The 57,071-nt window shown below is 71.9% G+C and carries 51 protein-coding genes and 3 riboswitches (1 of these 54 cut by a window edge); of the genes, 20 read left to right on the top strand and 31 right to left on the bottom strand.

Annotated features, from left to right (window positions below):
- The 3 genes from thiE to TR46_RS12715 form a co-directional block, all read right to left on the bottom strand.
- On the bottom strand, positions 1-545 hold a 545-nt coding region (gene thiE, locus TR46_RS12705; protein WP_236655320.1), incomplete at its 3' end, for a thiamine phosphate synthase.
- A 20-nt stretch (positions 546-565) separates the two neighbouring features.
- The gene (locus TR46_RS12710; RefSeq protein WP_042398770.1) at positions 566-931 is read right to left on the bottom strand and encodes an Rv2175c family DNA-binding protein; all 366 of its coding nucleotides are present in this window, start codon (positions 929-931) and stop codon (positions 566-568) included.
- A 39-nt stretch (positions 932-970) separates the two neighbouring features.
- Positions 971-2,185: an NAD(P)/FAD-dependent oxidoreductase gene (locus tag TR46_RS12715; protein ID WP_042398774.1), complete on the bottom strand. Its 1,215-nt coding sequence runs from the start codon at positions 2,183-2,185 to the stop codon at positions 971-973.
- Positions 2,186-2,226: 41 nt separating this feature from the next.
- A riboswitch (TPP riboswitch) is annotated at positions 2,227-2,353 on the top strand.
- On the opposite strand from TR46_RS12715, the gene thiO reads away from it, so the two are divergent.
- The 5 genes from thiO (at position 2,347) to TR46_RS12740 (ending at position 7,354) form a co-directional block, all read left to right on the top strand.
- The gene (thiO, locus tag TR46_RS12720; RefSeq protein WP_042398777.1) at positions 2,347-3,540 is read left to right on the top strand and encodes a glycine oxidase ThiO; all 1,194 of its coding nucleotides are present in this window, start codon (positions 2,347-2,349) and stop codon (positions 3,538-3,540) included. Its footprint overlaps the riboswitch before it by 7 nt.
- The gene (gene thiS, locus TR46_RS12725) at positions 3,537-3,761 is read left to right on the top strand and encodes a sulfur carrier protein ThiS (RefSeq protein ID WP_042398778.1); all 225 of its coding nucleotides are present in this window, start codon (positions 3,537-3,539) and stop codon (positions 3,759-3,761) included. Before thiO ends, thiS begins: the two co-directional genes overlap by 4 nt.
- Position 3,762: 1 nt before the next feature.
- Complete coding sequence (locus TR46_RS12730; protein WP_042398781.1) at positions 3,763-4,557, top strand: thiazole synthase; 795 nt, start codon at positions 3,763-3,765, stop codon at positions 4,555-4,557.
- A gap of 91 nt (positions 4,558-4,648) precedes the next feature.
- Positions 4,649-6,553, top strand: a complete 1,905-nt coding sequence (pknB, locus tag TR46_RS12735) for a Stk1 family PASTA domain-containing Ser/Thr kinase (RefSeq protein WP_042398784.1) — start codon at positions 4,649-4,651, stop codon at positions 6,551-6,553.
- A 96-nt stretch (positions 6,554-6,649) separates the two neighbouring features.
- Positions 6,650-7,354 carry a nitroreductase family protein gene (locus TR46_RS12740; RefSeq protein ID WP_042398787.1) on the top strand — a complete coding sequence of 235 codons (705 nt, stop codon included), beginning with the start codon at positions 6,650-6,652 and terminating at the stop codon, positions 7,352-7,354.
- Between the two features lie 141 nt (positions 7,355-7,495).
- Here the strand turns inward: TR46_RS12740 and TR46_RS12745 are convergent, their stop codons facing one another.
- Both TR46_RS12745 and TR46_RS12750 read right to left on the bottom strand, forming a co-directional pair.
- A complete protein-coding gene (locus TR46_RS12745; RefSeq protein WP_042398790.1) occupies positions 7,496-8,035 on the bottom strand; it encodes a GNAT family N-acetyltransferase in 540 nt (179 codons plus the stop codon).
- A 42-nt stretch (positions 8,036-8,077) separates the two neighbouring features.
- Positions 8,078-8,716, bottom strand: a complete 639-nt coding sequence (locus tag TR46_RS12750; RefSeq protein WP_042398793.1) for a sulfite oxidase-like oxidoreductase — start codon at positions 8,714-8,716, stop codon at positions 8,078-8,080.
- Between the two features lie 136 nt (positions 8,717-8,852).
- Here TR46_RS12750 and bfr point away from each other — a divergent pair, with 136 nt between their 5' ends.
- A complete protein-coding gene (gene bfr / locus TR46_RS12755; protein ID WP_042398797.1) occupies positions 8,853-9,332 on the top strand; it encodes a bacterioferritin in 480 nt (159 codons plus the stop codon).
- Between the two features lie 59 nt (positions 9,333-9,391).
- Positions 9,392-11,050, top strand: a complete 1,659-nt coding sequence (locus tag TR46_RS12760) for an SUKH-4 family immunity protein (protein ID WP_152626433.1) — start codon at positions 9,392-9,394, stop codon at positions 11,048-11,050.
- A gap of 12 nt (positions 11,051-11,062) precedes the next feature.
- On the opposite strand, the gene TR46_RS12765 is transcribed toward TR46_RS12760, so the two are convergent.
- Positions 11,063-11,317 (bottom strand): (2Fe-2S)-binding protein, encoded by a 255-nt coding sequence (locus tag TR46_RS12765; RefSeq protein ID WP_042398803.1) that lies wholly within the window; start codon positions 11,315-11,317, stop codon positions 11,063-11,065.
- 153 nt (positions 11,318-11,470) lie between these two features.
- Positions 11,471-12,832: a class II 3-deoxy-7-phosphoheptulonate synthase gene (locus TR46_RS12770; protein ID WP_042398806.1), complete on the bottom strand. Its 1,362-nt coding sequence runs from the start codon at positions 12,830-12,832 to the stop codon at positions 11,471-11,473.
- Positions 12,833-13,124: 292 nt separating this feature from the next.
- Between TR46_RS12770 and TR46_RS12775 the strand changes: the two genes are divergently transcribed.
- From TR46_RS12775 to TR46_RS12785, 3 genes are all read left to right on the top strand, one after another.
- Positions 13,125-15,092: an anthranilate synthase family protein gene (locus tag TR46_RS12775; protein ID WP_042398809.1), complete on the top strand. Its 1,968-nt coding sequence runs from the start codon at positions 13,125-13,127 to the stop codon at positions 15,090-15,092.
- A gap of 150 nt (positions 15,093-15,242) precedes the next feature.
- Complete coding sequence (locus TR46_RS12780) at positions 15,243-18,410, top strand: S41 family peptidase (RefSeq protein WP_084718389.1); 3,168 nt, start codon at positions 15,243-15,245, stop codon at positions 18,408-18,410.
- A gap of 176 nt (positions 18,411-18,586) precedes the next feature.
- Positions 18,587-20,902 carry a serine/threonine-protein kinase gene (locus TR46_RS12785; RefSeq protein ID WP_042398811.1) on the top strand — a complete coding sequence of 772 codons (2,316 nt, stop codon included), beginning with the start codon at positions 18,587-18,589 and terminating at the stop codon, positions 20,900-20,902.
- 26 nt (positions 20,903-20,928) lie between these two features.
- Here the strand turns inward: TR46_RS12785 and TR46_RS12790 are convergent, their stop codons facing one another.
- The 4 genes from TR46_RS12790 to TR46_RS12805 all read right to left on the bottom strand — a co-directional run bounded on the left by TR46_RS12790 (position 20,929) and on the right by TR46_RS12805 (position 24,910).
- The gene (locus TR46_RS12790; protein ID WP_042398814.1) at positions 20,929-21,954 is read right to left on the bottom strand and encodes a 6-phosphofructokinase; all 1,026 of its coding nucleotides are present in this window, start codon (positions 21,952-21,954) and stop codon (positions 20,929-20,931) included.
- Positions 21,955-22,212: 258 nt separating this feature from the next.
- Positions 22,213-22,860, bottom strand: a complete 648-nt coding sequence (locus tag TR46_RS12795; RefSeq protein ID WP_042399024.1) for a response regulator — start codon at positions 22,858-22,860, stop codon at positions 22,213-22,215.
- Positions 22,861-22,931: 71 nt separating this feature from the next.
- The gene (macS, locus tag TR46_RS12800; RefSeq protein WP_042398815.1) at positions 22,932-24,131 is read right to left on the bottom strand and encodes a MacS family sensor histidine kinase; all 1,200 of its coding nucleotides are present in this window, start codon (positions 24,129-24,131) and stop codon (positions 22,932-22,934) included.
- Between the two features lie 50 nt (positions 24,132-24,181).
- Positions 24,182-24,910 (bottom strand): lysophospholipid acyltransferase family protein, encoded by a 729-nt coding sequence (locus TR46_RS12805; protein ID WP_439654354.1) that lies wholly within the window; start codon positions 24,908-24,910, stop codon positions 24,182-24,184.
- Between the two features lie 157 nt (positions 24,911-25,067).
- Between TR46_RS12805 and TR46_RS12810 the strand changes: the two genes are divergently transcribed.
- Together TR46_RS12810 and TR46_RS12815 are read left to right on the top strand one after the other, a co-directional pair.
- Positions 25,068-25,826 (top strand): alpha/beta hydrolase, encoded by a 759-nt coding sequence (locus TR46_RS12810; RefSeq protein WP_042398817.1) that lies wholly within the window; start codon positions 25,068-25,070, stop codon positions 25,824-25,826.
- Positions 25,827-25,831: 5 nt separating this feature from the next.
- The gene (locus TR46_RS12815; protein ID WP_052432744.1) at positions 25,832-26,362 is read left to right on the top strand and encodes a hypothetical protein; all 531 of its coding nucleotides are present in this window, start codon (positions 25,832-25,834) and stop codon (positions 26,360-26,362) included.
- Between the two features lie 123 nt (positions 26,363-26,485).
- Here TR46_RS12815 and TR46_RS12820 read toward each other — a convergent pair whose 3' ends face one another.
- From TR46_RS12820 to TR46_RS12845, 6 genes are all read right to left on the bottom strand, one after another.
- Entirely contained in the window at positions 26,486-27,232 is a 747-nt protein-coding gene (locus tag TR46_RS12820) for an endonuclease/exonuclease/phosphatase family protein (RefSeq protein WP_042398820.1), read from the bottom strand.
- A 60-nt stretch (positions 27,233-27,292) separates the two neighbouring features.
- Positions 27,293-28,234 (bottom strand): ROK family glucokinase, encoded by a 942-nt coding sequence (locus TR46_RS12825; RefSeq protein ID WP_042398822.1) that lies wholly within the window; start codon positions 28,232-28,234, stop codon positions 27,293-27,295.
- Positions 28,235-28,404: 170 nt separating this feature from the next.
- Positions 28,405-28,908 (bottom strand): DUF5304 family protein, encoded by a 504-nt coding sequence (locus TR46_RS37845; RefSeq protein WP_052432745.1) that lies wholly within the window; start codon positions 28,906-28,908, stop codon positions 28,405-28,407.
- 58 nt (positions 28,909-28,966) lie between these two features.
- Positions 28,967-30,259, bottom strand: coding sequence for an ArsA family ATPase (locus TR46_RS12835; RefSeq protein WP_084718391.1), 1,293 nt, complete (start codon positions 30,257-30,259; stop codon positions 28,967-28,969).
- The gene (locus tag TR46_RS12840; protein ID WP_042398824.1) at positions 30,259-30,708 is read right to left on the bottom strand and encodes an SRPBCC family protein; all 450 of its coding nucleotides are present in this window, start codon (positions 30,706-30,708) and stop codon (positions 30,259-30,261) included. The genes TR46_RS12835 and TR46_RS12840 overlap by 1 nt, the downstream gene beginning before the upstream one ends.
- Before the next feature lie 70 nt (positions 30,709-30,778).
- Positions 30,779-31,549 carry a metallophosphoesterase family protein gene (locus tag TR46_RS12845; RefSeq protein ID WP_042398827.1) on the bottom strand — a complete coding sequence of 257 codons (771 nt, stop codon included), beginning with the start codon at positions 31,547-31,549 and terminating at the stop codon, positions 30,779-30,781.
- Between the two features lie 201 nt (positions 31,550-31,750).
- Here TR46_RS12845 and TR46_RS12850 point away from each other — a divergent pair, with 201 nt between their 5' ends.
- Positions 31,751-33,547: an AMP-dependent synthetase/ligase gene (locus tag TR46_RS12850; protein ID WP_042398830.1), complete on the top strand. Its 1,797-nt coding sequence runs from the start codon at positions 31,751-31,753 to the stop codon at positions 33,545-33,547.
- Between the two features lie 37 nt (positions 33,548-33,584).
- On the opposite strand, the gene TR46_RS12855 is transcribed toward TR46_RS12850, so the two are convergent.
- Positions 33,585-34,715 carry a glycosyltransferase family 4 protein gene (locus TR46_RS12855; RefSeq protein WP_042398833.1) on the bottom strand — a complete coding sequence of 377 codons (1,131 nt, stop codon included), beginning with the start codon at positions 34,713-34,715 and terminating at the stop codon, positions 33,585-33,587.
- 183 nt (positions 34,716-34,898) lie between these two features.
- On the opposite strand from TR46_RS12855, the gene TR46_RS12860 reads away from it, so the two are divergent.
- The gene (locus tag TR46_RS12860; protein WP_236655314.1) at positions 34,899-36,248 is read left to right on the top strand and encodes a glycosyltransferase 87 family protein; all 1,350 of its coding nucleotides are present in this window, start codon (positions 34,899-34,901) and stop codon (positions 36,246-36,248) included.
- On the opposite strand, the gene TR46_RS12865 is transcribed toward TR46_RS12860, so the two are convergent.
- The 6 genes from TR46_RS12865 to TR46_RS12890 all read right to left on the bottom strand — a co-directional run bounded on the left by TR46_RS12865 (position 36,241) and on the right by TR46_RS12890 (position 43,574).
- Complete coding sequence (locus tag TR46_RS12865; protein WP_052432746.1) at positions 36,241-37,500, bottom strand: hypothetical protein; 1,260 nt, start codon at positions 37,498-37,500, stop codon at positions 36,241-36,243. The genes TR46_RS12860 and TR46_RS12865 overlap by 8 nt on opposite strands.
- 105 nt (positions 37,501-37,605) lie before the next feature.
- Complete coding sequence (locus tag TR46_RS12870) at positions 37,606-38,691, bottom strand: C40 family peptidase (protein WP_042398839.1); 1,086 nt, start codon at positions 38,689-38,691, stop codon at positions 37,606-37,608.
- A gap of 222 nt (positions 38,692-38,913) precedes the next feature.
- On the bottom strand, positions 38,914-39,984 hold the full coding sequence (locus tag TR46_RS12875; protein WP_042398842.1) for a C40 family peptidase: 1,071 nt from the start codon (positions 39,982-39,984) through the stop codon (positions 38,914-38,916).
- Between the two features lie 10 nt (positions 39,985-39,994).
- Positions 39,995-40,144, bottom strand: a riboswitch (cyclic di-AMP (ydaO/yuaA leader).
- A 341-nt stretch (positions 40,145-40,485) separates the two neighbouring features.
- Positions 40,486-41,523 (bottom strand): NlpC/P60 family protein, encoded by a 1,038-nt coding sequence (locus TR46_RS12880; RefSeq protein ID WP_052432747.1) that lies wholly within the window; start codon positions 41,521-41,523, stop codon positions 40,486-40,488.
- Positions 41,524-41,740: 217 nt separating this feature from the next.
- The gene (locus tag TR46_RS12885) at positions 41,741-43,141 is read right to left on the bottom strand and encodes an NYN domain-containing protein (RefSeq protein ID WP_439654356.1); all 1,401 of its coding nucleotides are present in this window, start codon (positions 43,139-43,141) and stop codon (positions 41,741-41,743) included.
- 160 nt (positions 43,142-43,301) lie between these two features.
- The gene (locus tag TR46_RS12890; protein WP_042398848.1) at positions 43,302-43,574 is read right to left on the bottom strand and encodes a hypothetical protein; all 273 of its coding nucleotides are present in this window, start codon (positions 43,572-43,574) and stop codon (positions 43,302-43,304) included.
- 116 nt (positions 43,575-43,690) lie between these two features.
- Here TR46_RS12890 and TR46_RS12895 point away from each other — a divergent pair, with 116 nt between their 5' ends.
- Both TR46_RS12895 and TR46_RS12900 read left to right on the top strand, forming a co-directional pair.
- The gene (locus TR46_RS12895; RefSeq protein WP_063770579.1) at positions 43,691-44,494 is read left to right on the top strand and encodes a rhomboid family intramembrane serine protease; all 804 of its coding nucleotides are present in this window, start codon (positions 43,691-43,693) and stop codon (positions 44,492-44,494) included.
- A complete protein-coding gene (locus TR46_RS12900; protein ID WP_042398854.1) occupies positions 44,491-44,772 on the top strand; it encodes an Lrp/AsnC family transcriptional regulator in 282 nt (93 codons plus the stop codon). The genes TR46_RS12895 and TR46_RS12900 overlap by 4 nt, the downstream gene beginning before the upstream one ends.
- Positions 44,773-44,837: 65 nt before the next feature.
- Here the strand turns inward: TR46_RS12900 and TR46_RS12905 are convergent, their stop codons facing one another.
- The 3 genes from TR46_RS12905 to TR46_RS12915 all read right to left on the bottom strand — a co-directional run bounded on the left by TR46_RS12905 (position 44,838) and on the right by TR46_RS12915 (position 48,017).
- Positions 44,838-46,211, bottom strand: a complete 1,374-nt coding sequence (locus tag TR46_RS12905; protein ID WP_042398857.1) for an aminotransferase class V-fold PLP-dependent enzyme — start codon at positions 46,209-46,211, stop codon at positions 44,838-44,840.
- 52 nt (positions 46,212-46,263) lie between these two features.
- Positions 46,264-46,400: riboswitch (SAM riboswitch) on the bottom strand.
- A 58-nt stretch (positions 46,401-46,458) separates the two neighbouring features.
- Positions 46,459-47,529 (bottom strand): anthranilate phosphoribosyltransferase, encoded by a 1,071-nt coding sequence (gene trpD, locus TR46_RS12910; RefSeq protein ID WP_042398859.1) that lies wholly within the window; start codon positions 47,527-47,529, stop codon positions 46,459-46,461.
- Positions 47,530-47,603: 74 nt separating this feature from the next.
- Positions 47,604-48,017 carry a response regulator transcription factor gene (locus TR46_RS12915; protein ID WP_042398863.1) on the bottom strand — a complete coding sequence of 138 codons (414 nt, stop codon included), beginning with the start codon at positions 48,015-48,017 and terminating at the stop codon, positions 47,604-47,606.
- Positions 48,018-48,394: 377 nt separating this feature from the next.
- Between TR46_RS12915 and ctaE the strand changes: the two genes are divergently transcribed.
- The 4 genes from ctaE (at position 48,395) to qcrB (ending at position 52,672) form a co-directional block, all read left to right on the top strand.
- Positions 48,395-49,015, top strand: coding sequence for an aa3-type cytochrome oxidase subunit III (gene ctaE / locus TR46_RS12920; RefSeq protein WP_042398865.1), 621 nt, complete (start codon positions 48,395-48,397; stop codon positions 49,013-49,015).
- A gap of 107 nt (positions 49,016-49,122) precedes the next feature.
- A complete protein-coding gene (gene qcrC, locus TR46_RS12925) occupies positions 49,123-49,929 on the top strand; it encodes a cytochrome bc1 complex diheme cytochrome c subunit (RefSeq protein ID WP_042398868.1) in 807 nt (268 codons plus the stop codon).
- Positions 49,926-50,993 carry a cytochrome bc1 complex Rieske iron-sulfur subunit gene (gene qcrA / locus TR46_RS12930; protein ID WP_042398872.1) on the top strand — a complete coding sequence of 356 codons (1,068 nt, stop codon included), beginning with the start codon at positions 49,926-49,928 and terminating at the stop codon, positions 50,991-50,993. The genes qcrC and qcrA overlap by 4 nt, the downstream gene beginning before the upstream one ends.
- Before the next feature lie 2 nt (positions 50,994-50,995).
- Positions 50,996-52,672: a cytochrome bc1 complex cytochrome b subunit gene (gene qcrB, locus TR46_RS12935; protein ID WP_084718392.1), complete on the top strand. Its 1,677-nt coding sequence runs from the start codon at positions 50,996-50,998 to the stop codon at positions 52,670-52,672.
- Between the two features lie 81 nt (positions 52,673-52,753).
- Here qcrB and TR46_RS12940 read toward each other — a convergent pair whose 3' ends face one another.
- The 4 genes from TR46_RS12940 to ctaD form a co-directional block, all read right to left on the bottom strand.
- The gene (locus TR46_RS12940; RefSeq protein ID WP_063770580.1) at positions 52,754-54,658 is read right to left on the bottom strand and encodes an MFS transporter; all 1,905 of its coding nucleotides are present in this window, start codon (positions 54,656-54,658) and stop codon (positions 52,754-52,756) included.
- Between the two features lie 197 nt (positions 54,659-54,855).
- Entirely contained in the window at positions 54,856-56,112 is a 1,257-nt protein-coding gene (locus TR46_RS12945) for a L,D-transpeptidase (RefSeq protein ID WP_084718394.1), read from the bottom strand.
- A gap of 169 nt (positions 56,113-56,281) precedes the next feature.
- Complete coding sequence (locus tag TR46_RS12950) at positions 56,282-56,680, bottom strand: cytochrome c oxidase subunit 4 (RefSeq protein WP_042398875.1); 399 nt, start codon at positions 56,678-56,680, stop codon at positions 56,282-56,284.
- Positions 56,677-57,071: the end of an aa3-type cytochrome oxidase subunit I gene (gene ctaD / locus TR46_RS12955; protein ID WP_042398878.1), read on the bottom strand. It continues 1,372 nt past the right edge of the window; the window shows 395 of its 1,767 coding nt (coding positions 1,373-1,767); the start codon falls outside the window, past its right edge; its stop codon occupies positions 56,677-56,679. Before ctaD ends, TR46_RS12950 begins: the two co-directional genes overlap by 4 nt.

Consider the following 57,071-nt stretch of genomic DNA (forward strand, 5'->3'; position numbering starts at 1 on the left):
GCGCCCGCGTCGAGGACCTGGTCCAGGTTCGAGGCGTCGATCCCGCCGATGGCGAACCAGGGGCGGGTCGGAGCCTGCTTGGCCGTGTAGGAGACCAGGTCCAGGCCGGGGGCGTGCCGTCCCGGCTTGGTGGGGGTGGGCCAGACCGGCCCGGTGCAGAAGTAGTCGACGCCGGGTTCGACCGCCGCGGCGTCCACCTCGGACTCGGCGTGGCAGGACCGGCCGATCAGCACGTCCTCACCGAGGACCGCCCGCGCGGCGGCCACCGGCAGGTCGTCCTGGCCGAGGTGGAGGACGTCCGGGCGGGCCGCGTGGGCGACGTCCGCGCGGTCGTTGACGGCGAGCAGCCGCCCGTGGCGCCGGCACGCGTCGCTGAAGACCTCCAGCGCCGCCAGCTCCTGCCGGGCCTCCAGGCCCTTGTCCCGCAGCTGGACGATGTCCACGCCGCCGGCCAGCACCGCGTCCAGGAACTCGGGGAGGTCCCCCTGCTCCCGGCGGGCGTCGGTGCACAGGTAGAGCCGGGCGTCGTCGAGCGCGCTCCGCATCGACGCGGCGGACGAACGGCTCACAGGGCCATCGCCTGGGCCCGGCGCTTGACCTCCGTGCCGCGGTTCTCGTTCATGGCCTGGGCCGGGGTGCCGGGCAGCGAGGGGTCCTCGGTGAACAGCCACTCCAGGATCTCCTCGTCGGTGAACCCGGAGTCGTGCATCAGGGTCAGTAGGCCGCAGATGCCCTTCACGGTGCCGTTGGGGCCGATGAAGGCGGCGGGCACCATCAGGGCGTTGTTCTCACCGCGGCGGACGGCGAGGATGGTGCCGTCGTCGACGAGACGCCGCACCTTGGTCACCACCACCCCCCACTGCTCGGCGATGTCGGGGATGTTCATCCACGCGGGAATCAGGGCGTCAATCTTGGGATCAATCTGGCTCACGCCTTCAAGACTGCCATCCCGCACCGCCTCCGCGCACCATCAGGAGCGGACGGCGGCCTTCAGCTGGACGGACGGGTCGGCCGCGAGCGCCGGGTCGAGCGGGGTGCCGCGTTCCAGGAGTCGGCGGCCCTGGGCCAGGTCGCGGGGGCGGTCCACGGCCAGCAGCGCCACCGGGGCGCCGTCGCGCAGCCAGATCGCGCCCCAGCTCCTGTCCGCCGGGTCCCCGCGGTGCAGCAGCTCGTCGTCCGGGCCGTGGTGCCCGGCGTACTGGACCATGCGGCCGAACTGCTGGGACCAGAAGTACGGCACCGGGTCGTACGCCTGGTCGGCCCCCAGCGCGTTGGCGGCGGCCGCCCTCGCGCCCTGCACCGCGTTGTCCCAGTGGTGCACCATCAGCCGGGTGCCGTAGCGGGCGGACGGGAAGGAGGCGCAGTCGCCCACGGCGAGCACCCCGTCGGCCGAGGCCCGCAGCCGGTCGTCGGCCGCGACCGCGCCCCGGTCGTCCAGGACGATGCCGGAGCCGTCCAGCCAGCCGGTGTCGGGGCGGGCGCCGACGCCGACCACCACCGCGTCCGCGCCCAGCTCGGTGCCGTCGGTGAGCAGCACGGTCGCGCCGGGGTCGCCCTCCAGCCGGACGTCGCCGTCGACGATCCCGCCGACCGCGGCGCTGGTCCGCAGGTCCACGCCGGCCTCGGCGTACCAGCCGCGCATCGCCTCGCCGACCCCGGCGGGGAGCGCGCCCGCCAGCGGCACCGGCGCCGCCTCGACCACGGTGACCTCGCAGCCCAGCTGCCGGGCCACGGTGGCCGCCTCGGCTCCGATCCAGCCGGCCCCCACGACCACGATCCTGGCCCCGGGGCGCAGTGCGCCCTTGAGTGCCACGGCGTCGTCGTGGGTGCGCAGCAGATGCGTCCGGGCCGACTGGCCCGGCAGGGTGACCGGGCTGGCGCCGGTGGCCAGCACCAGCCGGTCGTAGGCCAGCTCCCCGGCGTCGGTGCGCAGCAGGCGGGCTTCGGCGTCCAGCCCGGCGGCCCGGCTGCCGAGCCGCAGCTCGATGCCCTGGCCTGCGAAATCGATGTCGAAGCGGGAGTGCTCGGCCTTCCCCAGCAGCACGTCCTTGGACAGCGGCGGCCGGTCGTAGGGCTGGTGCGGCTCCGCGCCCAGCAGCAGCACCTCACCGTCGTATCCCCGCTCACGCAGGGCCACCGCTGTCTGCACCCCGGCCATCCCGGCTCCGACCACGACGATCCGCATCCCGTCACTCTAGGGCGCAGCGGCCGCGACTACAGTTGGGGGGTAATCCACGGGAGCCCGGCGTACCGGGCTGAGAGGGAGGCAGCAGGGGCGTACCGCGCTCCCGGCCTCCGACCGTCCGAACCTGATCCGGGTCATGCCGGCGAAGGGAGTGGGCAGCTGTGCCACGTACCAACGCGTCGGACCCCGCGCCGGACGTCCTGATCGTCGGCGGCGGGATCATCGGCCTGGCCACCGCCTGGCGGACGGCCCAGCGCGGCCTGTCCGTCACCGTGCTGGACCCCGATCCGGGTCGCGGGGCCAACCAGGTCGCCGCCGGGATGCTGGCGCCGGTCACCGAGCTCCAGTACGGCGAAGAGGACCTGCTGCGGCTCGGCATCGCCTCCAATGAGCGCTACGCCGACTTCGCCGCCGAGCTGACCGCCGCCTCGGGCCTGTCCACCGGCTACCGCGCCTGCGGCACCCTGGCCGCGGCGCTGGACGCCGACGACCGGGCCGAGCTGCGCGAGGTGCACGCGTTCCAGCAGCGGCTGGGCCTGGAGGCCCAGTGGCTCACCGGGCGCGAGTGCCGCCGGTTGGAGCCCATGCTGGCCCCCTCGGTCCGCGGCGGGCTGCTGGTGACCGGCGACCACCAGGTGGACGGGCGGCGGCTGGGCGCGGCGCTGCTGGCCGCCTGTACCGCGGCCGGGGTGCGGCTGCACCGCTCCCGGGCCGCCCGGATCGAGCTGACGGACGCCCAGGACCGGGTGGTGGGCGCGCTGGCCGAGGACGGCACCCGGCTGGCCGCCGGGCAGACCGTGCTGGCGGCGGGCAGCTGGTCCGGGGAGGTACCCGGCCTGCCGCCGGCCGCGCGGCTGCCGGTCCGTCCGGTCAAGGGCCAGATCCTGCGGCTGCGGATGACCACCACCACCGGCGCGCCGCTGCCCGGCGGCCCGTTCCTGTCCCGCAACCTCCGCGCCGTGGTCCGCGGTGTGCACCTCTACCTGGTGCCGCGCGAGGACGGCGAGCTGGTGGTCGGCGCCACCATGGAGGAGCAGGGCTTCGACACCGCCGTCACCGCCGGCGGGGTCTACGAGCTGCTGCGGGACGCCCACGAGCTGGTCCCCGGCATCACCGAGCTGCCGCTCGCGGAGACCGGCGCCGGGCTGCGGCCCGGCACCCCCGACAACGCCCCGCTGCTGGGACCGACCGCCCTGCCCGGCCTGGTCGCGGCCACCGGGCACCACCGCAACGGCGTGCTGCTGACCCCGGTCACCGCCGACGCCGTCTCCGCCTACCTGGCCACCGGCGTGCTGCCGGCCGAGGCCGCCCCGTTCACCCCCGCCCGCTTCTCCCTGATGGAGGCCAGCTCATGACGCCCCCCGTGACGGCGACCCTCGCCATCCGCGTCAACGGCGACCCGCGCCGGGTCGCCCCCGGCACCACCCTCGCCGAGGTCGTCGCCGAGCTCAGCTCCGCGCCCTCCGGCATCGCCGCCGCCGTCAACGAGGCGGTCGTCCCGCGCGGCGCCTGGTCCGCGACGGCGCTGGCCGACGACGACCGGGTCGAGATCCTCACCGCGGTCCAGGGAGGCTGAGATGTCCGACGACACCCTGACCATCGCCGACCGCAGCTTCCACTCCCGGCTGATCATGGGCACCGGCGGCGCCCCCAGCCTGGAGGTGCTGGAGCAGGCACTGCGGCTGTCCGGCACCGAGCTCACCACGGTGGCCATGCGCAGGATCAACCCGGCCGCGCGCGGCTCGGTGCTGGAGGTGCTGCAGCGCAACAAGATCGCGGTGCTGCCCAACACGGCTGGCTGCTTCACCGCGGGCGAGGCGGTGCTCACCGCCAGGCTGGCCCGCGAGGCGCTGGGTACGAACTGGGTGAAACTCGAGGTGGTCGCCGACGAGCGGACCCTGCTGCCGGACCCGATCGAGCTGCTGGAGGCCGCCGAGACGCTGGTCGACGACGGTTTCGTGGTGCTCCCGTACACCAACGACGACCCGGTGCTGGCCCGCAAGCTGGAGGACGTGGGCTGCGCCGCGGTGATGCCGCTGGGCTCCCCGATCGGCTCCGGGCTGGGCATCCGCAACCCGCACAACTTCCAGCTGATCGTCGAACGGGCGCAGGTCCCGGTTATCCTGGACGCCGGCGCCGGCACCGCCTCGGACGCGGCGCTGGCCATGGAGCTGGGCTGCGCCGCGGTGATGCTGGCCACCGCGGTCACCCGGGCCCAGCAGCCCGCGCTGATGGCCGAGGCGATGCGGCACGCCGTCGATGCGGGGCGGCTGGCGCACCGCGCCGGACGGATTCCGCGGCGCTTCCACGCCGAGGCCTCCTCGCCGATGGCGGGCCGGGCCGAACTGGACCCGGAGGCTCCGGCGTTCTGAAGTGACACTGGTCACTCAGTCCTTACCGTCCGGCAACAACTCGGCCGTCGGTGCGCCCGAAGCCGCCCCCGGGGCCCGTAAACTCCGTTGAATGGACACGACCCTGCACGACCCCCTTCTCGGGCGGCTGCTCGACGCCCGCTACCGGGTCGAACAGCGGATCGCCGTGGGCGGTATGGCCACCGTCTACCGGGGGCTGGACACCCGGCTGGAGCGGGTCGTCGCGCTCAAGGTGATGCATCCGGGGATGGCCGGCGACCCCGAGTTCACCTCGCGGTTCATCCGCGAGGCCAAGGCCGTGGCGCGGCTGTCGCACCCCAACGTGGTGAACGTGTTCGACCAGGGCCAGGACGGCGACGCCGTGTTCCTGGCCATGGAGTACGTCCCCGGCTGGACCCTGCGCGACCTGATGCGGGACCGCGGCGCGCTGGCGCCGCGCACCGTGCTGGACATCCTGGAGCCGATCCTGGCCGGGCTCGGCGCCGCGCACCGGGCCGGCCTGGTGCACCGGGACGTCAAACCGGAGAACGTGCTGCTGACCGAGGACGGCCGGGTCAAGGTCACCGACTTCGGCCTGGTCCGGGCCGTCAGCGGGGAGAGCCAGGCGACGGCCGGTCAGGTCATGGGCACCGTCTCCTACTTGGCTCCGGAGCAGATCGAGCAGGGCCCCATCGACCCGCGCACCGACGTGTACGCGTGCGGGATCCTGCTGTTCGAAATGCTGACCGGCGCCAAGCCCCACACCGGCGACAGCCCCATGCAGGTCGTCTACCAGCACATCAGCACGGACGTGCCGGCGCCTTCGACGCTGGTGCCCGGACTGGCGCCGCAGCTCGACGCCATAACGACGGCGGCCGCCTCCCGGGACGCCGCCCGCCGCCCCGCCGACGCCGTGGCCCTGCTCGCCGCGCTGCAGCACATCCGCCGCGGCCTGTCCCCCGCCCAGTTGGACGCCGAGCCCGGACTGCCCTACCACGGCGGCGGGCAGCAACAGCCCATCGAGCGCACCAGCATCATGCGCGAGCTGCCGCCGGACCTGGTGATGCCCCGGCGCACCCCGCCGGAGGAGCGCTGGGCCCCGCCGCCGCCCCGGGCCTCCCGGCGGCCGCAGCGGCGGCGGCGCCGCTGGGTGGTGCCCGCGGTGGTGGTGCTGGTGGTCGGACTGGTCGCAGGCGGCGCGACCTGGGCCCTGGACGGCCTCTACATGCAGATGCCCAGCGTGCTCGGCCAGCCCCGGGCCCAGGCGGTGCAGACGCTGCAGAGCGACGGCCTGACCGTGAACGTCACCCAGGACTTCAGCAGCACCGTCGCCGGCGGCAAGGTGATCAGCAGCAACCCCGGCGTGGGCACCAGGATCCGCAAGGACGCCACGGTGACCCTGGACGTCTCCAAGGGCCCCGACCGGCCGGCCGTCCCGGACGTCACCGGCAAGCCGCAGTCCACGGCCGAGCAGACGATCAAGGACGCCGGACTCGCCGTGGGCCAGGTGAGCCAGCAGCCGAGCGACAGCGTCGCCCAGGGCGACGTGATCAGCACCGACCCGGCGGTCGGAACCAAGGAGCAGCCCGGCACCGTGGTCAACCTGGTGGTCAGCTACGGCGCCCAGCCGGTGTCGCTGCCGAACGTGGTCGGCGAGTCGGTGGACCAGGCCACCTCCGACCTCCAGGACGCCGGGTTCAACGTCCAGCTCGACCCCAACCAGGTCTACTCCGCGAACGCGGACGCCGGCGCCGTGGCCGCGCAGAGCCCCGACGGCGACACCGCGTCCAAGGGCACCACGGTGACCCTGACCGTCTCCAAGGGACCGCAGCAGTCCACCGTCCCGGACGTGACCGGGCAGAGCGAGAAGGACGCCAGGAAGACGCTGCAGGGCGCGGGCTTCCAGGTGCAGACGATCAAGCTCAACCCGTTCGGCAACGCCACCGTGCACAACCAGAGCCCGGGCGGGAACTCGCAGGCGGCGCAGGGCAGCAAGGTCACCATCTGGGTGTACTGATCCGGTCGTGCCGGTCCGGCCGAACCGGACAGCCTGTATCGATGTGGGCGGCCCCGCCGACAGTTCGTCCGAGGTCCCTCCGTAGACTCCGTGCGCATGACCTCACCTGTGACGGCCGATCTCTTCGACACCATGGCGACCATGCGGGCCATGCGCCGGCTGAGTGCCGAACCGGTGCCGGCCGAACTGCTGGAAAAGCTCGTCCAGGCGGCCGTCTACGGTCCGAGTGGTCACAACGCCCAGGACTACCAGTACGTGCTGGTCACCGACCGCGAGGTGATGACCAGGCTGGCCCCGCTCTGGGCCCGCTGCGTGGACGCCTACCTGGCCTCCGCGGGCCGCACCGTCCCCGCGCCGATGGACGAGGGCGCGTACGAGCGGATGCGCGCCGCGATCGAGTACCAGCGCGACCACTTCACCGACATCCCGGCGCTCATCATCCCCTGCTACCGCTCCCCCAAGGGCCAGGCCGACCTGGACGGCCTGCGCGGCATGGTCGCCACCCTCGGCACCGCGGGGCTCGGCCGGCTCGCCGCCCGGGGCGGCCGGTTCAGCCTGCTCGCCGAGGCCTCCAGCGTGTACCCGGGCATCCAGAACCTGCTGCTGGCCGCCCGCGGCCTGGGGCTGGGAGCGAATCTGACGATCTGGCACCTGCTGCTGGAACGCGAGTGGAAGGCCGCACTGGGCATTCCCTCCGACATCCACACCTTCGGCATCATCCCGGTCGGCTGGCCCCTGGGCCGCTTCGGCCCGGTCCGCCGCCGCCCCCTCGCCGACGTCCTCCACCGCGACCGCTGGTAGCTGCGGCGTGTGCCTGGCTCGTCGCGCAGTTCCCCCGCACCCCCGGGGTAGGTGCAACTTGCTCACGGCGGGCCAGTTGCAGCCCCTGGTGGCGCGGGGAACTGCGCGACAAGCCGCCTACGGTCCGCAGCCGAAGACCCGTCAGCCACGGTTGAGGCGGTGGACGACGGTGACACCGGACTCCGCGGGGGCGCCGCCCCGTTCCGCGTCGGGTTCCCGGGAGACGACGGTGAAGCCGAGGCGGCCGGGAACGGCCCCACTCGCGGTGTTGGCCTCGTCGTGGTGGATTTCCACATGCGTGGTCGCCGGCAGGGCGAAGGCGGCTTCGACCAGCGCGGCCACGGCCATGGTGACCAGGCCGCGGCCGGTCCAGCCGGGGTGGATCCAGTAGCCGATCTCGAAGCCGCCGGGGCCGATCCGCCGCATCAGGCTGCACGAGCCGACGGGCACCCCGTCGCTGACGATCACGTAGTCGTAGGCCGTGCCGGACGCCCAGTCCTTCTGAGCCCGGATCAGATGGTCCTCCAGCGACTCCCGGGTGTAACCGGACGCCCAGGCCATCCACGGCAGCAGGTGCTCCAGCGACTCGACGACGACGCGGTGCTGCTCGTCGGCGTCGTCGAGGCGCTTGCGGCGCAGCTCGACCCGGTCGTGGGTGAGTGTCTCGGCGGGGTGTTCCATGAACCGATCCTGGCCATCCGGCCGGACCCCGGCAAACGGATTTCAGAGCTCGGGGCCGTCGCCCGGAGCCTCCTGGTAGGAGTACCGCTGCTCGGACCAGGGGTCGCCGATGTTGTGGTAGCCGCGCTCCTCCCAGAAGCCGCGGCGGTCGGCGGTCATGTACTCGATGCCGCGGACCCACTTGGGGCCCTTCCAGGCGTAGAGGTGGGGCACCACCAGGCGGACCGGGAAGCCGTGCTCGACGGTGAGCGGGTCGCCGTTGCGGTGGGTGGCGAAGATCGCGGAGTCGTCGGCGAAGTCCAGCAGCCGCAGATTGGAACTGAAGCCGTACTCGGCCCACACCATCACATGGGTGACTTCGGGGGCCGGCGGGGCGAGCTCGAGAACGGTCGCCGTGGAGACCCCGCCCCAGCGGCTCCCCAGCATGCTGAACCGGGTGACGCAGTGCAGGTCCGCCGTGACCGCGGATCTGGGCAGGGTCATGAAACCCTCGTGGTCCCAGCTGTGCTTCTCCCCGGAGGCCGTTGCTCCGAATACCTGGAACTCCCAGGTCAACGGCTTGAACCGGGGAACCGGGCCATAGTGCAGAACCGGCCAGCCGCGCTGCAGGCGCTGCCCCGGCGGAAGCTCCTCCGCACCGGGCTCAAGGGCCCTGGCCTGCTCGTTCTCTGACTGACCCATATCCCCATGGTGACAGATCCAGCCGTTGCGGACGCACCGGGTGTGTCGAAGGCGAGTGTGACCTTACTGGAACTCGCCCCTCCGCAGTGGAACGATGCGCGGGACCGTCTTGAGCGGCATAGAAAGGGTACGAACGATGCAGGGCGACCCCGAGGTCATCGAGTTCCTCAATGAGCAGCTGACCGCCGAACTGACCGCGATCAATCAATACTTTCTGCACTACAAGATGCAGGAGAACTTCGGCTGGACCAAGCTCGCCAGGTACACCCGCTCCGAGTCCATCGACGAGATGAAGCACGCGGAGATCCTCACCGACCGGATCCTCTTCCTGGAGGGGCTGCCCAACTACCAGCGGCTGTTCCACATCAGGGTCGGCCAGACCGTCGGCGAGATGTTCCAGGCCGACCGCCAGGTCGAGGTCGAGGCGATCGACCGGCTGCGCCGCGGCATCGTGGTCATGCGCGCCAAGGGCGACGTCACCTCCGCCAACATCTTCGAGGACATCCTCAAGGACGAGGAGCACCACATCGACTACCTGGACACCCAGCTCGAACTGCTGGAGAAGCTGGGCGAACCGCTCTACATCCAGTCGCTGATCGAGCAGCCCAGCAGCTAGGGGTCCGCGTCCAGCCTGGGCCGTCCATGCTGGTGGGGGCCTATTGGGAGGGAACTGCTGTGCCTGAGCCGTTCACAGCGCTGTGGGGAAGGTCCCGGCCTGCCCGGGATCCTGCGGCGGAAGCCCAGGACGACTGGCCGGGACCGGTCGGCGCCGACGCGACGGTGGAGTTCGGCGGCCGACTGCTCTACGGCTGCGTGGGCTCGGCCGCGCCCCGGCTGCTGCAGCTGTTCGACGCCGCCGGCGGGGCGCGGGTCGCGCCGCCGACGGCCCTGGCCGCCGGCCGCCAGGCGCTCGCCTTCGCGGTCACGGCGCACGGGCTGCTCGCCGCCGGGACCGAGGAGCTGGTCGCCCCGCTGGAGTCGTGCCGCTCCGGGTACCCCGATGGCGGCTATCCCGCCGAAGAGGGCGATGTCGCGGCGGTCGCCGCGGTCGGCCCGCTGCTGGCGACCTTCCACCCCTTCCACGGTCTGGCGGTCCGGGACCTCGACGGCCCGGCCTGCCTGGGCACGGTGAAGCTGGTCAGCCATGAGTTCCCGGCGCTGACCACGACCACGATCGAAGGCCTCCCCCACGCCGTGCTCAGCCTTGGCCATGAGCTCAGGGTCTTCGATCTCACCACGCCCCGTCAGGTCGCCTGCTGGACCAACGAGTCGGACGTGACCGTGATGCGGACGGCATGGACGACGGATCCGGCCACCGGCCGGGTACTGCTGCTGACCGCGGACTTCCAGCAGCGGCTGCAGCGCTGGGACCCGCTCACCGGCGAGGCGGTCGGTCCGTCCTGGGAGCTGTCCGGGCGCGCCGTGCAGTTGCATGCGGCGGTCGTCACCGACGACACCGGCACGCAGGTACCGGTGGCCGCTGTCACCACCATGGACCGCGTCCAGCTGCTGCGGGCGGACACCGGTGGGCTCCTGCTGTCACTGCGGCCCGAGCAGCGGGTCCGCAGCGCCACCCTCGGCGGCGACGGGCTGCTGCTGCTCGGCACGGACGCCGGCCCCGGCGCCCTCCGGCTGGACCCGGCGCTGCTGTCCGCCGGCCACCGGCGGGAGGTCCGGCTGGACCTCGCCGCCTTCCCGGCGCCCGCGCAGGGCCCGGCGGAGGGCGGCTCCGCGGAGACGGGTGCCGACACCGACAGCACTGACACCGACAGCGCGGTCGAGCGGGCCGGTCGGCTCTGGGGTGCGGACCAGGTCATGGTGCTCGCCCCGGAGCGCTGGGAGGCGGGTCTGCTGGACGACGCCGTCCGCGCGGACCTGGACGGGCTCCCGGTCCCGCTGCATCCGCTGCCCACCGTGGAGCTGGATCCGGACCTGGCCGAGTTCGGCCCCGAGCTGCTGTCGCGGGCCGGCGTGGACGAGGAGTCCGACGAACCGGCCCAGGCGCCGCCCGCGGGACTGGAGCAGCACCGCTGGCTGGGCTCGTGGGGCGACAGCGACCTGCTGCTCAGCCCGGCGGGGGCGGTCCAGGCACTGGGACCCGAGTCCGGCTTCAAGGCTCCGCTGCCGCTCAACTCCGGCCTGGCCGGCTTTGTCGCCTGCACCGCCGAGCTCGCCCTGGCACGCCGGCGACGCGACCCGGACTCCGTGGACGACCGGGAGGAGCGGGCGGCACGGCTGGCCGACCGGCTGCGGGTGCTGGATCCCGCCGCGCTCGCCGAGGGCGGCTCGTCGCTGTGGGCGGACGCGCTGAGCGACCTGGAGGCGGGCCTGTAGACCGGCCCCCGGTCAGGCCGCCTCGGCGCCGGTGTGCGCCCCGGCACCGGGCAGCGGTTCCGGGAGGCCGAGGAGTGCGGCAAGGCGGGCGGTCGGGCAGGGGCGGGCGCCCTCGTGGCCGAGCATCGCCTGGATCCGGCGGACGCAGGAGCCGCAGTCGGTGCCGGCCTTGCAGCCGTTGGCGACCTGGCGGGGCGTGCTGGCTCCGGACGCTATCTCGTCGCGGACGCGCTCCTCGGTGACCGCATGGCACACGCACACGTACATGGCGGTCCTTCCCGATGCGATGGCGACGGCGTCTGGTTGAGCTAAGGCTAACCTTACCCAACGGTCGACGGTGCTAAAAGACCCCTCCGGTTCCGCTTTCGCGGAATCGAAGGGGTCTTCGTCACATCGGCAGGGGCTGTCGCCCCCCGCTGCTCAGGACCGCAGCATCTCCGCGACCAGGAATGCCAGGTCCAGCGACTGGCTGCGGTTGAGCCGCGGGTCGCAGGCGGTCTCGTAACGCTGGTGCAGGTCGTCGACGAACACCTCGTCGCCGCCGCCCACGCACTCGGTCACGTCGTCGCCGGTCAGCTCCACATGGATGCCGCCCGGGTGGGTGCCCAGCGCGCGGTGCACCTCGAAGAAGCCCTTGACCTCGTCCAGGACGTCGTCGAAGCGGCGGGTCTTGTGCCCGGTCTCCGCCTCGTAGGTGTTGCCGTGCATCGGGTCGCAGATCCACACCGGCGTCGCGCCGCTCGCGGTGACCTTCTCCACCAGCTTGGGCAGGTTGTCGCGGACCTTGCCCGCGCCCATCCGGGTGATGAAGGTGAGCCGCCCCGGCTCGCGGTCCGGGTCCAGCCGGTCGATCAGCGTCAGCGCCTCGTCCACCGAGGTGGTCGGGCCGAGCTTGACCCCGATCGGGTTGCTGATCTGCGAGGCGAACTCGATGTGCGCGTGGTCCAGCTGCCGGGTGCGCTCGCCGATCCAGACCATGTGGCCGGAGACGTCGTAGAGGTTCCCGGTGCGGGAGTCGGTACGGGTCAGCGCCGTCTCGTAGTCCAGCACCAGCGCCTCGTGCGAGGCGTAGAACTCGACCGTGCGGAACTCCTCCGGGTCCACCCCGCAGGCGTTCATGAAGGACAGCGCGCTGTCGATCTCCTTGGCCAGGCGCTCGTAGCGCTGGCCGGAGGGCGAGTTGCGGACGAAGTCCTGGTTCCAGGCGTGCACCTGGCGCAGGTCGGCGTAGCCGCCGGTGGTGAAGGCCCGGACCAGGTTCAGCGTGGAGGCGGAGGCGTTGTACATCCGCTTCAGCCGCTCCGGGTCCGGGATGCGGGACTCGGGGGTAAAGGCGAAGCCGTTCACCGAGTCGCCGCGGTAGACCGGCAGGGTCACCCCGTCGCGCGTCTCGGTGGGCTTGGAGCGCGGCTTGGAGTACTGGCCCGCAATCCGGCCGACCTTGACCACCGGGACGGAGCCGGCGTAGGTCAGCACCACGGCCATCTGCAGCAGCGTCTTCAGCTTGTTGCGGATCTGGTCCGCCGAGACGCCGTCGAAGGCCTCGGCGCAGTCGCCGCCCTGGAGCAGGAACGCCTCACCCCTGGCCACGGCGGCGAGGCGGGTGCGCAGCTGGTCGCACTCGCCGGCGAACACGAGCGGCGGATAGGAGGCGAGGTCCGCAAGGGACTTGCGCAGAGCCTCGGGGTCCGGCCACTCGGGCTGCTGCGCCGCGGGAAGGGACTGCCAGGAGAAGCCCTGGGCTGCGTCCCCGTCGGGTGGGGTTTCAACGTTCACGGTCACAGCGCCAAGGCTACGGGGTCGGGCAACCGGAATGCCTCGGCGACCGCTGGCTGAGACATGCGCCCGAAGACGCGCCGTGGCGCGCCGCGATCCGCTAGGGTCGCTGCTGTGAACACGCAGCACACCTACTCCTGGTGGTGGACCGTCCCCGAGGCGGCCCACTGATCGCGCGTTCCCACGCAGACTCAACGGCCGCCCCTCGGGGCGGCCGTTCTGCGTAGCAGCGGACCCGCCCCGAGCCGGCCGGCGCACCCCACCCGCCCGCCGCACCTCCTCGGAAAGGTCCCCTGCTGTGACCAACGCCACTGGTTCTGACAACGCCGCCGCGCTCGTCGCCAGGCTCGTCGTCGCCGGCGAGCCCTTCGCCCTGCTGCACCGCCGGACCCCGCGGCTGGCCCCCGACACCGTCGAGGTGCTGTTCGGCGAGGTCGGCTCGTACGAGACGCTGGCCGCGCTGCCGCTGCCGGAGGGGGCGCCGGGCGCCCCGGTGCACGATCTGCTGGCCCTGGTCCCCTATCGCCAGCTGCGCGAACGCGGCTTCGACGCCCGCGACGACGGCACCCCGCTGCAGGCCCTGAAGGTGCGCGAGTCCTTCGCCCTGCCGCTGTCCGAGCTGCGGGCGGCGCTGCCGCAGGTGCCGGTCCGGCTGGACGACGGCGGCTTCGACATCGACGACGACGCCTACGCGGGGATCGTCCGGCGAGTGATCGAGGACGAGATCGGCCGCGGCGAGGGGGCGAACTTCGTCATCCGCCGCGACTTCACCGGGACCCTGCGGGACTTCTCCCAGGCGCTGGCGCTGACCCTGTTCCGGCGACTGCTGGAGCAGGAGCGCGGGGCGTACTGGACCTTCCTGGTGCACACGGGCGAGCGGGTGCTGGTCGGGGCGAGCCCGGAGGTCCATGTCCGGCAGGCCGGCGGGACGGTGGTGATGAACCCGATCTCCGGCACCTACCGCTACCCGGCCGAGGGGCCGAGCCTGGACTCCCTGCTGGCGTTCCTGCACGACCCCAAGGAGCTGGAGGAGCTCACCATGGTCGTGGACGAGGAGCTCAAGATGATGTGCGCGGTCGGCGACCTCGGCGGCCAGGTGCTGGGTCCGCGCCTCAAGGAGATGGCGCACCTCGCCCACACCGAGTACGAGCTGCGCGGGCGGACCACCCTGGACGTCCGCGAGGTGCTGCGGGAGACCATGTTCGCCGCCACCGTCACCGGCAGCCCGCTGCAGAACGCCACCCGGGTCATCTCCCGCTACGAGTCCACCGGGCGCGGCTACTACGCGGGCGCGCTGGCGCTGATCGGCCGGACATCCGGCGGCGGCCAGACCCTGGACTCCCCCATCCTGATCCGCACCGCCGACATCGACCCGGCGAGCGGGAGGCTCGCGGTGCGGGTCGGCGCGACCCTGGTGCGGCACTCCGAGCCCGACGCCGAGGTCGCCGAGACGCACGCCAAGGCGGCGGGGGTGCTCAGCGCGATCGGCGCCGTCCCGGCGCGGGCGGCGCGGTCCGGTGCGGCGGCGGGGGCGCGGTCCGGGGCGGGGACGGCGCCGCGGCTGGCCGACAACCACCGGGTGCAGGCGGCGCTGGACGCCCGGCGTGGCAACCTGGCCCCGTTCTGGCTGCGGATGCAGGTGGCGCCGGCCGCGGTGGCCGATCCGGCGGAGGTGCTGGTGATCGACTGCGAGGACACCTTCACCTCGATGCTGGCCCATCTGCTGCGGTCGCTGGGGTACCGGGTCACCGTCCGGCGCTATGACCTCCCCGGTCTGGCCGAGGCGGTCGCCGCGCACGTCGGACCACTGGTGCTGGGCCCCGGCCCGGGCGACCCGGCCGATCTGACGGACCCGAAGATGCGGCGGATGCAGGGCGTGGTCGGCGAGCTGATGGCCACCGGCCGTCCGGGCGGACTGCTCGCGGTCTGCCTCAGCCACCAGCTGCTGTGCGCGTCGCTGGGGCTGCCGCTGCGGCGCAAGGCGGTGCCCTACCAGGGCGCGCAGGAACGGATCGACCTGTTCGGCGCGGCCCGGACGGTGGGCTTCTACAACACGTTCACCGCGGTGTGCGACGAGGGCGACGTGGCGCGGCTCGCGGCCCGGGGGATCGAGGTGAGCCGTGACGCGGTGACGGGCGACGTCTTCGCGGTGCGGGGGCCGGGGTTCGCGGGCGTGCAGTTCCATCCGGAGTCGGTGCTCACGCTGGACGGCGTCGGCATCGTGGGTGAGCTGTTGGCGGCGGTGGGTGTTGCGTCGGTGGTCTAGTGCGGCGCCGTTCGTGGTTGCTGTTCGCGCAGTTCCCCGCGCCCCTATACGTTTGCAACTGGCCCGGTTGCAATTGCTTGAGGGGCGCGGGAACTGCGCGACAAGCCACGACGGCGCCGCACGTCTGCACCCGCGAGTTAGTGTGCCCGGGTGACTCTTGCTGAAGGCTATTTCCGGTTTCCGCACATCCATCAGGACCTGGTCACCTTCGTGGCCGAGGACGACGTCTGGATATCCCCGCTCGGCGGGGACGGCAGGGCATGGCGGGTGAGTGCCGATCAGGTGCCCGTGGCACGCCCGCGTTTCTCGCCCGACGGGTCGCTGCTCGCCTGGGCGTCCACCGCCGACGGCGCGCCGGAGGTGCATGTCGCGCCGGTCGAGGGCGGCCCGGCCCGGCGGCTGACCTACTGGGGCAGCGCCCAGACCGCGCTGCTGGGGTGGACCGCCGAAGGCGAACCGCTGGCGCTCAGCAGTGTGGGGCGGATGTCCCGCGCCCACCCGTGGGCCTTCGCGGTGCCGCTGGACGGCGGCCCCGCGCGGCAGTTGCCGTACGGGCGGCTCGGCGCCCTCGCGCTGGAGCCCGGCGGGTCCGGGGTGGTGCTGGGCACGGCCAACGCCGCCCGGGAGCCCGCGCACTGGAAGCGCTACCGAGGCGGCCGGGCCGGGAAGCTGTGGCTGCGCACCGACGGCGCGTTCCAGCGGGTCCACCAGGAGCTGGACGGCAACATCGACTCGCCGATGTGGGTCGACGGCAGGATCGCCTTCCTCAGCGACCACGAGGGCGTCGGACGGCTCTACTCCAGCCTCCCGGACGGGTCCGACCTGCGGGTGCACAGCGAGCCGGACGAGTTCTACGCCCGCAACGCGACCACCGACGGCAGCCGGGTGGTCTTCCAGCGCGGCGGCAGCCTGTGGCTGCTGGACAGTCTCGACTCCGCCGGGCCGCGCCGGCTCGACATCGCCCTGGGCGGCCCGCGCACCGCCCGTCGGCCCCGCCCGATCACCGCGGCCGAGCACCTGGGCACGGTGGCCCCCGACGCGGAGGGGCGGGCCAGCCTGGTCGAGGTGCGCGGCACCGTGCACCGGGTCACCCACCAGGACGGGCCCGCCCGGGTGCTCTCGGACACCCCGGGCGTGCGCAACCGGCTGCCGCAGCCGCTGCCTGACGGGACGTCGGTGTGGGTCACCGACGCCGAGGGCGAGGACGGGCTGGAGTTCTCCGACGGCCGCCGGGTCGCCGTCGGAGCCCTGGGCCGGGTCGAACAGCTGGTCGCCTCGCCGGACGGCGCGCTGCTGGCCGTCGCCAACCGGGACGGCGCGGTCCTGCTGGTCGCCGTCGAGGACGGCGCCGTACGGGAACTGGACCGCAGCCCCGCCGTCGAGGCCGAGGGCCTGGTGTTCTCGCCCGACTCCGGCTGGCTGGCCTGGTCGCACGGCGCCGACCTGAACGAACGGCTGCGGCAGATCCGGCTGGCCCGGCTGGCCGACGGCGCGGTCACCGAGGTCACCCCGCTGCGCTTCAAGGACGAGTCGCCCGCGTTCAGCGCCGACGGCAGATACCTGGCCTTCCTCTCCATCCGCGAGTTCGACCCGGTCTACGACGAGCAGGTCTTCGACCTCTCCTTCCCGCTGGCCTGCCGCCCCTACCTGGCGCTGCTGAGCGCCGAGACGCTCTCCCCGTTCGACCCGCTCCCGCAGGGCCGCCGGCCCGGACGGCCCGGGGACCGGGACGGGGAGGAGGCCGCCGAGGTGCGGGTCGACACGGACGGACTCGCCGCCCGGGTGGTCCCGTTCCCGGTCGAGGCCGGCCGCTACCTGTCGCTGCAGGCCGCCAAGGGCGGCTTCACCTGGCTGCACCGTCCACTGGCCGGGGTGCTGGGCAACGGCAAGGCCACCCCGGACACACCCGCCAAACGGCCCTCGCTGGAGTACTTCAACCTGGCCGCCCGCCGGCTGGAGACCCTGGCGGACGCCGTGGACCGCTACGCGGTCTCCGGCGACGGCGCCAGGCTGGCCCTGGTCGACGGCAAGGAGCTGCGGGTCGTCCCGGCCGACCGGAAGCCGGCCAAGGAGGACGACGGCGACAGTGTGGGCGTCGACCTGGAGCGGATCCGGGTCACCCTGGACCCGGCGGCCGAGTGGCGGCAGATGGTGGCCGAGGCGGCCCGGCTGATGCGGGACAACTACTGGCGGACCGACCTCAACGGCGTCGACTGGGAGGCGGTGCAGCGGCGCTACCGTCCGCTGGTGGACCGGCTCGGCAGCCATGACGACCTGGTCGACCTGCTCTGGGAGATCCAGGGCGAGCTCGGCACCTCGCACGCCTACGTCCAGCCCAAGGCGCGCAAGGTCGCGGACGCCCGTCGGCCGGGGCTGCTCGGGGCCGACCTGGCCCGGGCCGAGGACGGACTCTGGCGGATCGTCAGGATCCTGCCGACGGAGACCTCGGACCCCGCGGCGCGGTCGCCGCTGGCCGCGCCCGGGCTGGGAGCCAGGGCCGGGGACGCCGTCCTGGCCGTCAACGGCCGCGCGGTCGACCCGGTGACCGGTCCGGCCCCGCTGCTGACCGGAACGGCCGGCAAGCCGGTCGAACTGACCCTGGACGCGGGCGCCGAGGGCGGCGAGTACGAGGTGGTGGTCGTCCCGCTCGCCGACGAGGAGCCGCTGCGCTACCACGACTGGGTGGCGGGCCGACGGGCCCGGGTCCGCGAGCTGTCCGGCGGACGGCTCGGCTACCTGCACCTGCCCGACATGATGGGCCCGGGCTGGGCCCAGCTGCACCGGGACCTGCACACCGAGGCGGCCCTGGACGGGCTGGTCGTGGACACCCGGGAGAACCGGGGCGGCCACACCTCGCAGCTGGTGGTCGAGAAGCTGCGCCGACGGGTCGTCAAATGGCAGACCATCCGCGAGTTCCGGCCGCACCCGCGGTATCCGGAGGACGCCCCGCGGGGACCGCTGGTCGCGGTCGCGGACGAGTTCTCCGGGTCGGACGGCGACAACATCAACGCCGCGTTCCAGGCCTACGGCCTGGGTCCGGTGGTCGGCGTCCGGACCTGGGGCGGGGTGGTCGGGATCGACGGCCACTACAAGCTGGTGGACGGCACCGGGGTGACCCAGCCGCGGTTCCGCACCTGGTTCGAGGGCTACGGCTGGGAGCTGGAGAACCACGGCGTCGACCCGGACGTCGAGGTGGTGTGCACACCGGAGGACTGGGCGGCGGGGCGCGACCCGCAGCTGGACGAGTCCGTCGCCGTCGCCCTCCGGGCCCTGGAGTCGACCCCTGCCGTCGCACCGCCGGGGTTGCCGCCGCTCTGACCGTTGCCGCCTTGTTGTGGCTTGTCGCTCAGTTCCCCGCGCCCCTGGCAATTGCGACCCCGGGTCAGTTGCAGCGCCCAGGGGGCACGGGGGACTGAGCCCCCGCGATGGATCACTCCACGACGCACCCCTACTGTGTCCCACAGCATCGGCACAGGACGACGACGGGGGACCACATGCAGCCGCTGGAAAGTGACGATCCGACAGCAATAGGCGCCTATCGGCTGATAGCCCGGCTGGGCGCCGGAGGGATGGGCCGGGTCTATCTCGCCCGCTCCGCGGGAGGGCGGACGGTGGCGGTGAAGGTGGTGCGCCCCGAGCTCGCGGAGAGTGCCGACTTCAGGAGCAGGTTCCGCCGCGAGGTGGAGGCCGCGCAGGCGGTCTCCGGCGCCTACACCGCACCCGTGGTCGACTTCGACCACGACGCGGCGACCCCCTGGCTGGCCACCGCCTACGTACTCGGTCCCTCCCTGGCGGAGGCGGTGGACGCCCACGGCCCGCTGCCGGAACGCTCGGTCGCGGTGCTGGGGGCCGTCCTCGCCGAGGCGCTGCAGGCGATCCACGGCGCCGGGCTGGTGCACCGGGACCTCAAGCCGTCCAATGTGCTGCTGTCCGCGGACGGCCCGCGCGTGATCGACTTCGGGATCGCCCGCGCCCTCGACGGCGGTGAACTGACCAGCACCGGTGTGGTCGTCGGCTCGCCGGGGTTCATGTCGCCGGAGCAGGCCTCGGGCAGACCCGTCAGTCCGGCCAGCGACATCTTCTCGCTCGGCTCGGTGCTGGCCTTCGCCGCCACCGGCCACGGGCCCTTCGGCGCGGACTCGGTCGCCACGCTGCTGTACCGGGTCGTCCACGAGGCCGCCGAACTCGGTGACCTGCCGGTCGGGTTGCGCGAGCCCGTGGGCGCCTGCCTGGCCAAGGACGCGGCTGACCGGATCACCCCGGCGGCGCTGTCGCGACTGCTCGCGCCGACCGGCACCCCCGCCCTGCTGCGGACCGCCTGGCTCCCCGCCGAGGTGGCCTCCGGCATCGCCTCGCACGCGGCGCGGGTGATGGACATGGAGGCGCCGCAGGCCGGCCCCGGGGGCGGCGGGACGATGCTGCTGGGCCCGGCCGCCGGCGCCGACCCGGCCACCGCCGTGCTCGGCCGCACCCCGGTCCCGGCCGGCTTCCCGACCCCTCCCCCGGCCGCGCCCGCGACCACCGCGGTGGCCCCTGCCGAGCCCGGCCGGCGCAAGGTGCTCACCGGGGCGCTGTCGGTCGGCGCTGTCGCGGTCGTCGGCGGTGGCGTGGCGCTGGCGCTGTCCGACCACTCCGGCAGGAAGCCGGAGCCGGGCCCCACCCGCTCGCCCGCCCCGAGCGCCTCGGCCGACGCCGGTGCGAGCGCCTCCGCGGGCAGTGCCGCCGTGAGCTACCCCACCCATGCGCCCGGGGTGGCGCCCGCGGCGGTCTGGGTCTACAAGGGCTCCAGCCTGACCGAGGTACCGGTGGTTCCCTACCACGGCACGCTGATGGTCAGCGGGGCCAGTCTGACCGCGGTCGACGCCCGCAGCGGCAAGCAGCAGTGGCAGGGGCCGGAGTTGGGGTCGGCCTTCGCCACGCCGCCGATCGGCATCGGCGCCGGCGTGGTCGTCTCGGTGGGCTACACCGCCACCGAGCAGCCCGCCCTGCTCGCCACCGATCCGACCACCGGGGCGGAGCGCTGGCACCTGCTGGAGCCGGCAGCGCTGGCCTTCACCTCGGTCCTGGCCGTGGACGACGAGCGGGTCTACCTGCTCGGCAGCAAGTACCCGGTGGACGCCAACGGCAAGGCGGTGATCACCATCGGCGATCCGACCACCAAGGCGGTGATGGCCGTCGACCTGCGCACCAGGAAGGTCGTCTGGACCCAGATGCGCAAGGCCTCGGCCAACGACCAGGTCACCGGATCGGTGGCGGGGAAGTACCTCGTCTACACCAACGACCAGAACAACGTCGTGGTCCGGGACACCACCACGGGGGTGCAGCTCTGGTCCAAGGACTTCGGCCTGAAGGACTTCCAGTCCCAGGTGGACCCGCTGATCAACGGCGGCGACCTGTACGTCGGCGGCCCGCAGCTCCTGGGCTTCACCGTGGCCGACGGCAAGCAGGTGCTGTCGGTGAAGAACACCAGCGGCGGCTCCTTCGACGTCCCCGCCTTCGCCGACGGCGTGCTCTACGCGGCCGACCTGCGCGGGGCCCGGGTGGCGCTGAACGCGGCCACCGGTTCCCAGCAGTGGGAGTGCGTGATCCCGGACGGGCCGTCCACCTCCACCCTGGTGGTGGTGGGGACGACCCTGTTCGCCGGGTCCTTCGTGGGCAGCAACGGGGTCTATGCGATCGACCGGAAGAGCGGCAAGATCCTCTGGAACTACCGCACCACCGCCAACGACAAGGACTGGTGGCTGGCCACCGACGGCACCCTGCTGTACGGGGTCGTCGGTGACGAGGTCCACGCCCTGCCGCCGGTGTAGGGGGCGAGCGGGGCCGGGGAGGCCGGTCAGCCGAAGAAGACGTCGAACTCGGAGTACAGCGCGGGTTCGACGGTCTTGATCCGGGCGGTGGCGTCCGCCAGCGGCACCCGGACGATGTCGGTGCCGCGCAGCGCCACCATCGTCCCGTAGTCGCCGTCGTGCACCGCGTCGATGGCGTGCAGGCCGAAGCGGGTGGCCAGCCACCGGTCGAAGGCGCTGGGGGTGCCGCCGCGCTGGATGTGCCCCAGGACGGTGGTCCGCGCCTCCTTCCCGGTGCGGGCCTCGATCTCGTGGGCCAGCCACTCGCCGATGCCGGAGAGCCGGACATGGCCGAAGGCGTCCCGGGTGTCGTCCTTGAGCACCATCTGGCCCTCGACCGGCATGGCGCCCTCGGCGACCACCACGATCGGCGCGTAGTTGATCCGGAAGCGCTGCTCCACCCAGGCGCAGACCTGGTCCATGTCGAAGCGCTGCTCCGGGATGAGGATCACGTTGGCGCCGCCCGCGATGCCCGAGTGCAGTGCGATCCAGCCGGCGTGACGGCCCATCACCTCGATCACCAGCACCCGGCGGTGCGACTCCGCGGTGGTGTGCAGCCGGTCGATGGCCTCGGTGGCGATGTTGACGGCGGTGTCGAAGCCGAAGGTGTAGTCGGTGGCGTTGAGGTCGTTGTCGATGGTCTTGGGCACGCCCACGACGTTGACGCCGTTGTCGTGCAGGGTGGCGGCGACCCCGAGGGTGTCCTCGCCGCCGATCACGATCAGCGCGTCCACCTGGTACTTCTCCAGGTTCTCCTTGACCTTGCGGATGCCGTCGGCGACCTTGAGCGGGTTGGTGCGCGAGGACCCCAGGACCGTGCCGCCGCGCGGCAGGATCCCCCGGACCTCCGGGATTCCGAGGGGAAGGGTGGCGCCCTCCAGCGGGCCGCGCCAACCGTCCCGAAAGCCGGTGAACTCGTATTCGTAGACCTCGACGCCCTTGCGGACGACCCCCCTGATGACCGCGTTGAGCCCCGGGCAGTCCCCGCCGCCGGTGAGCACGCCGATCCGCATATCCGTCCCCTCCCCTGAGTATGACGAACTGTCACTTCACGGTAGCGGCGGGCGGGACGGTTGCACCCTGCTGTGCACAGGACAGGGGCCCCACCGACGGGTCTTCGGCTGCGGGCCGTAGGTGGCTGGGCGCGCAGTTCCCCGCGCCCCTATGGGGCTGCAACTGAACCACCGCCGGCAAGTTGCACTATTCAGGGGCGCGGGGAACTGCGCGACAAGCCATCTACGGCCCGCAGCCGAACCTCCCGCAGAACCCCGCTACCCCTCGTCGTCCAACCCGCGCTCGATCGCGTAGCGGACCAGCTCCACCCGGTTGTGCAACTGCAGCTTGCCGAGGGTGTTCTGGACGTGGTTCTGCACGGTGCGGGGCGACAGCACCAACCGGTCGGCTATCTGCCGGTAGGCCAGCCCCTTGGCGACCAGCCGCAGCACCTCGGTCTCCCGCTCGGTGAGCTGCGGGGCGGCCGGGCTGCGCGAGCCGGCCGGCACCGGCTCCGCCGCCAGCCGGCGGTACTCGCCCAGCACCAGCCCGGCCAGTCCGGGGGTGAACACCGGGTCGCCGACGGCGGTGCGGCGCACCGCGTCCAGCAGTTCCTCCCGGCTGGCCGACTTCACCAGGTAGCCGGTGGCGCCGGACTTCACCGCCTCCAGCACGTCCGCGTGCTCCCCGCTGGCCGACAGCACCAGCACCCGGGGGGCCGGGTCGTGGGCCATCAGCTGCCGGCAGACCTCGACCCCCGGCAGGTCCGGGAGATTGAGGTCGAGCACCACGACGTCCGCGGCGGCGGCCGGCGCCCGCCGCACCGCCTCGCGGCCGTCCCCCGCCGTGGCGACCACCCGGCAGCCGGCGTCACCCAGGTCCCGGGCCACCGCCTCGCGCCACATCGGGTGGTCGTCCACGACCATCACCCGGATCGGCTGCTGCCCCTCCACCGCGCCCTCGCCCGTCGTGCCCCCGGATCCCGTGCCCTCGGATGTCACTGCCCGCTCCCTCGCTCGACTCGCTGCCGCGGCACCCGCAGCTCGACCTCGGTGCCCTGACCGGCCGCGGAGCTGATCTCGGCGCTGCCGCCCAGATCCCGCAGCCGGCCCCGGATCGACTGGGAGACCCCGAGTCTCCCCTCCTGCTCGGCCTGCCCCAGCCGGTCCGGGGTGAAGCCGGGGCCGTCGTCCCGGACGCTGACGACCACCTCCCCCGGCTCGTCCTCGACCAGGATCCAGGCGTGCGCCCGCTCCCCCGCGTGCTTGCGCACATTGTCCACCGCGGCACCGACAGCCGCGCTCAGTTCGTCCGCCGCCCGTCCCGGGAGCAGCACCGGCGTCCCCGGGGCCGACAGCGTCACCCGGGATCCGGCCAGCGGGGTGAGCAGCGCCCGCAGGTCCTGCGGCTCGCCCGGGTCCTGGTGGTGCAGCGGGCGGCGCGGGGCCTCGTAGGAGGCGTTGGGCACCAGGCCCTCGGCGATCAGCGCACGCAGCGCGATCTCCTGCTCACCGGCCATCCGGCCGATCTCCTCGGCCTCGCCGCCGACCTCGGCGCCGCGCCGCTGCACCATCGCCAGCACCTGGAGCACCCCGTCGTGGATGTCCCGGGCCAGCCGCTCCCGTTCCCGGGTCGCGGCCTGGATCTCCAGGGCCCTGGCCAGGGTCTGCTCACTGGCGCGGGCCAGCTCGACCACATAGCCGATGGCGACGCCGGCGAGCATCAGCAGCACGATGTTGTGGGCGTTGCTGGAGGTGACCCTGCCCCGCTCGCCGATGTTGGCGACGCCGACCAGCAGTCCCGCGAGGGCGGCCGGGCGCCAGCCGCCCATCACCGCGAACCCGAGCACCGTCGCGGCGGCGCGGACCGTCGGAAGCGTCACGTCGTTGGCGTCCACGCTGACGGCCTGGTCGAGGCTGCGGGTCAGCAGGATGCCGGCGACCACCAGCGCCAGATCGGCCCAGAGCCACCACCAGCCGCAGCGCGCCTTGGTGGAGAACACCCGCACGGTCGCGAAGGTCCAGACCGCGAGCACCGCCATGTAGGCCCAGGCCGCCGCGGGATGCGCGTAGTGGTCGGAGTTCCCGGCGTAGCGGCCCACCGCGTAGAGCAGGGTGAGCAGGCGGAAGGCCGCGACGGCCCGCCACAGCGGCTGCTCCACGGAGAAGACCCCCGTGGCACGCTTCCCGGTCCCCACTCTGCCGCCCCCTGCCGTCCTGGCTTCCGCCGACCGCCGCCGGCCGACTGCTACTGCTGTCTGTCCGCGCCGCTCTGCTTGGCCTGCTTCTTGGCCTCCTGCAGCTGCCGCTTGGCCGCCGTGGCGTAGATGTCCACGTACTCCTGGCCGGAGAGCCGCATGATCTCGTACATCACCTCGTCGGTGACCGAGCGCAGGATGAAGCGGTCGTTCTCCATGCCGTGGTAGCGCGAGAAGTCCAGCGGGGCGCCGATCCGGATCCCGGGCCTGACCCCGAAGTTGGGCTTGACCTGGCCGGGCGGCTGCAGCTTCTCGGTGTCGATCATCGCGACCGGGATCACCGGGGCGCCGGTGGCCAGCGCGATCCGGGCCACCCCGCCGACCTTGCCGCGGTAGAGCTTGCCGTCGGGCGAACGGGTTCCCTCCGGGTAGACCCCGAACAGCTCGCCGCGCTCGATCACCGCGATACCGCTGGTGATGGCGGCCTCACCGGCGCCGCGCGCACCCGAGCGGTCCACCGGGAGCTGGCCGACGCCCTTGAAGAAGGCCGCCGTCAGCTTGCCTTTGACGCCCGTCCCGGTGAAGTACTCGGACTTGGCGATGAAGGTCACCCGGCGCTTCATCAGCGCGGGCAGGAAGAAGGAGTCGGAGAAGGAGAGGTGGTTGCTCGCGATGATGGCGGGCCCCTCCGCCGGGATGTGCTCCATCCCCTCGACCCAGGGACGGAAGAAGATCTTCAGCAGCGGTGCGACGATCATCTTCATCAGTCGGTAGAACAACCCTGGCCTCCAGATTCACGAACCAGGGAGAACCTTAGCCGCTCGGGCAGTGGTGAGCTGTACGGCTGACAGGCGGGCATGGGACTATGCGGGTCACCCGTCGTGTTGTGCCATGCAGCTGCCATGTGCCCCACCCCGCGTGCGAAAGGAGCCGCAGATGCCGCTCATGCCCGGTGCCGAACCGTACCGCCATCACGGTGGCCCGGTCGGAGTCCTGGTGTGCCACGGGTTCACCGGCTCGCCCTACTCGATGCGGCCCTGGGCCGAGACCGCCGCCGCGCAGGGCTTCAGCGTCTCGCTGCCGCTGCTGCCGGGGCACGGCACCCAGTGGCGCGACCTCAACATCACCCGCTGGCCGGACTGGTACGCCACCATCGAGCGGGAGTTCGACCTGCTGGCCGAGGACTGCGAGCAGGTCTTCGTCTTCGGCCTCTCCATGGGCGGCGCGCTGGCGCTGCACCTGGCCGCGCGGCGGGGCGCGGCCGTTTCCGGCCTGGTCCTGGTGAACCCGCTGGTGCGGATGCCCGGCCAGGCGCACCGGGCGCTGCCGCTGGTGCGGCACCTGGTTCCGAGCCTGCCGGGGATCGCCAACGATGTGGCCAGACCCGGCGTCAACGAGGGCGGCTACACCCGGACCCCGCTGCACGCGGCGCATTCCATGGCGCAGCTGGCCCGGCTGGTGCAGGGGGAACTGCCCCAGGTCACCCAGCCGGTGCTGCTGTTCCGGAGCCCCCAGGACCATGTGGTGAGCCCGGCCAGCAGCGCGATGCTGCTGGCCCGGATCTCCTCGACCGACGTCGAGGAGCGGCTCTGCGAACGAAGCTTCCACGTGGCCACCCTGGACCACGACGCCGAATCCATCTTTGAAGGAAGTCTCGACTTCGTGCGGCGGCTCACCCCCGCCGTGAAGGGATGACAGCCGTGCCCGAGCTGCCCGAGGAAGGCGCGGACGCGCCTCAGGACGCCCCCGCCGAGAACACCCCGGTGGACCGGGCCGCCGACGACGACGCGGTGTTCGCCCAGCTCGTCGCGGGCTTCGACCACCCGGTGGACGCGGAGGCGCGGTCCTGGCCGGCCGCGGAGGACCTGTCGGACCTCGCCCCCGTGGCGCGGCCCCGACCGGTGATCAAGCCGCTGCCGAGGATTCAGGCGATCGCGCCGGTGGATCCGCGGAACTGGATCCCGGAGGAGTCCAGCGAGGACGACCACTACGTCCCGCCGCCCCCGCCGCCGTTGCCGCAGACCGCCACCGCGACGAGGCTCGCGGTGGCGGCGGTGATCGTGGGGGTGGCGCTCACGCTCTACTCGGCGTTCGGGCAGTTGCCCGGGGTCGGGGGGATGGGGGCGTTCCTGGGGATCGGTCTGTTCGTCGGGGGGGTCGGCACGTTGATCTCGCGGATGCGGGAGGACGACGACGAGGACGACGACCCGCAGCGGGGGGCTGTGGTCTGAATCTGGGCTGCGGCATGTGCGTGGTTGTTCGCGCAGTTCCCCGCGCCCCTACGAAAGTGCAACTGACCCACTGTGAGCAAGTTGCACCTTCATAGGGGCGCGGGGAACTGCGCGCTCAGCCGGCTACGACCCCGCAGGGATCCGCAGGACGGCCACCAACGGCAGATGGTCGGTGGCGGCGATCAGATCCTTGCGCGGTAGATCGTCAGGCACGCCGCAGGCGAGAACCTCGATGCCCGGGGTGGCGAAGACGGCGTCGATGCGCTGGTAGGGGTCGGCCGGGACGGACGTGAACCCGGAGCCCCAGGGGGCGGTGGCCCAGCCGTCCTGGAGGCGGCCGGCCAGTAGTTTCCAACCGGGGCCGTCCGGGTGCTCGTTGAAGTCCCCGCCGACCACGCCCAGTCGGGTGCCGACCCGGTCCAGCTGCTCCAGCAGCATCCCGCACTGGTCGTAGCGTTCGTCGGGGTCGAGCGAGAGGTGACAGCTCGTCACCGAGAACGGCTCGGCCGTGCCGAGCCGCACCACCGTGGTGGCGAAGCCCCGCTGGTGCAGGCCGGGGGTCCGCGGCAGCAGCACGTCGTGGACCGAGAGCGGCATCGCCCGCAGCCGTCCCAGCAGCAGCGGGCCCGACGCGCTGAGCCCGCCGGAGAGGATCACCAGCCCGGTCGACCGGGCCAGCCACCCGGCCTGCTGCCGGGGGAACCAGAACCGCGGCGACTCCTGGACGCAGACCAGGTCGGGCTCGCAGGCCCGGACCAGCCGCGCCAGCACCGTGCGGTCGTCGCGCAGCGAGCGGATGTTGTAGCTGAGCAGCCGCACGACTTCAGAGCCGTCGGGCTGTGGACCGGAGGCGGGGAGATCAGCCAGCATGGGACCGAGTCTCGCACCGCCCCCGGTGCGACGGACAGTGTGCGTCCGGCGTGTCAGGCCTCAGACCTGGCGGGCCAGGTCGCCGGCGCCGGCGATCCCCGCGGCGGAGCCCAGCGAGGCGAGCACCACCTCGGCGCGGGGCCGGTGCACGCCGCCGATCAGGTGCTTCTCGAAGGCCTTGGCGACCGGGTCCAGCAGCAGGCTCCCGGAGTCGGCGACACCGCCGCCGAGGACGAACACGGCCGGGTCGAACAGCGAGGCGAGGTCGCCCATGCCGCGGCCGAGCCAGTCGGCCAGCTCGTCGTAGACCTCCAGGGCCAGCGGGTCGCCCTCCTCGGCCGCCTGGGTGATCTGACTGCCCGTGATGGTCTCGGCGATGCCCTCGTTCAGCTCCAGCAGCCGCTTGCCGAGCACCGGGTCGGCGGCGGCGCGCTCGCGGCCGTAGCGGCGCAGCGCGCGGCCGGAGGCGTACTGCTCCCAGCAGCCCTTGGAGCCGCAGCCGCAGGGGATGCCGTCGGGGATCATGTTGAGGTGGCCGATCTCGCCGGCGACGCCGAAGCTGCCCCGGTACATCCTGCCTTCGAGCACGATGCCGCCACCGATGCCGGTGCCCACCGTGATCATGATCATGTCGTTGTGCTGCGCCGCGGCGCCGAACCTGAACTCACCCCAGGCGGCGGCGTTGGCGTCGTTCTCGATGACCGTGGGCAGGTGCACCAGGTCCTCGATACGGGTCTTCAGCGGCTCGTTCTCCCAGGCGATGTTGGGAGCCATGATCACGGTGGAGCGGTCCCGGTCGATGTAGCCGGGAGCGCCGACGCCCACAGCGGTGACCTCGTGGTCCGCCCGCAACTCCTTGATGGCGTCGGCGATGGCGCCGACCGCCCACTGCGGATCCGCAGGGGTGGGTACCCGCGTCCGGGCCAGGATCGCGCCGTTCTCGTCGACGACCCCGGCTGCGATCTTGGTACCCCCGACGTCGACGCCGATGGTCAGTCCCATGTGTCCCTCAGTCTCCGCTGGCTTCCCCGCTGGCCGGTACCGTACCCGGCCGGGTGGGGCCGGGTACACACCTGTGCGTACATTAGCCGAAGACAGAGTGCTGAGGATACGTTGGTGAGCCTTCAGGAGTCGTAGTCAAGCCGAGTGGGTGGACCGGTACCGGTACCGGCTCAGTCGAGGTCGATCTGCTCGGAGGAGGCCGGCTTCTCCGCCGTCCACCGCTTCTCCGATGCGGAGACCGCCGCGCGGTAGGCGGCCAGAAGCTCCCCACCTGCGGCGATGAGGTGTCCGTAGACCTCGGGGTGCTTGGCGCGGAGCGGTGCGGCCAGGTTCTGCAGGGCGCCCAGGCTGTCGCCGTTGCTCGCCGCGGTGGAAGCGGCGCTGACCCGTTCCCCCAGATCGGTGGCGAACCGGCGCACCTCGTCCACCAGCGGGGTCAGTTCGGGTCCGAAGAGGTCGCCCGGGGCGGACGGCTTCTGGTCCGCGACCCCGCTCCCGGTCTTCTCCGCGACAGCGTCGTGGGAGGTCGCGTCCGGCACGGGCGTGTCGCCGTCCCCGGCTGTCCCGGCGGGGGCAGCTGCCCCGGCGGGGCCCGCTGCCCCGGGCTCCTCGGCGGCCTCGGCCACGGCCTCGGCCCACACGTCCTCGTTGTTACGGTCGTCGGCAGTCGTCATGGTTCCGCTCCTTCTACGAGCTCCGTGGGACCTGCTCGGGCACTGCTTCGACGCTACCTCAGCCCTTGGGCCAGAGCGCCGGATCCGGGGTGAACCGCACCGCCAGGAAGCCGTCGCGCAGTCCCGCGCCGGCCACCGTGCAGCGGCGCAGCGCCGACGGCAGGGCGACGGTGCGGCGGTAGCCGCCGACGCCGAGCACCAGGTCGTCGCCGCGGCGGACCAGGTCCAGGTCGGCCCGGTCGGCGCCGGGCAGCGGGATCCGCCAGACCAGCGCGCCCTCGTCGCCCTCGCGCAGGTCCTCCACCCCCCAGGGCTCGGGCAGCGGACCCGAGGGGCCGACCGGCGGCAGGCCCAGCGACCCGGGCAGCAGGTCCGCCGGCCCGGGCTCGCGTCCCAGGTGCGGCACCCCGTGCACGGGGACGTCCCACTCGGCCCGCAGCGCCTCCAACTGCCGCTGCTGCTCCCGGCGCAGACCCGCCAGGAACGGCTCGTCGCCCTCCGGCACCAGCCGGTTGACCAGCAGCGACTCCACCCGCTGGCCGTGCAGCGCGAGCCCGGCCCTGGCCTGCCGCAGCGCCGCTCCGGCCAGCGGTCCGGACGGGGCGTCCAGCACCAGCCGGACCGTGGTGCCCGGCGCGTCGGTGACCGCGCGGACCTCGTCGAGTTCGGCCGCGGCCCACGCCCTGGCCTCGTAGACCCAGTCCGAGGGCATCGGCACCCCGGCGACGGCGGCCAGCACCGGCCGCAGCGCGCGGGCGGCCTGGCGCTGCTCGGGCACCAGCCGGGCCAGGTAGCGGTCCAACTGTTCCGGCAGCGCCAGCGCCGCCAGCAGTTCGGCGACCACCGGGGCGTCGACGACCAGGACGTCCCAGTCGCCGCGGGCCGCGTGGGTGCGCAGCGCGTCCAGCAGGGCCAGGTGGGCGGCGCCGGGCAGGGCGCTGAGCTCGTCGCGTTCCAGCGGGTCCACACCGAGCAGGTCGAACAGCGGCTTGGCGCGGGAGAGCAGCCGGTCGGCGGCGTCCCGGAACGCGGTCTGCGGGTCCAGCCTGGCGGCGAACAGGCCGCCGTCCAGCCGGGCGGGCTCCGGCGACAGCCGGGCGCCCACCAGCCGGTCGACGGTGCGGTGCGGGTCGTCGGCGGCGAGCAGCAGGGTGCGGCCCGACCCGGCGGCGGCCTGCTGCGCGAGCGCAGTGGCCAGGGTGGAGCGGCCGCTGCCGCCCGCGCCGCTGACCAGGACGGTGCGGGGCACGAGGTCGGCGCGGGATACAAGGCTGGCGCGGGATTCGCGGTCGGCGCGGGGGTCGGAGTCGGCGCGGGGGTCGGAGTCGGGGCGCGGTGCCGGGGAGGCCATCAGGCCGTGACGCCCTGGGACTCCACCCGCTTCTTCAGCCCGGCGAGCGCACGGTCGATGATGACCTTCTCCGCCTTGCGCTTGATCATGCCCAGCATCGGGATCTTGACGTCCACCGCGAGCTGGTAGATCACCACGGTGCCGCCGCTGCGGGACGGGTCCAACAGGTAGGAGCCGTCGAGGGACTTCAGCATCTGGCTCTTGACCAGGGTCCAGCTGACCCGGCGGTCGCCGTCCCAGGTGTAGGCGAGGACGTGCTCGTCCTTGATGGCCCCGGCGTCCAGCAGCAGCCGTACCTGCTCCGCCCGGCCGTCGGCGCCCTTGGCGAGCACCTCGACCTCCTTGACCTCACCGGTCCACTGCGGGTACGCCGCGAAGTCCGCGATCACCGCCATGATCTGTTCCGGGGTGGCCTCGATCGTGGTGCTCGACCTCGTGTGCTCCGCCATCGCTGGCCTCCGCGTCTCTGCTGCCTGGGTGCTGCTGGAAGGTTACCGGTGCGGTGCGCGGTGCTTGTAGTCAGTAGTCCAGTACCCAGGGGCGGCCGGTGGAGCGGAAGTGGCCGACGTTCACGCACTCGCTGCGGCCGATCCGCATCCGCCGGGCCAGCGGCTGGTGCACATGCCCGAAGAGCACATGGCCCGGGCCGGTGCTGTGGATCGCGTCCAGGATGGCCTCGCTGCCGCGTTCGAACCGGCGGGCCACGGTGTCGTAGGTGAGTTCGGGGACGGCCGGCGGGATGTGGCTGCACAGCACGTCGACCCGGCCGAGTGCGGCGACCTTCGCCGCGTAGGTCTCCTCGTCCACCTCGTAGGGGGTGCGCATCGGCGTCGGCAGCCCGCCGCCGACGAAGCCGAAGGTGCGCCCGCCGATCTCGACCACCTGCCCGTCCAGCACGGTCACCCCGGTGCCGGCGGCGAACTCGGGCCACAGGTCCGGGCGGTCGACATTGCCGTAGGTGGCGTAGGTCGGGGTGGGGAAGGCGGCGAAGAGCTCGGTGTACTGGCGGCGCACCGCCTGCTCGGTGGCGGTCTCGCGGTCGACGTCCAGTCCTGCCCACAGCTGCCGGGAGAACTCCTTGGCCTCGTCGAACCGGCGGGCGGTGCGCATGGCCACGATCCGGTCCGCGTTCTCCCGGCCGAACAGGTCGGGGAAGATGCCGCGCGAGTGGTCCGCGTAGTCGAGGAAGAGGATCAGGTCGCCCAGGCACAGCAGTGCGTCCGCGCCTTCCCCCGCCCGCGCCAGGGCCTCGCTGTTGCCGTGTACGTCGCTGACCACATGCACCCGCATGGCGTCACCCTACCGACCCGCCCGGCAGTAGGGTTGCGGGCGGAGGGAAGTGTGCTTCCGCATCGGAAACGTGCAGATCACCGGAACTTTGGAGCACGTGGGTGTGACACAAGGAACATCTTGGCCGTCGCCCCTATCGGAACCCTCCTACCGAGCAGTAACGTCCTGGCGTCCCGCAGCGTCGCAGACCGAGGAGCAGTCTTGCGCGAGTTCAGCCTTCCGGCTCTCTACGAGGTGCCGAGCGGCGCAAACCTCACCGACCTCATCCACCGCAACGCCGAGCGGCATCCATCCGTCCCGGTGGTGAGCCGCAAGGTGGACGGCCGGTGGGAGGACCTGACGCCGGTGCAGTTCCTGGCCGAGGTGCGGTCCGCCGCCAAGGGCCTGATCGCCTCGGGCATCGGTCCCGGCGACCGGGTCGGGCTGCTGTCCCGCACCCGCTACGAGTGGACCCTGCTGGACTTCGCGGTCTGGTGCGCCGGCGCGATCACCGTCCCGGTCTACGAGACCTCCTCCGCCGAGCAGGTCGAGTGGATCCTCGGCAACTCCGGCGCGGTGGCCTGCATCACCGAACTGCCCCGGCACCAGGCCGTGGTGGCCCAGGTCAGCGCCAACCTGCCGGAGCTGAAGCAGACCTGGCAGATCGAGGGCGGCGCACTGCGCGAACTGGCCGACGCCGGACGCGAGGTGGCGGACGCCACGGTGGACGAGCGCCGTTCGGCGCTGAACCCGGACTCCATCGCCACCATCGTCTACACCTCGGGCACCACCGGGCGCCCCAAGGGCTGCCAGCTGACCCACGGCAACTTCCTGGGCGAGCTGGGCAATGTGGTGGCCCGGCTCGACCCGCTGTTCCGCACCGGCGAGTCCTCGGTGCTGCTGTTCCTGCCCGAGGCGCACGTGCTGGGCCGGATCGCCGAGATCGCGGCGGTGCTGGCCCCGGTCAAGCTCGGCCACCTGCCCGACATCAAGGAGGTGGTGGCGGAGCTCAGCGCCTTCCGCCCGACCCTGATCCTCGGTGTCCCCCGGGTCTTCGAGAAGGTCTACAACTCGGCCAGGGCCAAGGCCCAGAGCGAGGGCAAGGGCAAGATCTTCGACCGCGCCGCCGACACCGCGATCGCCTACAGCCGGGCCCTCGACGGCGACGGGGCCCCGCTGGGCCTGAAGCTGCGGCACAAGCTGTTCGACGCCCTGGTCTACAGCAAGCTCCGGGCCGCGCTCGGCGGCCGGGCCACTCACGCCATCTCCGGCGGCGCCCCGCTCGGCGAGCGGCTGGGCCACTTCTACCGGGGCATCGGCTTCACCGTCCTGGAGGGCTACGGCCTCACCGAGTCCTGCGCCGCCACCGCCTTCAACCCGCACGACGAGCCGCGGATCGGCAGCGTCGGCCAGCCGGTGCCGGGCTCCGCGATCCGGATCGCGGACGACGGCGAGGTGCAGCTCAAGGGCCCGCAGATCTTCACCGGCTACTGGCAGAACCCCGAGGCCACCGCCGAGGCGCTGAAGGACGGCTGGTTCTCCACCGGGGACATCGGCAAGCTGGACGCCGACGGCTACCTCACCATCACCGGCCGCAAGAAGGAGATCATCGTCACGGCCGGCGGCAAGAACGTCGCCCCCGCGGTGATCGAGGACCGGATCCGGGCCCACCCGCTGATCGGCGAGTGCATGGTGGTCGGCGACCGCAGGCCCTTCATCGCCTGCCTGATCACCATCGACCCGGAGTTCTTCCCCACCTGGAAGAAGCTCAACGGCAAGCCCGACGCCTCCTCGGTCGCCGACCTGCTGCAGGACGCCGACCTGCTGGCCGCGGTCCAGGCCGCAGTGGACGACGGCAACGCGGCGGTGTCGCACGCCGAGGCGGTGAAGAAGTTCCACATCCTGGACACGGTCTTCACCGAGGAGTCCGGCCATGTCACCCCCTCGCTGAAGCTCAAGCGCGCGGTGGTGGCCAAGGACTTCGGCGCCGAGATCGAGTCCCTCTACTCGGCCCGCTGAGCGCCGGCCGCCGGGGTCCCGGCGGACCGCCGCCGTCTCAGAGCAGCGCGGCCAGCCGTCCCGCCAGCAGGTCCCAGCGCCAGCTCTGCTCCACCCAGGCCCGTCCCCGCTCGCCCATCCGGGCGCGCAGGGACGGGTCCTGAAGCAGTGTCACCAGTCGGTCGGTGAGCGCCGCCAGGTCGCGTCCGGGGACCACATAGCCGGTCTCGCCCTCCAGCACCGCGTCCGGCGCCCCGCCCGAGTCCCCGGCGACCACCGGCAGGCCGGTGGCGGACGCCTCCAGGTAGACGATGCCCAGCCCCTCCACGTCCAGACCGCCGCGGCGGGTCCGGCACGGCATCGCGTAGACGTCGCCGGCGCCGTAGTGGGCCGGGAGTTCGGACCAGGGCACGGCTCCGGTGAAGCGCACCGAGGCGGACACCCCGACCGAGGCCGCCAGCTTCTCCAGATCGGCCCGGTAGGGCCCGTCGCCGACGATCAGCAGCACCGTGTCCGGCTCGGCGGCCAGCACCCCGGGCAGCGCCCTGATCAGCGTGTCCTGGCCCTTGCGCGGCACCAGCCGGGAGACGCACACCACCACCGGTCGCGAGCTCAGCCCCAGCCCGGCCCTGACCTCGGCACCGCCGGAGTCCGGGTGGAAGGTCTTCTCGTCCACGCCCGGCGGGACCTGCCGCATCCGCGCCGCCGCATCCGGGCCGACCGCGGCGGCGATCCGCGAGCGGGTGTACTCGCCGAGGTAGGTGAGGGTGTCGGTGCCGGCGCCGATCCGCCGCAGCAGCTGCCGGGAGGCGGGGAGCTGGGCCCAGGCTGCCTCGTGGCCGTGGGTCATCCCCAGCAGCCGCTCGGCCCCTGCCCTCCGCAGCGCGGGGGCGGTCAGCCCGAGCGGCGCCGCGGCCCCGTACCACACCGAGCCGCAGCCCTCCGCCCTGAGGATCTCGGCGGCCCGGCGGGTGACCCTAGGCGTCGGCAGCAGCATCGTGGTGCGGTCCCGGACCACCTGGAACGGCTGTTCGGCGTCGAACCGGGCCACCTCGGCGCCGTCACGCCAGGTGGAGGCATACACCACAATCTGTTCAGCGGGCATACGGGCAGCCATGTTGTGGACGAACGTCTGAATCCCACCCGGGCGCGGCGGAAAGTCATTGGTGACGATCAACGTCTTGTTCATGCACTTCTCCTCGCGAATTCCACTCGCCGACGGCTGCCGACCACGAGTTCACGTGGGGGTCCGGGGGCCGCCCCCGGAAATCTGGAGCAACGGAACCTCGGAGGCGTTCTGTAACCGGCTGGACGTGATCCGTACGATAGGGCAGTGCGGCAACCGCACGAGCGTCCGCGAGCGTGTTCCACTGTGCGGTTACCTGTCGGCCTCCAGTCCCCGGGCGAGGATTCCATCACTACTCAGCTGCACCCGCTGTCCCGCCCGGCCGAACCGGCGGAGACCCCGGCGCCTTCGGGCGACCGGGCCGTGCGGCGTGCCTGGGTGGCGGTCGGGCTGAGCTGGGCCGCGACCCGGACCCTGGTGATGCTGATGGTGCTGGGGCTGCTGCAGCTCGGCACCAGCGACGTGACCAGCGACGTGAAGGTGATCTACCGGGGCTGGGCCCAGGTGCTGCAGACCGGCACCTTCCCGCTGGACGACGTGACCTGGCAGTACCCGCCGCTGACAGCGCTGGTGATGCTGGTGCCGCACTGGCTGCCGTGGACCTACTTCACCGGCTTCCTGGTCATGGTCGCGACCGCGGACGCACTGGTGCTCGGCCTGCTGCTGCGAGCCTCCCGGCACGGCCGGAGCCGGGCCGGGGCCTGGCTGTGGGCGCTGGTGGTGCCCCTGCTCGGCCCGACCGTGTACTGCCGCTTCGACCTGGTGGTCACCGCCGTGGCGGTGGTCGGGCTGCTGGCCGCGGCCACCCGGCCGCGGCTGAGCGGGGTGCTGGCCGGGATGGGCGCGATGCTCAAGGTCTGGCCGGTGCTGATGGTGCTGGGCACCCCGCGCGGCCGAAGAACCAGGGAGACCTGGACCGCCATGGTGGTCTCGGCGCTGGCGATCGGCTTCTACTACGCGGTCACCAATGTCGGCGCCTACTCCTTCATGAGCTTCCAGGAGAACCGCGGCATCGAGATCGAGTCGCTCGGCGCGCTCCCCTTCTACCTGGCCCACCTCTTCGGCTGGCGCGGCCACGCCGAGATGCACTACGGCTCCACCGAGTTCCTGGGCACCGGGGTCGACCTGGCCGGAAAGCTCATGGTGGCGCTGTCGCTGGCGGCCTTCGGCTGGCTGCTGCTGTGGCGCTTCCGGGCCCGCCGCTGGAACGCGGCCACCCCCTGCGACGCGGCGCTGGCCGCACTGCTGCTGTTCACCGTGACCAGCCGGGTGATCAGTCCGCAGTACCTGGTCTGGCTGATCGGCGTCGCCGCCGTCTGCCTGGTCTCCCCGCACACCACCCAGCGGCCGACCGCCTGGCTGATCGCCGCCGCCAGCGTGTTCACCTTCCTGGAGTTCCCGGTCTTCTTCGGCGACCTGGCGGCGTTCAAGCCGCTCGGCGTCTCGGCCCTGGTGATCCGCAACCTGCTGCTGGCGGCAGCCGCCGTGGTCTCCTGCCGACGGCTGTGGCGCGCGACCGCGACGCCGCTGCCCGCGCCCGCCGAGCTGCCGATCGAGCCCGAGCCGGAGGCCGAGCCCGAGGCCGCGACTACGTAGCCGCCTGCCTCAGGTCGGCCACCCACTGCGCGGTGAACGCGCTCAGTCCGACCCCGGCCGTCCTGCGCAGCGCAGCGTCCAGGGCCGCGTCCGGTCCGGTGGAACCGCCGCTACCGGCCGCCGCCACCGCTCCGTACAGGGCCACCAGGGCCGACTGGCCGTGCCGCCGCACGATGCCGCGGCAGGCGAACCAGGCCTGCTCGTACGCCTGCGGCAGGTCCGCGGCCGAGCCGTCGAAGGCGGAGTCCGCAGGCAGCCGGTCGGGGATCCGGCCCGCCCTGAGGTCGGCGAGCAGCTCCGGGGCGATCTGGGCCGGGGTGCGGCCGGTGCCCAGGTAGCCGGTCCAGTTGGCGGCGCCCTCGGCGAGCCAGCGCGGGGTCCACTGCTCGGTGATCGCCCGGGTGGCCACATGGGTGGTCTCATGGGTGATGACGACCCGTCGGCCCAGCGCGTTGAGGGTGTCCCAGACCGGGGGGTTGACGGTGATCCGCTCGGTGCGGCCGGCCTCGGCGGCACCGAGCTCGCCGGTGGTGACGGCGGCGATCGCGGTGTATCCGGCCGGGTCGGCGCCCAGCAGCCGACCGAACTGGTCCGGACCGAACGGGGCCAGCAGCACCGTCCGCTGCCCCCAGCCGGTCCCCCAGACCGTGCTGACGGCCGGTACCGCCCGGTCCGCCTCGTCGGCGAGCTGCTGCAGCGTGCTCTGACCGCGCAGCCCCAGCACCAGGCAGTGCCGGCCCTGGACCACGGTGACCGGGCCCAGGTCCCACGGCTGGACGTCGCCGCCGGCGTGGTCGCTGTCCGAGCTGAGCAGCCAGTCGCCTCCGCCGCTGCGGGTGAAGGTGAGGTACTGGGTGGCGGTGACCGGCTGGGAGTCGAAGCCGCTGAGCCGGTACGAGAGTTCGACCCGCGCCGCCAACCGCGCGGTGCCCGCGGTGCCGAGGGCCGCCGGCAGGGGGTAGGCGTCGAGCGCCTTGAGCTGGTACGCCCAGGTGCCGATCGGCACCTGGGCCAGGTTCCCCAGCATCGCGGCACCGCTGTCGCGCAGCGACTGCGCCGTCGGCAGCACGGTTGCCGCCAGCGCGGCCTGGTCCCTGCCCCGGATCGCCGCGGCCCTGCGGTCGAGCACGGCCTGCACGGCGGCGGCGTCGCTCGCGGCGTCGGCGTGTTGGCGGTCGTGCCACTCCTCGCCGCCCAGCGCCCCGGCGACCAAGGCGGCGGCACCGGCCGCCAGCACCGCCCTGCGTCCCACGGCCATCAGTGGTCTGACCCGTCTGCATGGTTTGTCGCGCAGTTCCCCGCGCCCCTGCGGGGCTGCAACCGAGCCGGTTGCACATGCTGGGGGCGCGGGGAACTCTCAGACCCGGACCACCTCGGCCACGGGCATGTCGCCCACCCGCTCGTAGCGGACCCGGGCCCCCGGGTAGGGCGCGTGGATGATCGTCCCATGGCCTGCGTACATCCCTACGTGGTGCATGTCGCCGTAAAAGATCACAAGGTCGCCGGGCCTCGCCTGGCTCAGCGGGACCCGCTGTCCGGCGAAGGCCTGACCCTGCGAGGTTCGGGGCAGCGTCACCCCGGCATGGCGCCAGGACCAGTACATCAGGCCGGAGCAGTCGAAGGAGCCCGGGCCTGCGGATCCGTACACGTAGGGCTTGCCGAGGGCGCTCTCCGCGGCCGCCAGCGCCATCGCCGCGCGCGCGGAGGCCGGCCCCTGGCCGGACTGCGGCGGCTGCTCCGCGGTCTGCGCGGCCGCCCCGGCGGCGTCGTCCTCGTTCTGCTGGAGCTGGGCGCGCTGCGCCGCCGTCAGCGTGTCCAGCAGCGCCTTGGCGTGCCCGAGCCGCTGCTGCACCTGGGTCTTGCTGCCGGCGATGGACTGCCGCAGCGACTCCAACTGGGCCAGCTGGGCGACCGCCTCGGCCCGGTCCTGCACCAACTGCCGCTGGTCGGACTCGATCTCCTGGAGTTTCAAGGCGGCCACGGCGTCGGCCTGGTCCGCCGTGGAGGCCTGCTCCAGGTACTGGTCGGGATGGGCGTTGAGCAGCAACTTCACCAGCGGGTCCACCCCGCCGCCCTGCCGGTACTCGGCGCTGGCGATCGAACCCATGGACTGGAGCAGCGTGTTCACATGCTGCTGCTCCTCGGCGACCCGCTGCTGCAGCAGCACCGACTCGCGCTGCAGCGACCGCTCCTGCTCCCGCGCCCCGTCGTACCGCTGGCCGGCCACCTCCGCCTGCGCGTAGAGGCCGTCGACCTGCTGCCGGACGCCGTCGGCGGTGACCGGGGCGCCACCGGGGCCGCCGGGGGCGCCCGGCGCGGCCAGCGCGCTGCCACCGGTCGCCAGTACCGCCGCGGTCGCGGCCGCCAGGGTGGCCGCGGTGCGCGACAGGGCTGCCACGGTGGAGTGCTGGCCCAGCGGTCGGGCACGTCGGTGGGACGCCACGGGGACTGGCTCCATTCGTCGAAGCAGAGGGCCGAGCGCCGACGTTAGCGAGTCGGACACAGGGAGTCCAAACCCTGGCAAGGACGAATATTTCCGCTGGATTAGTACATTTTGACGAAACGCCACGTGAGGAGGGGTCGGCCGGACACGGCGACGGGCCCGACCCCCGTCAGGGGATCGGGCCCGTACAGCCGTTTGGGCGGCTCAGCCGGTCGTGTCGGCTCAGATGTGGCGCATCGCGTAGATGGAGCCGATCGTGTCGATGCTCTCGTACTTCACCACGGTCCCGGTGTGCGGGGCGTGCAGCACGGTGTTGTTGCCGGCGTAGATGCCGACGTGCGAGTCACCGTTGAAGAACACCAGGTCGCCGACCTGCAGGTTGGCGCGGGAGACCGCGGTACCGGCGGTGATCTGGTCGTAGGTGGTGCGGCCGATGGACACCCCGGCCTGGGCGTAGGCCCACTGGGTCAGCCCGGAGCAGTCGAACGAGTTGGGACCGGTGGCGCCGTAGACGTAGACGTCGCCGAGCTTGGTCTGGGCGGCGGCGTAGGCCGTGGCCTCCACCGAGTCGCCGGCCTTGCTGGAGCTGGAGCCCGACGCCGAACTGCTGCTGGACGAGGACGAGGACGACGCCGCTGCGGCGGCCTTGGAAGCGGCGGCCTCGTTGGCCGCCTTCAGCGCGGCCGCCTGGGCTGCGGTCAGCGAGTCCAGCTTGGCCTGGGCGGCAGCGAGCTTCTTCTGCACCGAGGCCTTGGAGGCGGCGAGCTGCTTGCTGGTCGCGTCGAGGGCCTTGAGCTTGGTCTCGGCCTCGGACTTCTCGGTGTTGAGCGTGGTCTGCTCGGACTTCAGATCGGCCAGCATGTTCGACTGACTGGCGGTGATCTGGCTCTGCGCCGACGCCGAGTTGAGGTAGGTCGTCGGGTCCGAGGAGAGCATCAGCTGGACCGAGGGGTCGACCGACCCGCTGCGGTACTGCGCGCTGGCGACGGCGCCGAGGGCGGAGGCCTTGGCGGTGACCGAGGCCTGCTGCCGGGCGACCTGGTCCTGCAGCGTGTTGACCTGCTTCTGCAGCGCCTGCTGGTCGGACTGCGCCTTGTCGTACTGCTGAACCGCCGTGTCGGCGTCGCTGTTCAGCTGGTCGATCTGCGCCTTGAGTTGGGCGGTGGTCTGCTGCGGGGTCGCCTGCGCCGACTGGGCGGCGGTCGCGGAGAGGGCGACGGTTGTGGCCGCTGCAGCCGTGAGCACGGTTATGCGGGCGCGACCGGGATTTTTGGGACGACGATGGGACGCCACGAAGGCGAGCTCCTTCTTCCTACGGCCGCCTACCGGGTGAGCTGACGGGTTCGGGCTGGAAGACGTGCCCTACAACGCTTCACCGGCGGACCGGCCTGGCGTCGATTCACCCCGAGGGAACTTGGTTCCCCGGCTCCGAAACTGACGGCGCTCCCCTGTGGTCATCCCGATGGCGTCGGGAGGGCCTGCCGTACGGTCGGACTCGGCGGAAACCTCCGCTGCCACCCAGGCTGGGTGATCGACTTCGCGGTGGTTCGATCGCTGACACTAGTGACCCAACCGTGATCCGTTCAAATCCCTGTAAGTAAAAAGTATCTTTGGTTACGACACTGCATCAGATTTCCAACGGACCGTAGTCGTCACATGACCACATGGCGACGACATGGCGGTCAAATCGGTCATCCGGTCGAGGTGTTCGAGGCTCCTGTGACGTGAGTCACACCAGGAGGCCACACCCGCCCCAGCCGACTCCCAAACCAGGTGTCCGCAAGTGGCTCTGCGTCAGAACCGGCGAATCGCCACGATCGAGCCGAAATAGGACATCGGCTGGATGGAGACGTTGTAACCGTATTCGGGAGCGTTCAACAGCATCCCCTTGCCGGCGTAGAGGCCGACATGCGCGCCGCCCTCCATCACCACGATGTCACCGACCCTCAGATCGGCGCTGGAGGCCACCCGGGTGCCCACCGACTCATCGCCCTCCGAGGAGTGCGGCAGGCTGATGTTGGCGTGGGCGTAGGCCCACATCACCAGGCCCGAGCAGTCGAACTGGTTGGGCCCCGCGCCGGCCCAGGCGTACGGGGCGACGCCGACCTTGCTCATCGCCGCCTGCATGGCGGTCCTGGCCGCGGCCGAGATCCCGGAGAGGTCGATGTCGGACACCGACATGTGGTTGTCGGTGGAGTCCACCGAGCTGTAGCCGCCCCCGCCGCCGCTGCCGGCGCCCTGATCCTTCAGCGCGGCCGCCTCCACCGCGGCGCGGGCCGCCGCCGACAGCGAGTCCAGCACGCTCTGCGCGTGCTTGAGCTTGGCCTGGGCGGTTTCCTTCGCCGTCTGCATCTGCTTGAGCAGCGCCTGCTGGGCCGTCAGTTCCTGGGCCGCCTGGGCCTTCTCCTGGGCCAGCGTCTTCTGCTGGCTCTGCAACATCGCCAGCAGCGCGGCCTGGCTGCCTGCTATCTGGCTCTGCGTCGAGGCGGCGTTCAGGTACTGGGTCGGGTTCGAGGCGAGCAGCAGCTTCACCGTCGGATCGACCGCGCCCTCGCGGTACTCGGCGCTGGCCATCTGTCCGAGCTGGCCCAACTCCTTGTTCACCGCGGTCTGCTGGCGGGCTATCTCGTCCTGGAGGACGTTCGTCTGCCGCTCCAGCGCCTGCTCCTGGCCCTGCGCCGCGTCGTACTGCTCCGTCGCCTTGTTCGCCGCCGACTGGTCCGCCTCGACCTGGGCCTTCGCCTGGTCGCTGGTCAGCTTCGGCGCCGCCTGGGCAGCCGTCTGGGCCGAGAGGGCCACAGCGGTGGCAGCGGCCGCGGTCAGGATCGACACACGGGCGCGGCTGGGTTGCTTGGGGCGGCGGTGTGTGGCCACAGGAGCGGGGTCCCTTCGAGCAAACGCTGACGAACACAGGCAGCGAGCGCAGACATAGGTTCGAAGGGAGAGACTAGTGAGAGAGATGTGACTCTGTCGCCCTCGGCGGGAGGTCCGGGGGTGAATGGGCGCAATGTCCTTTATAGGAAAGCCCTGAGAAGCCGCCGACGACCCCTCAGGTCCGCACCAGTCGGCGCAGCAGCATCGCCGAGGGCACCGGCCGCGCACCCGCCTTGCGCACCCCGTCCGCCACCTCACGGTCGGTCGACACCACGATCACCGGACGCCCCTCGGGCTCGGCCCGCACCAGACGGCGGATCAACTCGTCGGCGTTCTCGCCGGACCGGCTGAACAGCACCCGCACCCCGCGCGGCGGGGCCATCGGCACCGGCGCGTCCAGGTCCTTGCCGTCGAAGACGCAGGTGATCTCCGCGCCGCTGTGCGCGGCCAGCATGGAGAGCCCGTTCAGCAGCCTGACCCGCTGCTTGTCCAGCGGCAGGGTGGGATAGCCGCTCTTGGTCACGTTGTAGCCGTCCACCAGCAGATGCACCTGAGGCAGGGCCAGCAACTGGTCCAGCAGCGCCGGGTCGTCCGCGTCCAGGGCGCGCCTGGCCACGTCGTGCGGCGAGGCCGTGGTGGGCGCCACCGCCTCCACCGTGTCGGCCGGGCGGGTGGTGACCGGCTTCAGCCCCAGCTCCCGCTGCAGTCCCTGGGCACCCTGCAGCACCACGTCCAGCAGCAGCCGCAGCCGCATCTCCTCGGCACTGCGCCCTTCCCTGGACGCCCGCCGGGCCGCCTCGACCGCGGACTCGGCCTCGGCCAGCCGGTGCTTCAGCCGGCGGACCTCGCTGTCGGTGGTGCCCCGCTCGGTGGCACCGGCCGCGCGCAGCGCCTCCAACTCGGCTGCGACCTTGCGGGTCGCCGCCTCGGCGCGCTTGGTGTCGGCCTCCAGGCTGCGCACCCGGCGGCGGAGCGAATCCCGTTCCTTCCTGGTCTCGTCCAGCTCGACCCGGCCCCGGTCCGCCTCGGCCCTGCTGGTCTCCCGCAGCGCGGACAGCTCCGTCTGCAGCTTCTCCACCAGCCTGGCCGCCTCGGCGGCGGCGCCCTCGGACTCGGCCCGCTCGACCTCCTCGCCGGCGTCCCCGACCAGCTTGCTCCAGCCGGCCGGACGCAGCAGATAGGCCACCGCGGCCACGTCCTGCGGATCGGCGGCGGCCGGGACCTGTCCGCTCTCCAGGGCCGCGACCAGATCGGGCTGGCCCTGCCTGACCCGTTCCGCTATCCGCGCCCGGAAACCGGGCTCGGTCTCCAGCGCCGCGGCGATGGCGGTCGCACCGCGCCGGGCCCGCTGCACCGGGGTGAACTTGGCGTAGGGGCGCAGCCGCGGCGGCAGCTCGGCGAGCGGCATGGCGCTCAGCCCGTCCGCGGCGATGCCCACGACCCGGCGCCGCACCCCCTCGGGCAGCGGCCGGTCCAGCTGCTCGGCAGGCTTCTGGTCAGCGGGTGCGGCGGGCTCAGCGGGTACGGCGGTCTCGGTGGGTACGACGGGCTCGGCGGCTTCGGTGGCGGGCAGCACGAGGTCCGCCGCCTCGTCGGGGCCCGCAGGCCCCGCGGCGGCTTCCGCCCGGTCATGCTGCACCACGTCCGCTGTCTCCGATCCGGTCCTGCGGGGCTGCTGCCCGCAGTAACCATTCTCGCCCGCCCTCCCCCCTACTCGTCACCGCGCCACACAAGCCTCAGGCCTGGGTACGCCCTGCCTGCGCGGCCGCCTCGGCCTCCGCGCCCGGACGGTCCACCAGTTCCACCTGGTCCACCGCGTTGCACCAGCGGCAGCGCACGGACTCCACGGACTCGCTGAGCACCTCGCGCTCCTCCACCCGGGGCTCGCCGGCCAGGTCCAGATGGACGAACTCGACCACTCGGGAGGACCGGGTCACATCGAAGCGGGTCAGGTTGCCGCACAGGGTGCAGCGCCACCGGGTCCCCTCGGTGGGAAGGGGAACAGACATGAGCGGTCCTCTCGCGACGGGTACTCCTACCTGCACAACCCTATGGCCTCGCCGTCAGGGTCAGATACGGCAGGACAACCGGTGTCAGATTTGCCCCGGTAAGGAATGCTCTATCCATGCTGAGGCCGGTAAGCCAGACGTATTCATCCCTCCGGGGCCCCCGACCGTTCGTCCCGCTGGTGACCTACGCGCTGATCGCCGCGTGCGTACTGGTCTTCCTGGTGGGCCCGGTCTCCGGACTCGATCCGCTGTACGGCGGGGGGAACGCCCGTGCCTGCACGGAACTGGCCTACTACCACCACTGGGGGGTGATCCCCAGCGAGCTGATGGACAATCAGCCGCTCCCGGCGGTCACCACCCCGGGCTGCCCGGCGCCGGACGGCGGCTTCCCCAAGATCCCGGCCCTGTCGGTGCTGACCGCGATGTTCGTCCACGGCGGCTGGCTGCACCTGCTGGGCAACATGCTGTTCCTCTACGTCTTCGGCGCGATGGTCGAGGAGCGGATGGGGCGGCTGCCCTACCTGCTCAGCTATGTCGCCCTCGGCTATCTGGCGACCTACGGCTACGCGCTGTTCGCCGGCGCCGGCAGCGCGACGCAGACCCTGGTCGGCGCGTCCGGCGCGATCGCCGGCATCCTCGGCGCGTACCTGCGGCTGCACCCCAGGGCCCGGGTGACCAGCCTGCTGCCGTTCCTGCTGTTCCTGCCGCTGCGGTTCCCGGCCTGGCTGGTGCTGGGGGTGTGGTTCGCGATCCAGTGGGCCTCGGTCGGCGTGCCCTCGGCCGCGGTCACCGGGGTCGCGTACACGGCCCATCTGATCGGTTTCGCCGGCGGCTTCCTCTTCGCCTGGCTGCTGTACCGCCGCGGGCGCGGCTACGCTGATCCGACGAACGTCGCCGTACTCCCAGGAGACCCCCCGTGATCACCGCGATCGTGCTCATCAAGACCACCGTCGACCGGATCCCCGAGATCGCCGAGTCGATCGCCGCGATCGACGGCGTCACCGAGGTGTACTCGGTGACCGGACAGCACGACCTGGTGGCGATGGTGCGGGTGCGCGCCCACGAGGAGCTGGCCGAAGTCATCCCGGGGCAGGTGAACAAGGTCCCCGGGGTGGAGTCCACCGAGACCCACATCGCCTTCCGCACCTACTCCCGCCACGACCTGGACGCCGCCTTCGCCCTGGGCCTTGAGGACTAGGTGCGGGCTGTGCATGGTTTGTCGCGCAGTTCCCCGCACCCCTGGGGGTCTGCGACTGGCAGCCTCTACCCCCGACGGGTGTCCGGCACACAGCGCCCGCCCTCGGTCCGGTAGGCCCACTGCGCACCGTCGGTGACCAGCTCCCGCACCGCCTCCACAAAGCGGTCGACATGCTCGTCCGGTGTGCCCGCGCCGAAGCTCACCCGGATGGCATTGAGGCTCCGCTCCCCCGGCAGCGACGCCTCCGGCGCCCCGCACTCGGACGGCGCAGCCGTCTCCCCGCCGAGCAGGGTCCGCACCAGCGGATGCGCGCAGAACAGGCCGTCCCGCACCCCGATGCCGTACTCCGCGGAGAGCGCCGCGGAGAAGTGCGAGCTGTTCCAGTCCTGGACGACGAAGGACAGCACGCCCACCCGCGGGTGCTCGTCGCCGAACAGGGTGAGCACCCTGACCTGCGGAATCCCGGCCAGCCCGGTCCGCAGACGGTCGATCAGGTACTGCTCGCGGGCCACCAGGGAGTCGAACCCGGCCTCGGTGAGAGCCCGGCAAGCGGAGGCGACGGCGTAGGCGCCGATGACGTTCGGCGAGCCGGCCTCGTGCCGCTGCGGACCCCGGTGCCACTCCACCGCCACCGAGCCGTCGGTCTCCCTGGCCACGGTGCGGCTGGCGCCGCCGCCGGCCAGATAGGGCTCGGCCTCGTCCAGCCAGTCGCTGCGGCCGGCCAGCACGCCCGCACCGAAGGGGGCGTAGAGCTTGTGCCCGGAGAAGGCGACCCAGTCGACGTCCAGCTCGCGGACCGAGACCGGGTGGTGCGGGGCCAACTGGGCGGCGTCCAGGACGATCCGCGCGCCGTGCCGGTGCGCGGTCCCGGCGAGCTCGCGGACCGGCCAGATCTCCCCGGTGACATTGGAGGCGCCGGTGACGCACACCAGCTTGGGGCCCTCGCCGCCGGCCGCGAGCGCCTCGTCCAGCGCCGCGACCGCCTGCTCCGGGGAGCGCGGGGCACGCAGATAGGTGACCGCCAGGTCGTGCTTGCGCCAGGGCAGCAGCGAGGCGTGGTGCTCGGTCTCGAAGGCGAACACCCTGGTCCCGGTCGGCAGCACGCCCGCCAGCAGGTTCAGCGAGTCGGTAGTGGCCCGGGTGAACACCACCTGGTCGTCCTCGCGCAGGTCCAGGAACTCGGCGACGGTGGCCCGGCTCTGCTCGAACAGGTCGGTGGACAGCTGCGAGAGGTAGCCGGCGCCGCGGTGCACGCTGCCGTAGTAGGGGGCGTAGGCGGCGACGTCGTCCCACACCCGCTGCAGGGCCGGCGCGCTGGCGGCGTAGTCGAGCGCGGCGTAGGTCACCTTCGCCCCGCTGACCAGCGGGACCTCGACATCGCGGCCGAGCACGGACAGCGGCTGGCAGACACTGACGGAAGTTTTCGGGTACGCCGACACAGACCCCTCCAGGGCATCCAGTGGATCCCTGGCGCAAGGCCTGATCAAAGGGGATCCGCGCTTGCCCCGCGGCGATGTTCCGAAGGGCCTGGTCGTCACCCGGAGGCACCCCGCCACGGACGGAGGGTTGCCGGACAGCAAGCCGGGGCCGTTGCGGTCGGATCAACCGCGTCGCTGTCACTCGTGACCTGCTGAGAACTATGCCAGAGGTCCGCCCTGTGGGCGAACCCCCGTCCGGCATATGGACCTATTTGTGCGTCGCCGCAGCCCAGCGGGCCAGCGTCGCCGCGGCCGCGCCCGAGTCGATGGACTCCGCGGTGCGCTTCATCGCCGCCGCCAGCTGCTCGGCCAGCGGTGCCTCGGTCTGGTCCAGGGCGACCAGGGCCGAGGCCGAGTTCAGCAGCACCGCGTCCCTGACCGGTCCCTGCTCGCCGGCCAGCACCCGGCGGGCCACCTCGGCGTTGTAGCTGGAGTCGGCCCCGCGCAGCGCCTCGATGCCGGCATGGGCGATGCCCACGTCCTGCGGGTCGAAACTGATCCGCTCGACGTCGCCGTTGCGGACCTGCCACACCGTGGAGGTCCCGGTGACGGTGAGTTCGTCCAGGCCGTCGTCGCCCCGGAACACCAGCGCGGAGGCGCCGCGCCGGGCCAGCACGCCGGCGATCAGGCCGGCCATCCTGGTGTCGAAGCAGCCCACGGCGTTGGCGCCGACCCGGGCCGGATTGGTGAGCGGGCCCAGCAGGTTGAACGCGGTCGGGACGCCGAGGCCGACGCGGGCCGGTCCGGCGTGCCGCATGGAGGGGTGGAACACCGGCGCCGGGCAGTAGGTGATCCCGGCCTCGACGGCGACCTCGGCGACCCGGGCCGGCGACAGCTCCAGATCGACGCCCAGCTTCTCCAGCACATCGGTCGCCCCGCTGGCGGAGGACGCGGCCCGGTTGCCGTGCTTGACCACCAGCGCGCCGGCCCCGGCCGCGACGATCGCCGACATGGTGGAGATGTTGACGGTCTTGGCCCGGTCACCGCCGGTGCCCACGATGTCCACGGCCCGGCCGGGCACCTCTATCACCGTGGCGTGCGCGTACATGGAGTCGACCAGGCCGGCGATCTCGTCCACGGTCTCGCCCTTGGCCCGCAGGCCCACCAGGAAGCCGGCCACCTGGATCGGCGAGGCCTCCCCGGTCATGATCCGGTCCATCGCCCAGGCGGTCTCGTCGGCCGACAGGTCGGTACCGGCGATCAGCGCGCTCAGGAGGTCCGGCCAGGACCGCGCCTGCACGGGGTCGCCGCCGCCGTTCGCAGGAATCACGTTCGCCATGGCCTGGGCCTCTCGGTGGAGTAGATAGGGAGAGGCCCAGCCTAGCGACCATGCAGACCGCCGAGTGGAAGATCTCAGCCGACGAGATGGTTCCGATCGCTGCGGAGCAGCGTCACCGCGGTCTCGGCGAGGCCTGCCGGGTCCACCGGCGCGGCGATGGCCGCGTCGGCGCGGCTCCAACCGGCGAGCCAGGAGTCCTGCGGGCGACCGATCAGGACCAGCACCGGCGGGCAGCCGTAGACCTCGTCCTTCAGCTGCCGGCACAGCCCCATCCCGCCGACCGGGGTGGCCTCGCCGTCCAGCACCAGCAGGTCCAGCCGCCGACCGCCCTTGGCATGGGCGTCCAGCGCCTTCAGTACGGCGGGCGCGGTGGCGCACTCCAGGTACTGGAGCTCGGCCAGGTCCGCCGCCGGACGGTGTCCGAGCGCCAGCAGGACCTGCTCGCGCGTATTGCGGTCGTCGCTGTAGACAAGAACGTTCAGTGCCATGGTCCGTATCCCCCTGGGAGGTGGTCAGGCATGTGAGTGACCGGCGTCACTTCGGCTCGTGGCGGATGCTACTCCGCTCCTACCCCGATCAGCACCGGTGCGCACCGGGAAGATCGGGACGGTTCCGGCCCCGGCTCCGGCCCCGGCTCCGCGCCCGCAGCGCGGGGCCTCCGGGCCGAGCGCCGTCCGGCCGTTCAGGCTTCACCATTTCGAGGGACCCGGCGGCCTGTCGCGCGCGGGGCCGCCGGACCCTGCCCCCGGCCATCCGGGCTACCTGCGAGGTCGTCAGGGGTGCGACCACCGCCGGAGGGTACGTCACCAGCCGGACACACCGAGGAACACCCCCCGGAGTGAAGACGGAATAAGCGACCGACATAATGACCGTCGTGGCGACAGCAACTGCAGTAGATACCGGGCACGCACACGGATCGGTCAACCGGCCGAATCTGGTCAGCGTCGGAACCATCGTCTGGCTGGCTTCCGAGCTGATGTTCTTCGCGGCCCTCTTCGCGATGTACTTCACACTCCGCTCGGTGACCGGGACGGAGTACTGGCACTCAATCAACGAAGCCCTCAACGTTCCCTTCGCGTCGGTGAACACCACGATCCTGGTGCTCTCCTCCTTCACCTGCCAGATGGGTGTCTTCGCCGCCGAGCGCGGCGACGTGAAGAAGCTCAGGGCCTGGTTCATCGTCACCTTCATCATGGGTGCGATGTTCATCGGCGGTCAGATCTTCGAGTACACGGACCTGGTCAGGCACGACCACCTGTCCCTGTCCTCGGGCCCCTACGGTTCGGTGTTCTACCTGACCACCGGCTTCCACGGCATGCACGTGACGGGTGGTCTGATCGCCTTCCTGCTGGTCCTCGGCCGTACGTACGCCGCCAAGCGGTTCACGCACGAGCAGGCCACGGCGGCGATCGTCGTGTCCTACTACTGGCACTTCGTCGACGTGGTCTGGATCGGCCTCTTCGCGACCATTTATCTGATCAAGTAGGCCAGGGTCGGACCGTCCTCTCGGCACACCGCCGGGCGGTCCCCACAGACCGACCTGACGGTCAACCAGACTCCAGACGCTCCAGATCCTCACACCGGGGTTAATCCGTGAAAAAGCTCTCCGCACGACGGCGCCACCCGCTGGCAGCGCTCGTCGTCCTACTCTTTGCGCTGGCGACGACCGGGGGGCTGTACGCGGCGTTCGCGCCGGCCGGCAGCGCCCAGGCCGACAGCAGCCAGTCCCTGCAGATCGAGCAGGGCAAGAAGCTGTTCGCCGTGGGCTGCTCCAGCTGCCACGCTCTCAGCGGCGAAGGGACGAAGGACGGCCCCAGCCTGGTGGGTGTGGGCTCCGCCTCCGTGGACTTCCAGGTGGGCACCGGCCGTATGCCGGCCCAGCAGCCCGGTGCGCAGGTCCCCGCCAAGAAGGTGATCTACACCCAGGACGAGATCAACGAGCTGGCCGCCTACGTGGCCTCCCTCGGTGCCGGCCCGTCGATCCCCACGGCTGAGCAGTACAACGCCGCGGGCGACGTCGCCAAGGGTGGAGAGCTGTTCCGTACCAACTGCGCGCAGTGCCACAACTTCGCCGGTTCCGGCGGCGCGCTGTCCGAGGGCAAGTACGCGCCCTCGCTGGACGGCGTGAGCGCCAAGCACCTCTACGAGGCCATGCTCACCGGCCCGCAGAACATGCCGTCCTTCCCGGAAAGCACCCTGTCCCAGCAGAACAAGCAGGACATCATCGCCTACGTGCAGCGCACCACCAACCCGGCGAAGAACCCCAGCTACGGCGGTCTGACCCTGGGCGCACTCGGCCCGGTGACCGAGGGCCTGTTCGGCTGGATCTTCGCGCTGGGCGCCCTGATCGGTATCGCGATCTGGATCGCCGCCCGCACCCCCAAGGCCAAGAAGTCATGACGAGCCAGGACAACATGTCTGAAGAACACCTGCCGGAGGCCCACGGGGCCCACGGCGGAGAGCTCGCCGTCCACGGCGACGCCTTCGCCGATCCGGGGCTGCCGCCCCACGAGCACCGCCGTACCGACATCGACGAGCACGCCGCCGCGAGGGCGGAGCGCCAGGTGGCGATGTGGTTCCTGCTCTCGATGGTCGCGACGATCGGCTTCATCGCGTCCTATGTGCTCTTCAAGCCGGGGCCGGAGACCGGGAACACGGTCTACATCTTCCCGCTGGGCCACATCAGCAGGCTCAACTTCTCGCTGGGCATGACCCTCGGCGTCTCGCTGTTCGCCATCGGCGCCGGCGCGGTCCACTGGGCCCGCACGCTGATGTCGGACGAGGAGCACATCGCCGAGCGCCACCCGATCGAGGCCACCCCCGAGGTCCGCGAGCAGGTCTTCGCCGACTTCCGCCAGGGTGCCAAGGAGAGCGGCTTCGGCCGTCGCAAGCTGATCCGCAACACGATGATCGGCGCCATGGCGATGGTCCCGCTGTCCGCGGTGGTGCTGTTCCGCGACCTCGGTCCGCTGCCGGAGAAGAAGCTCGACTCCACCGAGTGGGCCAAGGGCAAGCGCCTGGTCAACATGAACACCAACGAGCCGATGAAGGCCTCGGACATCACGGTGGGCTCGCTGACCTTCGCCAAGCCGGAAGGCGTGGAGGAGAGCGACGAGAACTTCCAGGAGGTCATCGCCAAGGCCGCGGTGATGCTGGTCCGGATGCAGCCCGGTGACATCAAGGACAAGGCGTCCGCAGGCTGGGGCTACGAGGGCGTCCTCTGCTACTCCAAGATCTGCACCCACGTCGGCTGCCCGATCAGCCTCTACGAGCAGCAGACGCACCACGTCCTCTGCCCGTGCCACCAGTCGACCTTCGACCTCTCCGACGGCGGCCGAGTGATCTTCGGCCCGGCCGGGCACCCCCTGCCGCAGCTGCAGATCTCGGTCAACGGCGACGGCTACCTCGAGGCGCTCGGCGACTTCAGCAAGCCCGTCGGCCCCGGCTTCTGGGAGCGCAGCTAACCATGACCACTCACGCGGAACCCACATCGGTCGGCGACCACGACGACCACCAGGTCGGCCACAGCGAGGCCGGCGTCGACCAGGCCCACATCGGCGAGAAGGCCGCGGACTGGGTCGACGGCCGACTCGGCGTCTACGGTCTGGCCAAGGCCAACCTGCGGAAGATCTTCCCGGACCACTGGTCCTTCATGCTCGGCGAGATCTGCCTCTACAGCTTCATCATCATCATCCTCACCGGCGTCTACCTGACGCTGTTCTTCACCCCCAGCATGGGTGAGGTCGTCTACCACGGCTCCTACACCCCGCTGAACGGCATCCGCATGTCGGAGGCCTACAAGTCGACCCTGGACATCAGCTTCGACGTCCGCGGCGGCCTGCTGATCCGTCAGATCCACCACTGGGCGGCCATCGTCTTCGTGGCGGCCATGCTGGTGCACATGATGCGCGTCTTCTTCACCGGCGCGTTCCGCAAGCCCCGCGAGATCAACTGGCTGTTCGGCTTCCTGCTGCTCTTCCTGGGCATGTTCGACGGCTTCATGGGCTACTCCCTCCCGGACGACCTGCTGTCCGGCACGGGTATCCGCTTCATGGAGGGCGCGATCCTGTCGATGCCGATCGTCGGCACCTACATCGCGATGTTCCTGTACGGGGGCCAGTTCCCCGGCAACGACATCATCCCGCGCTTCTACACCATCCACGTGCTGCTGATCCCGGGCATCATGCTGGGCCTGCTGGTGGCCCACCTGATCCTGGTCTTCTACCACAAGCACACCCAGTTCGCGGGCCCCGGCCGCACCGAGAAGAACGTCATCGGCATGCCGCTGATGCCGGTCTACATGGCCAAGGCGGGAGGCTTCTTCTTCCTGGTCTTCGGTGTCATCGCGATGGTCTCGGCGATCGCCTCGGTCAACCCGATCTGGGCCTACGGCCCCTACCGCCCCGACCAGGTGTCCACCGACGCCCAGCCGGACTGGTACATGGGCTTCTCCGAGGGCCTGATCCGCATCATGCCGGGCTGGGAGATCAGAGCCTGGGGCCACACCCTGGTCCTCGGCGTCTTCATCCCGCTGATGATCTTCGGCCTGGTGATGATCGTGATCGCGGTCTACCCCTTCCTGGAGGGGTGGATCACCGGCGACAAGCGCGAGCACCACATCCTGGACCGCCCGCGCAACGCGCCGATGCGCACCGCGTTCGGCGTGGCCTGGATCACGGAGTACATCATCCTGCTGATCGCGGGTGGCAACGACCTGTTCGCCACGCACTTCAACCTGTCGATCAACACCATCACCTGGGCCTGCCGGATCCTCTTCTTCGTCGGCCCGGTGATCGCCTTCACCATCACCAAGCGCTGGTGCATCGGTCTGCAGCGCAACGACCGGGACAAGGTCCTGCACGGCCGGGAGACCGGCACCATCAAGCGGCTGCCGCACGGTGAGTTCATCGAGGTGCACGCCCAGCTCTCCCCGGAGGCGCTGCACACCATCACCGCGCACGAGCAGTTCCAGCCGATGGAGCTGCCCGCCGAGGTGGACGAGAACGGCGTCAAGCGCAAGGTCTCGCTGCTGACGAGGACCCGCGCCAAGCTCTCGCAGAGCTACTTCGGCGAGGCGGCGCAGATCCCCAAGCCGACCCCGGAGGAGCACGCCGAGATCACCAGCGGCCACGGCCACCACTGATCTCCGCTCCACGGCACCCGCAGCACCCCGAAGGGCCCCTCCCGCACTGCGGGAGGGGCCCTTCGGGGTGCTGACGCCGGTTCAGCCCTCGCTGAACTCCAGCTGGGCGCCGATGTGGTGCAGGAACCTCTCCCAGCGGGCCACGAACTCCGGGTCGTGCGGGCTGAGACCGGTCGCCATCCTGGTGATCTGCGGGAGCAGGGACGGATAGCTCCCCAGCGCGAACGCCAGCAGCCGGAACAGCTCCGGATCGCAGTGCGGGTTGATCAGCCCGGCCTCCTGGCGCCGTCGGATCTCCTCCACCTGCGCCTGGATCACCGGCTGCCGCTCCTCCTCGTGCGGGACGGTCCGGTCCCCGTACGCGAGCGCCTCCCGCTGCAGGTAGCCGAGCCAGGAGCCGTCCCCCGCCTCGTGCTCGTGGTAGTGGTAGGCCAGGAAGTCGCCGAGTGCGTCCGGGGCCTCCGCGGCCCGTTCCAGCCGGGTCGACTTGATCCGGCCGAGCAGGTCGGTGAGCAGGGTGTCGCCCATCCGTCCGCCGGTGGACAGGAACATCGACATGGCGAACCCGGCCGCCCAGCCCGGCAGCCGCTCGATCAGCGCGTTGGACGGCTGCCCCGGCGTGTGCGGCAGCCGGAACACCAGCAGCGCCGCGACCAGCAGCAGCCCCGCCGAGATCGGCAGCACCTCGGAGAAGGCGGTGGCGTACGCCTTCCCCGGCGCGGACTGCCCGACCAGGTTGAAGAAGACCAGCCCGAACAGCGCCACCCCGAGCACATTGGCGGTCTGCATGGTCGTGGTGACGATGCCGGAACCCGATCCGGCGTCCTTGGGCGGAACGCCGGAGATGATGGTGCCGACCAGCGGGCTCATCCCCAGGCCCTGGCCCAGGCCGGTGATCAGCAGCGTCGGCGCCAGCGTCCACACGGTCAGCGAGGCCCCCGCGGTGTAGGCGGTGGCCGCCGTCGCCAGCAGGCCCAGTGCGGCCACCACATAGCCCAGGGTCAGCACATGCCGGCCGAGCACCGGCACCAGTCGCGGCGCCCGCAGCGAGGTGATGAAGAAGCCGAGGGCTGACGGTGTGTAGACCATCGCCGAGTCGATCGGCGAGAAGCCCAGGCCGGTCTGCAGATAGACCGCGAGGGTGAACAGGAAGCCGGCGTAGGAGGCCATGAACAGCAGGGCGATCGGCACCCCGCTGGCGAAGCTGCGGTTGCGGAACAGGTCCAGCCGCACCAGCGGCTGCCCGCCCTCCCGGCTGCCGAGCCGGCGCTCGTACTGGACGAAGGCATAGCCGGCCGGCAGCGCGGCGACCAGGCAGACCAGCAGCCAGGCGGGCCAGCCCTGGTCGCGACCGATCAGCAGCGGCACCGACAGCAGCAGCAGGAACAGCGTGACCAGGCCGACGCCGCCGAGGTCCAGCCTGGTGCGGGCGCTGGGCTCGTCCCTGGGCAGCCAGACCAGGGCGGCGGCGACCGCCAGCAGCCCGATCGGGACGTTCACCAGGAAGACCGGCCGCCAGGTCCAGCCGAACAGGTTCGCGGCCAGCAGGCCGCCGCCGATCAGCTGCCCGGCGATGGAGGCGATGCCGATGACCGCGCCGAAGGTGCCCAGCGCCTTGACCCTGGCCTGGCCCTCGTAGCTGGTCTGGATGATCGCCAGCACCTGCGGGTAGAGCATCGCCCCGCCCATGCCCTGGAGCACCCGGGCGACGATCAGCACGTCGATGGTGGGCGCCGCCCCGCACAGCGCGGAGGCGGCCGAGAAGACCAGCAGACCGGCCACGAACATGTGCTTGCGGCCGACGATGTCGCCCAGCCGCCCCCCGGTGACCAGCAGGGCCGCATAGGCGATGGTGTAGCCGGAGACCACCAGCTCGACCGCACCGAAGCCGGCGTGCAGGCCGCTGCGGATCGAGGGGATGGCGACATTCACGATGGCGACGTCGAGGATCGCCATGAAGGTACCGACCAGGACGACGGGCAGCACGAATCTCGACTGCCCCGGCGTCGTCCCGACGACTTGCTGGGATGTTCGGACCGCGGTCGCGCTCTCGGACAACGGAGTTCCCCTCCAGAAAGGCCAGGTGGCATGCCGCCGCCCATTGTTCAGGCGAACGTGCGTGCGCGTAGGGTCTTTTCGGAGGTTCCCCGCAGCCGAGAACGGTCGGGAACGCTCGGAAGCCCCTAGGCCTGCGGGCGGAGATACCCCGTGGGGCCCGCGGTGCGCGCGGTCGCCGAGCCGGTGTCGACCGGTTCGCCCAGCGCGCTGCCCTTGAGCCAGTCGCTCCAGGAGAGGTTCCAGTCGCCGAAGCCGTTGCTGAAGTCCTCCATCTGGTGGCCGCCGCTGTTGACGACCTGGACCACGTCGCCGGGCCTGACGTTGTCGTAGAACCAGTGCGCGTCGTCGGTGCTCATCCCGGTGCAGCCGTGGCTGACGTTGGAGACCCCCTGTGAGCCCACCGACCAGGGAGCGGCATGGAGGTACTCGCCGCTCCAGGTGACCCTGGTGTCCCAGCGCACCACCAGGTGGTACGACTCGGAGCTGCCGGCCGGGATGCCGATGGTGGTGGAGTCCATCAGCACCACCGGCGACCGCTCCAGGACCACCTTGTAGCCGCTGCGGGTGGCGAACCCGGGCTTCCCGGTGGTGATCGGCAGGGTGTTGACCACCTTGTCGTTGCGGTAGAAGGTCAGCTGGTCGGTGCCGGCGTCGGTGATGGCGAGCACCTTGTCCCCGGTGCTGAAGGAGGTCCGGCTGGGCGCCCCGGCGTACAGGCCGGAGCCGACCGGCAGGCCCGGCATGGCGAAGGCGGCGCTGACGACCGCGTGGGCGGGCCAGAAGGTCCTGGGACGGAAGTGCAGGGTGCTGTCGTCCACCCAGTACCAGCCGCCCTGCACCGAGGGGGTGGAGTCGACCGTCAGGCCGCGCTCCACGGCCTTCCTGGCGGCCTGGTCGTGCACGGGGGTGCTGAGGGTCGCGGTGATCGGCTCGCCGACCCCGTAGACGCCCTTGTCGCCCGGTGTGAGCTTCACAGTCAGGGTCTTCGGCGCCGGCCTGGTGGCGAACTGCTGGACGGTGGTGCCGCGCCCGCCGGCGCCGTTGTCGGCGCTGATCCGCACGGTGTACAGCTCCCCCGCGCTCAGCGGGGCGCTGGAGCGCCAGCTGCGGTCGTCGGCGGCGATCGCCCCGGCCAGCCTGCGCCCGGCGGCGTCCGCGACCACCACATCGGTGAGCTGCCCGTGCGCGGCGGTCACCACGACCGGCGCGGCCGGGTCCACGGTCCGTCCGGACGGACTGAGGCTGACCAGCCCGGCCGCATCCACTGAGGTCTCCTGGCCGAGGCCGCCGGAGCCGCCGCCGCACCCGCACAGCATCAGCGGTCCGGTCACCATCGCCACCACTGCCGCTGTCTTTGCCAGTACCCGAGCCCGAGCCCTCATGCCGCTGTCCTTCCGATGCGCCGTGAGTCGACGTACCGTCACATACTAGGAAGAGTCCAGTCATTTCACCCACTCGCAGCGCCCCAACGGGTGACGACGGTTCTCCGGGGCGACGAAAAGGGGCGGCAGACCGTGTGAAACGGTCTGCCGCCCCTTCAGGGGGAGGACGTCACTGCGTCTGGTTCTCGCCCCGGTAGTACTCGAAGACCCAGCCGAAGATGCCGATCAGCAGGATGGGGGCGGAGAAGTACATCAGCCACCAGCCGAAAATCACACCGCTGAACATCAGCGCCCCGCCGATGCCCAGGGACAGCGGCATCCAGCTGTGCGGGCTGAAGAAGCCCTGCACGCCGGCGTCGTCGGACACCTCGGCCTTGGGGTTGTCACCGGCCCCGGTGTCCACCCGCTTGGCGGTGAACAGCAGGTAGAAGGCGATGAACCCACCCAGCCCGAAGGCCATGAACAGCGCCGTGGTGCCGGTCGGGTCCTTGGACCAGATGCCGTACCAGATCGCGATGCCGAGGACGAAGACGGCGAAGCCAGCGAAGATCTTGCCCTGTTCCCTCATCGGTCACCCGCCTCCTTCTCGGTGTCGGCAGCGGCTGCCTCCAGTGCGGCGACCAGGTGCGGCGGCACCTCGCCGTGGTTCTCCAGGTAGTCCTGGGCCGCGATCTCCGGGTGGTGCAGGTCGAACGCCGGGGACTCGGAGCGGATCCGCGGCAGGGTGAGGAAGTTGTGCCGCGGCGGCGGGCAGGAGGTCGCCCACTCCAGCGAGCGGCCGTAGCCCCACGGGTCGTCGACGTCGACCTTCTTGCCGTACTTGGCGGTCTTCCACACGTTGTAGAAGAACGGCAGCATCGAGGCGCCGAGGATGAACGACCCGATGGTGGAGATCAGGTTCAGCGTGGTGAAACCGTCGGTGGGCAGGTAGGTCGCGTAGCGACGCGGCATGCCCTCGG

Source organism: Streptacidiphilus carbonis (assembly GCF_000787775.1).
In the GTDB taxonomy this organism is placed as follows: Bacteria; Actinomycetota; Actinomycetes; order Streptomycetales; family Streptomycetaceae; genus Streptacidiphilus; species Streptacidiphilus carbonis.

Excerpts from the sequence above, each read along its gene's own strand:
- TR46_RS12715 (WP_042398774.1), bottom strand. The coding sequence starts at position 2,185 with ATGCGGATCGTCGTGGTCGGAGCCGGGATGGCCGGGGTGCAGACAGCG.
- thiS (WP_042398778.1), top strand. The coding sequence starts at position 3,537 with ATGACGCCCCCCGTGACGGCGACCCTCGCCATCCGCGTCAACGGCGAC.
- TR46_RS12730 (WP_042398781.1), top strand. The coding sequence starts at position 3,763 with ATGTCCGACGACACCCTGACCATCGCCGACCGCAGCTTCCACTCCCGG.
- pknB (WP_042398784.1), top strand. The coding sequence starts at position 4,649 with ATGGACACGACCCTGCACGACCCCCTTCTCGGGCGGCTGCTCGACGCC.
- TR46_RS12740 (WP_042398787.1), top strand. The coding sequence starts at position 6,650 with ATGACCTCACCTGTGACGGCCGATCTCTTCGACACCATGGCGACCATG.
- TR46_RS12745 (WP_042398790.1), bottom strand. The coding sequence starts at position 8,035 with ATGGAACACCCCGCCGAGACACTCACCCACGACCGGGTCGAGCTGCGC.
- TR46_RS12750 (WP_042398793.1), bottom strand. The coding sequence starts at position 8,716 with ATGGGTCAGTCAGAGAACGAGCAGGCCAGGGCCCTTGAGCCCGGTGCG.
- bfr (WP_042398797.1), top strand. The coding sequence starts at position 8,853 with ATGCAGGGCGACCCCGAGGTCATCGAGTTCCTCAATGAGCAGCTGACC.
- TR46_RS12765 (WP_042398803.1), bottom strand. The coding sequence starts at position 11,317 with ATGTACGTGTGCGTGTGCCATGCGGTCACCGAGGAGCGCGTCCGCGAC.
- TR46_RS12785 (WP_042398811.1), top strand. The coding sequence starts at position 18,587 with ATGCAGCCGCTGGAAAGTGACGATCCGACAGCAATAGGCGCCTATCGG.
- TR46_RS12790 (WP_042398814.1), bottom strand. The coding sequence starts at position 21,954 with ATGCGGATCGGCGTGCTCACCGGCGGCGGGGACTGCCCGGGGCTCAAC.
- TR46_RS12795 (WP_042399024.1), bottom strand. The coding sequence starts at position 22,860 with ATGGTCGTGGACGACCACCCGATGTGGCGCGAGGCGGTGGCCCGGGAC.
- TR46_RS12810 (WP_042398817.1), top strand. The coding sequence starts at position 25,068 with ATGCCGCTCATGCCCGGTGCCGAACCGTACCGCCATCACGGTGGCCCG.
- TR46_RS12820 (WP_042398820.1), bottom strand. The coding sequence starts at position 27,232 with ATGCTGGCTGATCTCCCCGCCTCCGGTCCACAGCCCGACGGCTCTGAA.
- TR46_RS12825 (WP_042398822.1), bottom strand. The coding sequence starts at position 28,234 with ATGGGACTGACCATCGGCGTCGACGTCGGGGGTACCAAGATCGCAGCC.
- TR46_RS37845 (WP_052432745.1), bottom strand. The coding sequence starts at position 28,908 with ATGACGACTGCCGACGACCGTAACAACGAGGACGTGTGGGCCGAGGCC.
- TR46_RS12835 (WP_084718391.1), bottom strand. The coding sequence starts at position 30,259 with ATGGCCTCCCCGGCACCGCGCCCCGACTCCGACCCCCGCGCCGACTCC.
- TR46_RS12840 (WP_042398824.1), bottom strand. The coding sequence starts at position 30,708 with ATGGCGGAGCACACGAGGTCGAGCACCACGATCGAGGCCACCCCGGAA.
- TR46_RS12845 (WP_042398827.1), bottom strand. The coding sequence starts at position 31,549 with ATGCGGGTGCATGTGGTCAGCGACGTACACGGCAACAGCGAGGCCCTG.
- TR46_RS12855 (WP_042398833.1), bottom strand. The coding sequence starts at position 34,715 with ATGAACAAGACGTTGATCGTCACCAATGACTTTCCGCCGCGCCCGGGT.
- TR46_RS12890 (WP_042398848.1), bottom strand. The coding sequence starts at position 43,574 with ATGTCTGTTCCCCTTCCCACCGAGGGGACCCGGTGGCGCTGCACCCTG.
- TR46_RS12895 (WP_063770579.1), top strand. The coding sequence starts at position 43,691 with ATGCTGAGGCCGGTAAGCCAGACGTATTCATCCCTCCGGGGCCCCCGA.
- trpD (WP_042398859.1), bottom strand. The coding sequence starts at position 47,529 with ATGGCGAACGTGATTCCTGCGAACGGCGGCGGCGACCCCGTGCAGGCG.
- TR46_RS12915 (WP_042398863.1), bottom strand. The coding sequence starts at position 48,017 with ATGGCACTGAACGTTCTTGTCTACAGCGACGACCGCAATACGCGCGAG.
- ctaE (WP_042398865.1), top strand. The coding sequence starts at position 48,395 with ATGACCGTCGTGGCGACAGCAACTGCAGTAGATACCGGGCACGCACAC.
- qcrA (WP_042398872.1), top strand. The coding sequence starts at position 49,926 with ATGACGAGCCAGGACAACATGTCTGAAGAACACCTGCCGGAGGCCCAC.
- qcrB (WP_084718392.1), top strand. The coding sequence starts at position 50,996 with ATGACCACTCACGCGGAACCCACATCGGTCGGCGACCACGACGACCAC.
- TR46_RS12945 (WP_084718394.1), bottom strand. The coding sequence starts at position 56,112 with ATGAGGGCTCGGGCTCGGGTACTGGCAAAGACAGCGGCAGTGGTGGCG.
- TR46_RS12950 (WP_042398875.1), bottom strand. The coding sequence starts at position 56,680 with ATGAGGGAACAGGGCAAGATCTTCGCTGGCTTCGCCGTCTTCGTCCTC.